Source organism: Actinoplanes campanulatus, from assembly GCF_014647795.1.
Taxonomy (GTDB): Bacteria; Actinomycetota; Actinomycetes; order Mycobacteriales; family Micromonosporaceae; genus Actinoplanes; species Actinoplanes campanulatus.
In genome coordinates this window covers 169,750-226,560 of sequence record NZ_BMPW01000008.1, presented here as the reverse complement: position 1 = coordinate 226,560, position 56,811 = coordinate 169,750, and the positions used below count along the sequence as shown (strand labels likewise).

Annotated in this window: 50 protein-coding genes, 3 tRNA genes and 1 pseudogene (3 of these 54 running past the window's edge); 29 read left to right on the top strand and 25 right to left on the bottom strand. The window is 71.9% G+C overall.

Annotation, left to right across the window (positions count from 1 at the left end):
- On the bottom strand, position 1 holds a 1-nt sliver of the coding sequence (locus IEZ13_RS17500) for a dipeptidase (RefSeq protein WP_229794754.1). 1,331 nt of this gene lie to the left of the window's left edge; just 1 of its 1,332 coding nucleotides falls inside the window; only part of the start codon is in view: it crosses the left edge, with 1 base visible at position 1; its stop codon lies beyond the left edge, outside the window.
- On the bottom strand, positions 1–417 hold the 5' portion of the coding sequence (locus IEZ13_RS17495; RefSeq protein ID WP_183218739.1) for a hypothetical protein. The gene continues 3 nt to the left of window position 1, outside the view; the window shows 417 of its 420 coding nt (coding positions 1–417); the start codon lies at positions 415–417; its stop codon lies beyond the left edge, outside the window. Before IEZ13_RS17495 ends, IEZ13_RS17500 begins: the two co-directional genes overlap by 4 nt.
- A gap of 97 nt (positions 418–514) precedes the next feature.
- The gene (gene gadC / locus IEZ13_RS17490) at positions 515–1,954 is read right to left on the bottom strand and encodes a glutamate/gamma-aminobutyrate antiporter GadC (protein ID WP_229794753.1); all 1,440 of its coding nucleotides are present in this window, start codon (positions 1,952–1,954) and stop codon (positions 515–517) included.
- A 96-nt stretch (positions 1,955–2,050) separates the two neighbouring features.
- Positions 2,051–3,313 (bottom strand): threonine/serine exporter family protein, encoded by a 1,263-nt coding sequence (locus tag IEZ13_RS17485; RefSeq protein WP_183218738.1) that lies wholly within the window; start codon positions 3,311–3,313, stop codon positions 2,051–2,053.
- A gap of 134 nt (positions 3,314–3,447) precedes the next feature.
- Here IEZ13_RS17485 and IEZ13_RS17480 point away from each other — a divergent pair, with 134 nt between their 5' ends.
- From IEZ13_RS17480 to IEZ13_RS17470, 3 genes are read left to right on the top strand one after another with little or no spacing between them, the layout of a single operon-like run.
- Entirely contained in the window at positions 3,448–4,971 is a 1,524-nt protein-coding gene (locus tag IEZ13_RS17480) for an MFS transporter (protein ID WP_183218737.1), read from the top strand.
- On the top strand, positions 4,968–6,086 hold the full coding sequence (locus IEZ13_RS17475) for an aminopeptidase P family protein (RefSeq protein WP_183218736.1): 1,119 nt from the start codon (positions 4,968–4,970) through the stop codon (positions 6,084–6,086). The genes IEZ13_RS17480 and IEZ13_RS17475 overlap by 4 nt, the downstream gene beginning before the upstream one ends.
- Positions 6,087–6,112: 26 nt before the next feature.
- Positions 6,113–7,066, top strand: coding sequence for a hypothetical protein (locus tag IEZ13_RS17470; protein WP_183218735.1), 954 nt, complete (start codon positions 6,113–6,115; stop codon positions 7,064–7,066).
- Between the two features lie 68 nt (positions 7,067–7,134).
- Here the strand turns inward: IEZ13_RS17470 and IEZ13_RS17465 are convergent, their stop codons facing one another.
- Complete coding sequence (locus IEZ13_RS17465) at positions 7,135–8,727, bottom strand: xylulokinase (protein WP_183218734.1); 1,593 nt, start codon at positions 8,725–8,727, stop codon at positions 7,135–7,137.
- A complete protein-coding gene (locus tag IEZ13_RS17460) occupies positions 8,728–10,947 on the bottom strand; it encodes an aminotransferase class III-fold pyridoxal phosphate-dependent enzyme (protein WP_183218733.1) in 2,220 nt (739 codons plus the stop codon).
- A 125-nt stretch (positions 10,948–11,072) separates the two neighbouring features.
- Between IEZ13_RS17460 and IEZ13_RS17455 the strand changes: the two genes are divergently transcribed.
- The 4 genes from IEZ13_RS17455 to IEZ13_RS17440 all read left to right on the top strand — a co-directional run bounded on the left by IEZ13_RS17455 (position 11,073) and on the right by IEZ13_RS17440 (position 15,967).
- Positions 11,073–12,221 carry a PucR family transcriptional regulator gene (locus IEZ13_RS17455; protein WP_183218732.1) on the top strand — a complete coding sequence of 383 codons (1,149 nt, stop codon included), beginning with the start codon at positions 11,073–11,075 and terminating at the stop codon, positions 12,219–12,221.
- An 85-nt stretch (positions 12,222–12,306) separates the two neighbouring features.
- Positions 12,307–12,945, top strand: a complete 639-nt coding sequence (locus IEZ13_RS17450; protein ID WP_183218731.1) for a TetR family transcriptional regulator — start codon at positions 12,307–12,309, stop codon at positions 12,943–12,945.
- A complete protein-coding gene (locus IEZ13_RS17445; RefSeq protein ID WP_183218730.1) occupies positions 12,942–14,369 on the top strand; it encodes a patatin-like phospholipase family protein in 1,428 nt (475 codons plus the stop codon). Before IEZ13_RS17450 ends, IEZ13_RS17445 begins: the two co-directional genes overlap by 4 nt.
- On the top strand, positions 14,366–15,967 hold the full coding sequence (locus IEZ13_RS17440) for an acyl-CoA dehydrogenase family protein (protein WP_183218729.1): 1,602 nt from the start codon (positions 14,366–14,368) through the stop codon (positions 15,965–15,967). Before IEZ13_RS17445 ends, IEZ13_RS17440 begins: the two co-directional genes overlap by 4 nt.
- Positions 15,968–15,973: 6 nt before the next feature.
- Here the strand turns inward: IEZ13_RS17440 and IEZ13_RS17435 are convergent, their stop codons facing one another.
- Genes IEZ13_RS17435 through IEZ13_RS17400 form a run of 8 tightly spaced genes read right to left on the bottom strand, consistent with a single transcriptional unit; the run spans position 15,974 to position 24,925 of the window.
- On the bottom strand, positions 15,974–16,618 hold the full coding sequence (locus tag IEZ13_RS17435) for a DUF6390 family protein (protein ID WP_183218728.1): 645 nt from the start codon (positions 16,616–16,618) through the stop codon (positions 15,974–15,976).
- A gap of 7 nt (positions 16,619–16,625) precedes the next feature.
- Complete coding sequence (hypE, locus tag IEZ13_RS17430) at positions 16,626–17,675, bottom strand: hydrogenase expression/formation protein HypE (RefSeq protein ID WP_183218727.1); 1,050 nt, start codon at positions 17,673–17,675, stop codon at positions 16,626–16,628.
- Positions 17,672–18,763, bottom strand: a complete 1,092-nt coding sequence (gene hypD / locus IEZ13_RS17425) for a hydrogenase formation protein HypD (protein ID WP_183218726.1) — start codon at positions 18,761–18,763, stop codon at positions 17,672–17,674. The genes hypE and hypD overlap by 4 nt, the downstream gene beginning before the upstream one ends.
- Positions 18,750–19,001 (bottom strand): HypC/HybG/HupF family hydrogenase formation chaperone, encoded by a 252-nt coding sequence (locus tag IEZ13_RS17420; protein ID WP_183218725.1) that lies wholly within the window; start codon positions 18,999–19,001, stop codon positions 18,750–18,752. Before IEZ13_RS17420 ends, hypD begins: the two co-directional genes overlap by 14 nt.
- Positions 19,001–21,475: a carbamoyltransferase HypF gene (gene hypF / locus IEZ13_RS17415; RefSeq protein WP_183218724.1), complete on the bottom strand. Its 2,475-nt coding sequence runs from the start codon at positions 21,473–21,475 to the stop codon at positions 19,001–19,003. Before hypF ends, IEZ13_RS17420 begins: the two co-directional genes overlap by 1 nt.
- Before the next feature lie 5 nt (positions 21,476–21,480).
- Positions 21,481–21,933 carry a hydrogenase maturation protease gene (locus tag IEZ13_RS17410; protein WP_203833695.1) on the bottom strand — a complete coding sequence of 151 codons (453 nt, stop codon included), beginning with the start codon at positions 21,931–21,933 and terminating at the stop codon, positions 21,481–21,483.
- Positions 21,930–23,159, bottom strand: coding sequence for a hypothetical protein (locus IEZ13_RS17405; protein WP_183218723.1), 1,230 nt, complete (start codon positions 23,157–23,159; stop codon positions 21,930–21,932). Before IEZ13_RS17405 ends, IEZ13_RS17410 begins: the two co-directional genes overlap by 4 nt.
- Positions 23,156–24,925: a nickel-dependent hydrogenase large subunit gene (locus IEZ13_RS17400; RefSeq protein WP_183218722.1), complete on the bottom strand. Its 1,770-nt coding sequence runs from the start codon at positions 24,923–24,925 to the stop codon at positions 23,156–23,158. The genes IEZ13_RS17405 and IEZ13_RS17400 overlap by 4 nt, the downstream gene beginning before the upstream one ends.
- A 121-nt stretch (positions 24,926–25,046) precedes the next feature.
- On the opposite strand from IEZ13_RS17400, the gene IEZ13_RS17395 reads away from it, so the two are divergent.
- Positions 25,047–25,376: a hydrogenase maturation nickel metallochaperone HypA gene (locus tag IEZ13_RS17395; protein ID WP_183218721.1), complete on the top strand. Its 330-nt coding sequence runs from the start codon at positions 25,047–25,049 to the stop codon at positions 25,374–25,376.
- A gap of 2 nt (positions 25,377–25,378) precedes the next feature.
- Positions 25,379–26,041 (top strand): hydrogenase nickel incorporation protein HypB, encoded by a 663-nt coding sequence (hypB, locus tag IEZ13_RS17390; protein WP_183218720.1) that lies wholly within the window; start codon positions 25,379–25,381, stop codon positions 26,039–26,041.
- Here hypB and IEZ13_RS17385 read toward each other — a convergent pair.
- The 3 genes from IEZ13_RS17385 to IEZ13_RS17375 form a co-directional block, all read right to left on the bottom strand.
- Positions 25,983–26,207: a hypothetical protein gene (locus IEZ13_RS17385; protein WP_183218719.1), complete on the bottom strand. Its 225-nt coding sequence runs from the start codon at positions 26,205–26,207 to the stop codon at positions 25,983–25,985. The genes hypB and IEZ13_RS17385 overlap by 59 nt on opposite strands.
- A 10-nt stretch (positions 26,208–26,217) precedes the next feature.
- On the bottom strand, positions 26,218–26,826 hold the full coding sequence (locus tag IEZ13_RS17380; protein ID WP_183218718.1) for a hypothetical protein: 609 nt from the start codon (positions 26,824–26,826) through the stop codon (positions 26,218–26,220).
- A 202-nt stretch (positions 26,827–27,028) separates the two neighbouring features.
- Positions 27,029–27,952, bottom strand: coding sequence for an NADH-quinone oxidoreductase subunit B family protein (locus tag IEZ13_RS17375; RefSeq protein WP_183218717.1), 924 nt, complete (start codon positions 27,950–27,952; stop codon positions 27,029–27,031).
- A 76-nt stretch (positions 27,953–28,028) separates the two neighbouring features.
- Here IEZ13_RS17375 and IEZ13_RS17370 point away from each other — a divergent pair, with 76 nt between their 5' ends.
- Positions 28,029–28,544 (top strand): helix-turn-helix domain-containing protein, encoded by a 516-nt coding sequence (locus IEZ13_RS17370; RefSeq protein ID WP_183218716.1) that lies wholly within the window; start codon positions 28,029–28,031, stop codon positions 28,542–28,544.
- Here IEZ13_RS17370 and IEZ13_RS17365 read toward each other — a convergent pair.
- A complete protein-coding gene (locus IEZ13_RS17365) occupies positions 28,505–29,011 on the bottom strand; it encodes a DUF4386 domain-containing protein (RefSeq protein WP_183218909.1) in 507 nt (168 codons plus the stop codon). The two genes, IEZ13_RS17370 and IEZ13_RS17365, sit on opposite strands and share 40 nt — an antisense overlap.
- 18 nt (positions 29,012–29,029) lie before the next feature.
- Here IEZ13_RS17365 and IEZ13_RS17360 point away from each other — a divergent pair, with 18 nt between their 5' ends.
- The 5 genes from IEZ13_RS17360 to IEZ13_RS17340 all read left to right on the top strand — a co-directional run bounded on the left by IEZ13_RS17360 (position 29,030) and on the right by IEZ13_RS17340 (position 34,471).
- The gene (locus tag IEZ13_RS17360) at positions 29,030–29,659 is read left to right on the top strand and encodes a TetR/AcrR family transcriptional regulator C-terminal domain-containing protein (protein WP_183218715.1); all 630 of its coding nucleotides are present in this window, start codon (positions 29,030–29,032) and stop codon (positions 29,657–29,659) included.
- A gap of 46 nt (positions 29,660–29,705) precedes the next feature.
- Positions 29,706–29,778: transfer RNA gene (locus IEZ13_RS17355), tRNA-OTHER, on the top strand.
- Positions 29,779–29,810: 32 nt separating this feature from the next.
- On the top strand, positions 29,811–30,905 hold the full coding sequence (locus IEZ13_RS17350) for a leucine-rich repeat domain-containing protein (RefSeq protein WP_183218714.1): 1,095 nt from the start codon (positions 29,811–29,813) through the stop codon (positions 30,903–30,905).
- Positions 30,906–31,016: 111 nt separating this feature from the next.
- Positions 31,017–32,765, top strand: a complete 1,749-nt coding sequence (locus tag IEZ13_RS17345) for an ankyrin repeat domain-containing protein (RefSeq protein WP_183218713.1) — start codon at positions 31,017–31,019, stop codon at positions 32,763–32,765.
- Positions 32,762–34,471, top strand: a complete 1,710-nt coding sequence (locus tag IEZ13_RS17340) for an ankyrin repeat domain-containing protein (RefSeq protein WP_183218712.1) — start codon at positions 32,762–32,764, stop codon at positions 34,469–34,471. The genes IEZ13_RS17345 and IEZ13_RS17340 overlap by 4 nt, the downstream gene beginning before the upstream one ends.
- 49 nt (positions 34,472–34,520) lie before the next feature.
- Here the strand turns inward: IEZ13_RS17340 and IEZ13_RS17335 are convergent, their stop codons facing one another.
- A complete protein-coding gene (locus tag IEZ13_RS17335; RefSeq protein WP_183218711.1) occupies positions 34,521–35,159 on the bottom strand; it encodes a GAP family protein in 639 nt (212 codons plus the stop codon).
- Positions 35,160–35,277: 118 nt separating this feature from the next.
- On the opposite strand from IEZ13_RS17335, the gene IEZ13_RS17330 reads away from it, so the two are divergent.
- The 10 genes and pseudogenes from IEZ13_RS17330 to IEZ13_RS47905 form a co-directional block, all read left to right on the top strand.
- Positions 35,278–35,353, top strand: a tRNA-Gln gene (locus IEZ13_RS17330).
- An 81-nt stretch (positions 35,354–35,434) separates the two neighbouring features.
- Positions 35,435–36,814, top strand: a complete 1,380-nt coding sequence (locus tag IEZ13_RS17325; protein ID WP_183218710.1) for an ankyrin repeat domain-containing protein — start codon at positions 35,435–35,437, stop codon at positions 36,812–36,814.
- A gap of 62 nt (positions 36,815–36,876) precedes the next feature.
- Positions 36,877–36,951 (top strand) — tRNA-OTHER (locus tag IEZ13_RS17320).
- 140 nt (positions 36,952–37,091) lie between these two features.
- Complete coding sequence (locus tag IEZ13_RS17315) at positions 37,092–38,528, top strand: ankyrin repeat domain-containing protein (RefSeq protein ID WP_183218709.1); 1,437 nt, start codon at positions 37,092–37,094, stop codon at positions 38,526–38,528.
- Positions 38,528–39,706, top strand: a complete 1,179-nt coding sequence (locus IEZ13_RS17310) for an AAA family ATPase (RefSeq protein WP_183218708.1) — start codon at positions 38,528–38,530, stop codon at positions 39,704–39,706. Before IEZ13_RS17315 ends, IEZ13_RS17310 begins: the two co-directional genes overlap by 1 nt.
- Complete coding sequence (locus IEZ13_RS17305; protein ID WP_229794751.1) at positions 39,696–41,006, top strand: vWA domain-containing protein; 1,311 nt, start codon at positions 39,696–39,698, stop codon at positions 41,004–41,006. The genes IEZ13_RS17310 and IEZ13_RS17305 overlap by 11 nt, the downstream gene beginning before the upstream one ends.
- 48 nt (positions 41,007–41,054) lie before the next feature.
- Positions 41,055–41,759 carry a hypothetical protein gene (locus tag IEZ13_RS17300; RefSeq protein WP_183218707.1) on the top strand — a complete coding sequence of 235 codons (705 nt, stop codon included), beginning with the start codon at positions 41,055–41,057 and terminating at the stop codon, positions 41,757–41,759.
- Positions 41,760–41,864: 105 nt separating this feature from the next.
- On the top strand, positions 41,865–45,668 hold the full coding sequence (locus IEZ13_RS17295) for a hypothetical protein (protein ID WP_183218706.1): 3,804 nt from the start codon (positions 41,865–41,867) through the stop codon (positions 45,666–45,668).
- A 22-nt stretch (positions 45,669–45,690) separates the two neighbouring features.
- Positions 45,691–46,692, top strand: a complete 1,002-nt coding sequence (locus tag IEZ13_RS17290) for a nitronate monooxygenase (RefSeq protein ID WP_183218705.1) — start codon at positions 45,691–45,693, stop codon at positions 46,690–46,692.
- Positions 46,693–46,858: 166 nt separating this feature from the next.
- Positions 46,859–46,987 (top strand): annotated as a pseudogene (locus tag IEZ13_RS47905) (oxygenase MpaB family protein); the annotation flags it as partial.
- A gap of 255 nt (positions 46,988–47,242) precedes the next feature.
- Here the strand turns inward: IEZ13_RS47905 and IEZ13_RS17285 are convergent.
- Positions 47,243–48,106: a tetratricopeptide repeat protein gene (locus tag IEZ13_RS17285; protein ID WP_183218704.1), complete on the bottom strand. Its 864-nt coding sequence runs from the start codon at positions 48,104–48,106 to the stop codon at positions 47,243–47,245.
- 428 nt (positions 48,107–48,534) lie between these two features.
- On the opposite strand from IEZ13_RS17285, the gene IEZ13_RS17280 reads away from it, so the two are divergent.
- A complete protein-coding gene (locus IEZ13_RS17280; RefSeq protein WP_183218703.1) occupies positions 48,535–48,894 on the top strand; it encodes a hypothetical protein in 360 nt (119 codons plus the stop codon).
- Positions 48,895–49,145: 251 nt separating this feature from the next.
- Here IEZ13_RS17280 and IEZ13_RS17275 read toward each other — a convergent pair whose 3' ends face one another.
- From IEZ13_RS17275 to IEZ13_RS17265, 3 genes are all read right to left on the bottom strand, one after another.
- The gene (locus IEZ13_RS17275) at positions 49,146–50,021 is read right to left on the bottom strand and encodes a helix-turn-helix domain-containing protein (protein WP_183218702.1); all 876 of its coding nucleotides are present in this window, start codon (positions 50,019–50,021) and stop codon (positions 49,146–49,148) included.
- Positions 50,022–50,030: 9 nt separating this feature from the next.
- Positions 50,031–50,462 (bottom strand): SRPBCC family protein, encoded by a 432-nt coding sequence (locus IEZ13_RS17270; protein ID WP_183218891.1) that lies wholly within the window; start codon positions 50,460–50,462, stop codon positions 50,031–50,033.
- Positions 50,463–50,722: 260 nt separating this feature from the next.
- Positions 50,723–51,058 carry a hypothetical protein gene (locus IEZ13_RS17265; protein WP_183218701.1) on the bottom strand — a complete coding sequence of 112 codons (336 nt, stop codon included), beginning with the start codon at positions 51,056–51,058 and terminating at the stop codon, positions 50,723–50,725.
- A 335-nt stretch (positions 51,059–51,393) separates the two neighbouring features.
- Here IEZ13_RS17265 and IEZ13_RS17260 point away from each other — a divergent pair, with 335 nt between their 5' ends.
- Complete coding sequence (locus IEZ13_RS17260; RefSeq protein ID WP_183218700.1) at positions 51,394–51,834, top strand: hypothetical protein; 441 nt, start codon at positions 51,394–51,396, stop codon at positions 51,832–51,834.
- Positions 51,835–52,244: 410 nt separating this feature from the next.
- Positions 52,245–52,727 carry an SMI1/KNR4 family protein gene (locus IEZ13_RS17255; protein ID WP_183218699.1) on the top strand — a complete coding sequence of 161 codons (483 nt, stop codon included), beginning with the start codon at positions 52,245–52,247 and terminating at the stop codon, positions 52,725–52,727.
- Positions 52,728–52,771: 44 nt separating this feature from the next.
- Here the strand turns inward: IEZ13_RS17255 and IEZ13_RS17250 are convergent, their stop codons facing one another.
- Together IEZ13_RS17250 and IEZ13_RS17245 are read right to left on the bottom strand one after the other, a co-directional pair.
- Positions 52,772–53,317: a hypothetical protein gene (locus tag IEZ13_RS17250; RefSeq protein ID WP_183218698.1), complete on the bottom strand. Its 546-nt coding sequence runs from the start codon at positions 53,315–53,317 to the stop codon at positions 52,772–52,774.
- 148 nt (positions 53,318–53,465) lie between these two features.
- The gene (locus IEZ13_RS17245; protein ID WP_183218697.1) at positions 53,466–55,220 is read right to left on the bottom strand and encodes a M20/M25/M40 family metallo-hydrolase; all 1,755 of its coding nucleotides are present in this window, start codon (positions 55,218–55,220) and stop codon (positions 53,466–53,468) included.
- 622 nt (positions 55,221–55,842) lie between these two features.
- On the opposite strand from IEZ13_RS17245, the gene IEZ13_RS17240 reads away from it, so the two are divergent.
- Positions 55,843–56,811 carry the 5' portion of a glycosyltransferase family 2 protein gene (locus tag IEZ13_RS17240; RefSeq protein ID WP_183218696.1) on the top strand. Its footprint extends 642 nt past the window's final position, so the window shows 969 of its 1,611 coding nt (coding positions 1–969); it begins with the start codon at positions 55,843–55,845; its stop codon lies beyond the right edge, outside the window.

The following is a 56,811-nucleotide window of genomic DNA, read 5'->3' as shown; positions in this document are numbered from 1 at the left end:
CGTGTCCACCTCCGCGAGCTTGAGGTCGTCGACGATCTCCTGGAACTCCTCCAGGTGGCCGGGGCAGTAGACCTTCATGATGATGAGCTGGCCCTGGACGACGTTGTTGCCGGCGATCACCGGCCGCTGTCCCGGGCCGGCCGCGCCGTTGGTGAGCTGGCCGTAGAGGATTCCGCGGCGCAGCGCGTCGCCCGGGTCGAGGCAGACCGCGCCGCCGTCGTCGCCGAGCACCTGGACGATCTGGTCGGTGGCCGGCGCCCGCAGCCCGGCCGCGGTGAGCTCGGCGACGAGCTGGTCCGCCTTCTCCTGGGCCGCCGCGCCCTGCTTGGCGCCGGCGTGGCTGAGCACGCCGATCCCGGCCATCACCACGAGCACCCCGATGGAGATCCAGGCGACCACCCTGGTGTCCCGCATCATGCCCGGAACTCCCGCCGCCGGTAGCGGTTGATCAGCCCGAACCCGGCCAGGACGACGAGCACCACGACGGAGACGGTCAGCGCCTTGTGTTGCTTGATCATGCGGAGACTTCCTTCCAGGAGGGTTTGCGCAGCCGGTAGAAGAGGAACGGGACGAGCAGGCCGAGGCCGAGCGCGCCGCCGGCGACGACGGCCAGGTAGACGCCGACGCTGCCGGAGCCGAACTGCGACGGCGGGACGAAACCGATGAGCAGGGCGGCCAGCGAGGCGGCGAAGCCGACGCCGCAGAGGCCGGTGAGCATCGGGGCGCGGTAGCCGCGGGGGTGCTCCGGGTGGCTGCGGCGCAGCCGGACGGCGGCTACGAACATCAGCAGGTACATGATCAGGTAGACCTGCGTGGTGATCACCGAGAAGATCCAGTACGCGCTGGAGACGTCCGGGATGAACGCGTAGGCCAGCGCGATGACCGTGGTGATCAGACCCTGGGTGACCAGGATGTTCTGCTGCACGCCGTGCTTGTTCAGCCGCTGCAGGAACGGCGGCAGGTAGCCCTCCTGCTTGGAGATCAGCAGCAGGCCCTTGGACGGGCCGGCCAGCCAGGTGAGCATGCCGCCGAGCGAGGCGGCGACCAGCATGACGCCGAGGATCGGGGTGAGCCACTGCGAGTCGAAGGCGGCGAACACGTGGTCGAACGCCTGCATCACGCCGGCGGTCAGCGACAGCTGCTCGGCTGGCACGATCCAGCTGATCGCCAGCGCGGGCAGGATGAAGATCAGCAGGACCAGGCCCATGGACAGGAACATCGCCTTCGGGAACTCCCGGCCCGGCTGCTTCAGCGAGCCGACGTGCACCGCGTTCATCTCCATGCCGGAGTACGACAGGAAGTTGTTCACGATCAGCACCAGGCTGGACAGCCCGGCCCAGGCCGGGATCAGGTTGTCGGCGGTCATCGGCGCGGCCGACTCGTTGCCCTGGCCGAGGAACGCGATGCCGAGGATCACCAGCAGCGCCCCGGGGATCAGGGTGCCGATGATCAGGCCGCCGCTGGCCAGGCCGGCCACGCCGCCGGTGCCGCGGGACGAGACCCACACGCCGGTCCAGTAGCAGACCATGATGACGATCGCGGTCCAGACGCCGCTGGAGGCCAGGTCCGGATTGATGACGTACGCCAGCGTGCTCGCCACGAACCCGAGCAGGCTCGGGTAGTAGAAGATCGTCATGGCGAACTGGCACCACACCGCCAGGAACCCGGCCGGCTTGTTGATGCCCTCGCTGACCCACTTGTAGACGCCGCCCTCCCAGCCGGAGGCCAGCTCCGCCGAGACCAGCGCGGTCGGCAGCAGAAAGACGATCGCCGGCACGATGTAGAGGAAGATGCTGGCCAGCCCGTAGACGGCCATCGTGGGCGACGGACGCAGGCTGGCCACGGAGCTCGTGGTCATCAGCGCCAGAGCGACCCAGGAGATGTATTGGATGGTGCGGGCCGTCCCCGGCTTCGCACCCTTGTCGCCCACCGGCTCCGTGGCGGGCACGTCCATCGCACTCAACGCTGCCTCCGATCGAGGGGTTTCCGCGGATCATCGGCCGGAACGGCCGGTCCTCACCTCACCCCTGGGGAACGGTTCGCGGCGCCGTCACGCCAGCTCCTGCCTCAGATTCCGGATGGCCAGCGCCCGGGCGAGCCCGCGATAGATCGGATGACCACAGAGCACCCCGAGGGCGATGGCCAGCATCGAGCCGAGCGCGCGGATCAGGTCCGAGACGCCGTGCACCGAGTCCTGGCTCAGGTACTCGGTGAGGCCGATCAGGCTCAGCGCGCCCGGCACCAGCAGCCAGAAGCCGGGCAGGAACGAGACCAGCGCCGGGGGCCCGGACGGGGCCCGTTCCACCAGGTACGCCACGACGGTCAGCAGCAGCGCGCCGAGGAAGCCGCTCAGGTAGCCGCCGAACACCAGGCCGCCGAAGTACTGGGCGATCCACCCGGAGTAGAGCACCAGGCAGAGCCAGCCCAGCGAACCGGGTGGGCCGGAGTGCACCAGGTAGTTGCCGACGGCGACGACCAGCGCGCCGAGCCAGGGCGCCCATGCGCCGATCGAGTTCTGCGGCGCGCTCACCAGCTCCTCGGCGCGGGGCAGGCCGACCGCTTGGGCGGCGCCGATGATCCCGAAGGCGAGCAGCAGCAGTTGCAGGATGCCGGTCACCAGGCGGCTGGCGCCGGTCACCATCTCGCCCGCCGACACCTCGACTACCGCCATGGTCAGGATGGCGCCGGGCAGGTAGGTGGCCAGCGGCGCCACCATGGACCGCAGATCGGCGTCCGCCCAGCCGCCTCCGGCGATCAGGAAGCTCAGCGCCGCCACCACGAAAGCGGCCGTCACCGGCATGATCATGCGCAGGCTGGTCCAGCGGGCCGCGATCTGCTTGAAAACACTCACCAGCACGCCGAAGGTCGCGGACAACACCAGGTCGATCCAGGTCGGCTGGAGGATCAGGCAGATTCCGGCGGTCAGCACGGCGTACCCGAGAATCTGCACGGCCGGGCCGAACCGGGGCCGCATCCGCGCGATCTCCCGGATCCGGAGGCTGCCCTCGGCCGGTGAGATCAGGCCCTGCTCGGCCTCGCGCAGCACCTCGTAGACAGCCGCGGTCTGGTCCAGGCGCAGCCCGCGGCTCAGCGCCCGGGTCGGCTCCAGCGTCGCCGGGTAGCCCGGCTCCAGCGACATGACGACATATGTGGGAAGCACGACGAACCGGGCCTGGACCGCGCCGTAGGCCACCGCCACCCGCAGCAGACGCTCCTCGATCTCGTTGACCGCCTCGCCGGCCGCGGTGAGCGCGCTGCCCAGCAACAGCAGGAACCGCTGCAACTCGCGGTCGAAGATCGTCGAGTCGCTCATGCGCAGAAGGTAGACGTGGAGGCGCACCGGTCGTAGCGCTGCGGGATCAAATTCATCCGGCGCGAGCGATGCCGGGCGGTGCACCCGGACGGGAGATTGGCGGCATCACGTGGCGCCCATCCGAAGGGACCTAGATGTCCACGACAGGTCACGACGCCCCGGCAGCCGGCGCCGGACGGGCGGCGGGGCGCGGAGTCCTGTTCGCCGCGTGCGTGTCCGCGCTGGTGGTGAACGCGAACACCTCCGCCGTCACGATCCTGCTGCCGGCGATCAGCGAGGACGTCGGCGCCCCGATCGACGTGCTCCAGTGGGCCGTCACCGGCTACATGCTGGTCGGTGCCGCCGTCATCGTCACCTCCGGCGCGCTCGGCGACGTCTTCGGCCGCCGCCGGATCTTCCTCGGCGGCCTGGTCCTCTTCGTGCTCTCCTGCGCCCTGATCGCCCTGTCCAGCGGAGCGGCCGGGGTGATCGGCGGCCGGATGATCCAGGGCGCCGCCGGCTCCACCATCCTCGCCTGCGGAATGAGCCTGCTGTCGGTCGGATCGTCCGGCACCGGGCAGCTGAAGGCCATCACCCTGTGGGGTGCGGCGTCGGCCGTCGGCGCGGCCGTCGGCCCCCTCGTCGGCGGGGTCCTGGTCGGCACGACCGGCTGGCAGGGACTGTTCTGGATCGACGCGGCGATCGCCGCGGCCTGCATCCCGGTCACCCTGGCTGCGGTCGCCGAATCACGCGACCCGGACCGGCCGCGCTCGATCGACGTGCTCGGCACCGTCCTGGTCGCGGTCGCTCTGGTGCCGCTGGTGCTGGCGCTCAGCGAGGGCGGCGGCTGGGGCTGGGCGTCCGCTCCCACGATCGGCTGCCTGGTGCTGTCGGTCCTCGGCGGAGCGGGCTTCGTCGCCGCCGAGCGCCGGGCCACCGCCCCGCTCGTCGACCTGCGGCTGCTCCGCAATCGGGTGCTGATCGGGTCGACCCTCGCCATCCTGCTCGTGGCCGGCATCATCAACGCGCTGATGTACCTGCTCAGCCTCTACTTCCAGGACCCGGCCGGATTCGGGATGACGGCCCTGGAGGCGGGTCTGGCCACCCTGCCGGCGGCGGCCGCCATGATCGCGGTGACGCCGTTGATCACCCCGCTGGCCGTGAAGATCGGACCGCGGCAGGCGGTCGCCCTCGGCTTCGCCCTGGCGGTGGCCGGCGCCGGCGTCATGATCCTGGTGACCGCGGACTGGAGCTACGCGACCTTCGTGATCCCGCTGATGGTCCTGTCGGTCGGCCTCGGCTTCGCCAACGGGCCGGCCTCGTCGGCCTCCACCTCGGCGGTCTCGGCCGACGAGGTCGGCCAGGCCTCCGGCATCTCCAACATGGCCCGGTACGTCGGCGGCTCGCTCGCGGTGGCGGCGGCCTCCACGGTCTTCACCGCGGTGAGCGACTCGCACGCCACCGCCGGGGAACCGGCCGGCGACGCCCTGGCCGCCGGCCTCGCCGGTGCGGCCCTGCTGCTGACGCTGCTGTCGGCGGCCGGTGTCGCGCTCGCCGTCCTGATGGGACGGCACCGGGGTGACCCGGCGGGCGCCGTGCAACTGGCCGCCGCTGCGGCCGCGACCAGCCACACGATCCCGACCCGCCCGGTCGCGGCCTCCGGAGGTGCCCCGGCATGACGCCACGACCGTTCACCACGAAGGACTTCACCGCCCGGATGGAACGGGCGGTCGCCCAGGCCACCGACGCCGGGCTCACCGGCCTGCTGGTCACGCCGGGCCCGGATCTCGTGTACCTCACCGGCTACCGGCCCACCGCCATCACCGAGCGGATCACCATGCTGGTGCTCGACCGTGACCACGAGCCGTGCCTGATCGTCCCCACCCTGGAACGCGCCGACGCCGAGGCGGCCCCGGGCGTGGGCGCGGTGACGATCAGCGACTGGCGTGACGGCGCCGACCCGTACGCGGCCGCCGCCCGGCTGCTCGCCGCCGACGGCCGCTACGCCATCTCCGACTCGGCCTGGGCCCTGCACCTGCTGGCCCTGCAACGCGAGCTGCCGGCATCGTGGTTCACGTCGATGACCGGAACCCTGCCGATGCTGCGGGCCGTCAAGGACGCCGACGAGATCGAACGGCTGGCCGGCGCCGGGGCGGCCGCCGACGCCGCGTACGAGGAGATCGTCGCGGCCCGGTTCGCCGGCCGGACCGAGCACGCGGTCGGCACCGAACTGGCCGGGCTGCTCCGCGAACACGGCCACAGCCAGGTCGACTTCACCGTCGTCGGGTCCGGCCCGAACGGCGCCGACCCGCACCACGAGATGGGCGACCGGGTGATCGTCGAGGGCGACATGGTGGTCCTGGACTTCGGCGGGCTCAAGGACGGGTACGGCTCGGACACCACCCGTACCGTGCACGTCGGCGAGCCGACCGATGTGGAACGCGAGATCCACGACGTGGTGCGGCACGCCCAGCAGACCGCCTTCGAGGCCGTCCGTCCCGGTGCGACCTGCGAGGACATCGACCGGGTGGCCCGCACGGTGATCGAGGACGCCGGGTACGGGCCGCAGTTCATCCACCGCACCGGCCACGGCATCGGCCTGACCACCCACGAGCCGCCGTACCTGATCGAGGGTGAGACGCGGCCGCTCGTACCCGGAATGTGCTTCTCCATCGAGCCGGGGATCTACCTGCCCGGCCGGTTCGGCGTACGGATCGAGGACATCGTCACGGTCACCGGGAACGGTGGCCGCCGCTTCAACAACACCAGCCGCGAGATGCGGATCGTCGCCTGACCGGAAGTCCGAACTGGGGAGTGGACATGATGCAACGGGCATACCGGCCGGCCGCCGTGACGGCCGTGCTTCTCTGTCTGCTGGCGACGGCGGCGTGCGGCGGCGAGGGGGAGAACCGGACGTTGCCGTCCACCCTGCCGTCGATCGAGCGCACCGCCGACGAGGAGCCCGCAGATACGCCGGAACCGACCAGGACCCGTACCGAGAAGCCGGAACCGACCAGGACCACCGAGAAACCGGAACCGACCGGCGAACCGGAACCGACCCGGACCGGCCAGCAGCCGCAGGAACCTGAGAAGACACCGGAGAAGCCGTCCACCACCAAGGTGGAGGTGACGGTGACCGTGGTGCCGCCCAAGACCACCACGCCGACCCCGGAGGCCACCACACCGGCGCCGGCGGCCACCTCGTCGTCGGCCGAGGTGGTGCCGATCGCCGCGGAGGACGACTCCGGTGGCGTCTGGGGCTGGATCCTGCTGTTCCTGCTGTTCGCCGGACTGGCCGCGGTCCTGCTGATCAGCCGCTCCCGGCGGACGGCGACCTGGGACGCCGAGGCGGGCACCCTGTCCGCCGAGACCCGCATGGTCACCGAGGCGCGGCTGACGCCCGTGCTGGCCTCCGCCGATCCGGTCCAGCGGGCGAACACCTGGCCGCGGGTCCGCGGCGACCTGGCCGCGCTGATCAATGGCTGGGGCCGGCTGTCCACCCAGCCCTCGGACGCCGCCCGCCAGGCCCGGGCCACCGGGATCGCGGTGCTGTTGCGCGATCTCACGGCGGCCGTCGACGCGGAGAACGAGGCGCTCGCCTCGGGCCGTGACTGGCGCGTCCTGCGGCCGCAGATCGAGGAGATCCTGGACGGCCTGGACGCGGCGATCACCCCGCCCGGCCCGCAGGCGCCGTCGGCCGGTGGCCCACCGCCCAGTGGCCCGCCCTATGGTGGCCCGCCGCCCAGTGGCCCGCCGCCCACCTCCTACCCGTGACCCGTCGGTGACCCGTGGCGTTGTTGACCGGAGTGACGGCCCGTGGCGGCGGGCCGTCACTCCGGAGGTCAGCCGGCCGGGCGGTTGAGCCGCCGGTACACCGGCGCGAGGCGTTTGTGCAGCTCCTGGTAGATGTCGTAGATCTCGCCGTAGCGGGCGTGATCCGGCCCGGGAGTGAAGACGTGATCGTTGCGGCTCAGCGCCGGAATGTCGTCGAACCCGATCATCCCGGCGCCGACCGCGCCGATCCAGCCGGCGCCCCGGGCGTTCACGGTCACCGGGTTGGCGTCCCGGCGGATCTCGTGGCCGAGCACGTCGGCGAAGATCTGGCACCACGAGCCGGAGCGGGCCGCGCCGCCGGTGATGACCATCGACTCCACCGGCGCGCCGAGGAACCGGTCGACGGCCTTGGCCAGCCACCGGGTGTTCAGCGCGACGCCCTCGAAGACGGCCCGCAGCAGGTCGGAGCGGGTGGTGTCGAGGGAGATGTTGAGGAACGCGGCGCGCAGGTTCGGGTCGTCGACCGGCGCGCGTTCGCCGTACAGCCAGGGGGTGTAGAGGACGCCGTTCGCGCCGGCTGGGACCGTCGGGATGATCTTGTCGAAGGCGTCGAAGATGGTGCCCTCGTCACGGCTCACGTGGCCGGCGCTGACGATCGGGTCGTCGTACTCCACGATCTTGTCGCGCAGCCAGGTGAGGTTGGCGCCGGCGGTCGCCTGGAGCGCGGTCATCAGGTAGCGGTCCGGGATGGCGCACGGGATCGACGCGATGCCGGTGAGCACGTCGGTCTTCTTTCGCGGGACGTGCGCGGCGATCCAGGACGACGTGCCCAGGTAGAGGTGGGGTTCGTTGTCCCGGATGGTGCCCGCCCCGATGGCGGCGGCCGTGTTGTCGATGGCGCCCGCCACGACCCGCACCGATCGGGGGAGGCCGAGGTGATCGGCAGCCAGGGGGGATAGCGTGCCGATCACCTCGGTGCATGCCACGATCGGCGGGAACTTGTCCGCGTCGATCCCGCTGGCGGCGACCAGCGCGGGGGCGTACCGGATGGCGGGGGCCTTCCGGTTGTCGGTGACCCAAGAGGTGAGGATCGAGTCGACGGTCGCCACCGTGCGGCCGGTGAGCTTCAGGTTGATCCAGTCGAGGACGTTGAGGAAGGTCTTCGTCCTCGCATACACATCCGGCATGTCGTCGCGGATCAGCAGCATGTGGGCGGCCGGGTCCTTGCCGGTCACCGACGGCATGCCGCCGGTGAGCCGCAGCCAGCGGGCGATCCGGCGCACCGAGATGCCGTCGACCGCCGGAAACCCGCCGAACTGCCGCCGCAGGTGGGTGGCCCCGCGCATGTCGAGCCAGCTGATGCACCGGGTGAGCGGCTCCCCGGCCGCGTCCACCGCGATGGTGCCCTCGCCCTGCGTCGACGAGCAGATGGTGGTCACCGCGCGCAGATGATCCGGGAGATCGCGGCCCAGGTCGGCGACCACCTCGGCGAGGGCGTCCCACCAGGCGACCGGGTCCTGCTCGGCGCCGCCGCCGGGCAGGACGACCAGCGGGACCGGCCGCTCGGCCCAGCCGGTCACCGTCCCGTCGGCCGCGACGAGTGCGGCCTTCATCCCCGAGGTCCCGAGGTCGATCGCCAGGATCTGCGGCGGAATGGCCACCTACACTCCCTCGACCAGCGCGAAGACCTGGTCGAACCGGGCGAGCGCATCGTCGATGACCTCGTCGGTGTCGGCCATCGACGTGTACATCCGCGAGCCGGCCAGCGTGATGATGCCGTGGGCGGCGTAGGCCGCGCCCATCTGCTCCATCACCTGCTTGCGGCCCTTGTTCTCCTTGAACAGCTTGACCGGGTTGCGCATGTCCAGCATCAGCACGCCGCTGGACTGCAGGTGCACGATCGAACCCTGGTTGTAGGCCACGTACGGCAGACCGTACTTGTCGATCAGGCGCTGCAGGCCCCGGGTCAGCCGGTCACCGGCCCTGCCGGCGATCACCGGCGCGTTGGTGCGGGCCATCTCCTGAATGGCGAAGTAGCCGGCCGCGCAGGACAGCGGGTTCGCCGAGAGGGTGCCGCCGACCTGGATGTGGGCGCCGTGCTTGCCGTCCAGCCCGGAGCCGAAGACCGCCATGACGTCGGCCCGGCCACCGACCCCGCCGGCCATCGGGTAGCCGCCGGAGACGGCCTTGCCCAGGACGGTCAGGTCGGGCGTCACGCCGAAGTAGCCGGCGGCGCCGCCCAGGCCGGTCCGGAAGCCGGTGACCACCTCGTCGAAGATCAGCAGCGCGCCGAACTCGTCGCACAGCTTGCGGACGGCGGCGTTGTAGCCCTTCGGGACCGGGCGGGTGCCGGACTCCGGGCCGAGCGGCTCCACCACGACCGCGGCGGTGCCGCCGCGCAGCCTGTTCTCGATCAGCTTGCGCTTGAGCAGGCCCAGGTCGTGCGGGAACGCCTCCCGGGTGCGGCCGGTGGCGCCCCACGGGATGCCCTTGGCGTTCATCCGGAACGAGCCGGGGACGCGCAGGCCGTAGACCATCGTGTCGGACCAGCCGTGGTAGGCGCCGCCGACCTTGATGACCATCTTCTTCTTGGTGTACGCCCGGGCCGCGCGCACCGCCGCCATGACCGCCTCGGTGCCGGAGCCCAGCGACCGGTACATCTCGATGTGCGGCATGTACTGGTGGATGATGTCGGCGAGCTTCAGCTCGTACTCGTGGAAGAGGCCGGTGACCGGGCCGGACTCGCGGATCACCTCGGCCACCCGCTCGTTGACCGGGGCGTAGTTGCTGCCCAGGATGGTCGGGCCGCCGGCCTGGAGGAAGTCGATGTAGACGTTGCCGTCGCGGTCGGTCAGGTAGGCGCCCTCGGCCTTGTCGACCGCCAGCGGGAACGGGTAGTTGAACGCCAGGTTGTGCTGGACGCCGCCGGGGATCCGCTTCTTGGCCCGCTCGGTGATCTCCTTGCTGGCGGTGCACTTGGTCTCGAAGTAGTTCAGCGTGTCGAGCAGGGCGTCGTGGCGCAGCCCGCGCATCGGCTGGGCCACGAGAGCCTTCAGTCGGCGCAGGGTGTCGTCGACGTCGAGATACTCACTGATCGAGTAGCCGAGGTCCGCGGACGTCTCGAACTGCTCGGGGGCCTCGGTCTCGGCGGACGGCAGCTCCTCGTCCTCCGGCACCCGGACCGGCTCGACCGCCTCGGTGATCTGCGCCGCGATCCGCTTCTCGTCCTTCTTCAGCTTGCTGAAGGCGATCTCCCGGATCGTGTCCGGAATCGTGTAGACCTTGCCGGCCTCCGAGGTGAGCGCCATCAGGTAGGCGATCGACACCTTCTCCAGCAGCGCCATGTTGAACACCGCGCGGTCCGGGTCGGTGCCCAGCGCCACCACGCCGTGGTTGGCGATGATGAACGCGTTGTCGCCGCCGGCCACCTTCTTCTGCACGTTCTTCGCCAGGAAGCCGGTGCCGGAGGGCGCGTAGTCGATGATCGCCACCTGCTTGCCGAGGAAGCGGACCTGCTCGTCGGTGAGCGCCGGGATCGGCTTGCGCAGGAAGGCGAGGGCCGACGCATACGGCTGGTGGGTGTGGACGATCGCATTCACGTCCGGCCGCTCGCGGTAGACGTTGGCGTGCATGCCGCACTCGATCGACGGGACCAGGCCGCCGGCGCCACCGGGGTCGGGCACGTGCTTGCCGTCGAAGTCGACGATGCAGATGTCCTCCACCCGCATCTTGTCGTAGTCGTAGTTGCTCGGCGTCACGGCATAGAGCCGGTGACCCGGGATCCGGACCGAGACGTTGCCCTCGGTCGCCTTGAGATAGCCGCGGTCGAGCATCGTCCGGCACATGTCGACCACGTGCTGGCGGGACAGACGGTGTTTCACAGGCGGGTCCGATCCGTGCGGGGGAGTTACGGGACCATCGTCGTCCCGAGTCCCGGACGAAGCATCATCGGCGAACCAGCAAGAATCCATCGTTGCTTTAGCACCGGGTGACAAAATCGGTGGCGATGAACACCCCCTGGCAGAACCTGCCCACCGATCTCGCCGTCGCCATGCGCCCGCGCCTGCCCGCCGCCGTCCGGGCCATCGCCACCGCGGTCCGGGAGAGCCCCGGCGCCGGGGCCGGGGAGAAGTTCGAACGCGACGTGCGCACCGCCGTGAAGGTGGCCCTGGACCGGTTCCTCGACCTGGCCGGCACCCGGGAGCCGGCGCTGCCACCCCGGATCCGCGAGGTCTTCGTGGCCCTGGGCGCGGCCGAGGCCCGGGAGAACCGCGGCCCGGAGACACTGCTCGCCTCCCTGCGGATCGCCTCCCGCCTGCTGCTGCGCACCGCCACCGAGGCGCTCGGCGAGTTGCGGCCGGTCAGCGTCGCCGAGGTGATCGACCTGTCCGACGCCACCAGCGCGTTCATCGACGAGCTGGCCACCGCCTGCACCGACGGTCTGGCCCGCCAGCTGCGCGAACAGGCCGGCGAGGGCGACCGGCGCCGCCGCCAGGTGGCCGACCTGCTGCTCACCGGCGGCAGCTCGCCCGAGGTGGTGCGGGAGGCCGCCGCCGGGATCGGCTGGCCCGGCGTGGACACCGTGGTTCCGGTGCTGCTGCCGCCCGACCAGGCCCGCGACGCGCGGTTCCGGTTCGGCGCGGACGGGGTGGTCGCCGAGCGCGGCCGGGACGCGGTGCTGCTGCTGCGCGCCGGTCCCCGGTCGGAGCGGGCGGCGCTCACCGGGGCGCTGCACGGCCGGGAGGCGGTGGTCGGCCCGGCCCTGCACTGGACCGAGGCGCCGCAGGCGGTCCGGCTCGCCGAGCGGACGGCCGAACTGGTCACACCCGGCGCCGAGCCGGTCTTCGCCGACGACCACTTCGCCGTCCTGGCGCTGCGCGGGGAGACGGCCGCGCTGCCGGTGCTGACCGCCCGGCGGCTCGCGCCGCTGGCCGGGCTGCGGGCCGGCCAGCGGGAGGCGTTCCTGGTCACCCTGGAGAGCTGGCTGCGCCACTGGGGTTCGCGTTCGGCGGTCGCGGCCGAGCTGTTCGTGCACCCGCAGACCGTCAGCTACCGCCTCAACCGCCTCCGTGAGCTGCTCGGAGACGACCTGGACGACCCGCGCGCCCGCTTCGAGCTGCTGCTGGTCCTGACCTACCGGTCCCGCCCGGCGTGACCGGGGCCGCTTGCGGCCTTCTTTTGAACCGTGGTTCACTTCTTGCCTTGCATTGAATCCGGATTCATAGCTTGGGGGCCTCCGGATGCCATACCGGCAAACCGCATTGACCAGGAAGAACGCTGAGGACAAGCGGGACGGGTTCCTGCGCGCCGCGCGGGCGCTCGTCGCGGCGGACGGCTTCAAGGCGGCCACCGTCGCCGCGATCGCCGCCCGCTGTCAGGCCAGCGTCGGATCGGTGTATTCGTACTTCGACGGCCGCGACCGGCTGCTCGCCGAGGTGTTCCGCAGCGCCGCCACGCACGAGATCGACCTGGTCCGTCTCGCCGTCTCGGACGCCGGGCAGCGGGCCTCGGAGCGGATCGACGAGCTGATCCGGATCTTCTCGACCCGCGCCCTGCACGGCCGGCGGATGGCCTGGGCCCTGCTGTTCGAGCCGGTCAGCCCGGTGGTCGAGGCGGAGCGGCTGGTCTACCGGCGGTCCTACACCGACATCGGCGAGCAGATCATCTCCGACGGGCTGGCCGGTGGCGAGTTCGTCCCGCAGGACCCGCGGCTCGCCTCCTCGGCGGTGATGGGCGCGATCTCCGAGGCCCTGGTCGGCTGGATCCGCCCGGACAGCCCGGAGCCGTCCGACGAGACCCAGACCGCGGTCGTCGACGGGATCCGCTCGTTCTGCTTCCGCGCGCTCGGCGTACCGATGATGTCTGGAGGAATGCGATGAGCCCGATCACCGCCCTGAGGACCGCCCAGCGGGTGCTGGCCGATCAGTCCGTCACCCGGATGCTCGGCACCCGGCTGATCTCCTTCAGTGAAGAGGGCGCCGTCGTCGAACTCGACATCCGCCCGGAGATCACCAACCATCACGGCGCCGTGCACGGCGGGATCGTGGCGTACGCCGCGGACTGCGCGCTGGCCTTCGCCGGCGGCGCGGCCCTCGGCCCGGACGTGGTCACCTCCGGCCTCACCATCGACTACATCGCCCCGGCGCGCGGCCGCACGCTGCGCGCCAACGGCATGGTGATGCGCGCCGAGGGCCGCCGCGCCGCCTGCCGCTGTGAGCTGGTCGCGATCGCCGACGACGGCACCGAAACCCTGGTCGCGGTCGCGCAGGGGACGATCGTGGCCCCGGAGAAGAAGCCGGAGCGGACCGAGGGGACGGTCGCGCAGGAGGAGCGGGCGGCAAAGGCCACCGACCGGGCGAGCGTACGGCTGGGCCGCATCGGCACCCCCACCATCCAGGAGGTCCTCAAGGAGCGGCGCCGCACCGGCGACACCGACGACGGCGCCACGGTGGCCCTGGTCATCGAGGGTGGCGGCATGCGCGGCATCGTCTCCGCCGCGATGGCCGCCGTCATCGAGCAGGAGGGCATCCTCGATCACATCGACATGATCGTCGGCACCTCGGCCGGCGCGGTGAACGCCGCCGCCCTGGCCGTCGGCGCCGCCAACGCGATGGCCGAGTCGTACGCCGAGGTCTTCGCGTCGCCCGAGTTCATCGACGTCCGCCGGATCGCCCGCGGCCGCCCGGTGATCGACGGCCTGCGCATCGTCTCGCACGTCGACGACCTGCTGGACATCGGCTCGGCGTCCGGCACCGACTGGGCGGGCCGCCTCGCCATGGTCGCCACCGACGTGGACACCGGCCGCGCCGAGGCGCTGTCCGACTTCGCCGACCGGGACGACCTGGTCAACAGCCTGCACGCGTCCGGGCTGCTGCCGCTGCTCGCCGGTGACCCGGTCCAGTGGCGGGGCCGGCGCTGGCTGGACGGCGGCATCGTCGAGGCGGTGCCGGTGGTCAGCGCCGCCGCCCGGGGCGCCACCCATGCGATCGTCCTGGCCACCCGGCCGCCCGGCACCCAGCCCGGTTACGGCGCCGCCGACGTGGTGGTCGAGCGCTACCTGCGACGGCTCAACCCGGAGCTGGCCGCCGCCTACCGGGGCCGCCCGCACCGCTACCGGGAGACGTTGCAGCAGGTCCGGGACGGGTGGTCGCACGGGCTCAGCACGATCGCGCTGACCCCGCGGCTCAGCGACCCGCTGCCCGGCCGGCTGGAACGCGACCAGGTGGCGCTGCGCGCGGCCCGGACCGCGGCCGCCGACGCCGCCCGCGAACACCTCGCCTTCCTGCTGGAGGAGAAGCCGTGACCCACGACGTCGTGAACCAGGCCCCGCCGCGGGTGGACCTGAACGAGTACCTGACCCATCCGGCGCTCACCGAGGCGGTCGGCCGCTACGGCGCCGGCTGGGCCACCGGCCACCTGACCGGGGTCGGCGCGCTGGTGGGGCGGGGTGACTTCCAGCGGGACGCGGAGCTGGCCAACACCCATCCGCCGGTGTTCTCCAGCCACGACCGGTGGGGGCACCGGGTGGACGCGGTCGAGTTCCACCCGGGCTACCACCGGATCATCGGCGCCGCGATCGAGAACGGCGCGCACACCAGCTGCTGGGCCGAGCCGCGGCCCGGCGCGCACGTCGCCCGGGCCGCCACGTTCATGCTGTTCGCGCAGATCGAGCCGGGGCACGCCTGCCCGGTGAGCATGACCCACGCGGTGGTGCCGTCGCTGCGGTTCACGCCCGAACTGGCCGGCGAGTGGCTGCCCCGGGTCTTCTCCCGCGACTACGACCCCCAGCTGCGCGCCGGCAAGACCTCGGCGATCTTCGGCATGGCGATGACCGAGAAGCAGGGCGGCTCGGACGTACGGGCGAACAGCACCCGGGCCGTCGATGCCGGCGACGGGACGTGGCGGCTGACCGGGCACAAGTGGTTCTGCTCGGCCCCGCAGTCGGACGCCTTCCTGGTGCTCGCCCAGGCGCCCGGCGGACTGTCCTGCTTCCTGGTGCCGCGGATGCTGCCCGGCGGTGACCGCAACGTCTTCCGGATCCAGCGGCTCAAGGACAAGCTCGGCAACAGGTCGAACGCGTCGTCGGAGATCGAGCTGGACGGCACCGTCGGCTGGCTGCTCGGGGAGGAGGGCCGCGGCGTGCGGACCATCATCGAGATGGTCGCCCAGACCCGGCTGGACTGTGTGCTGGGCAGCGCGGCCGGTATGCGGCAGTCGGTCGCCGAGGCGGCCTGGCACGTCCGGAACCGCAGCGCGTTCGGGGCGGTGCTCATCGACCAGCCGGCGATGACCGCGGTGATCGCCGACCTCCAGCTGGAGGCGGAGGCGGCGACGTGGACGGCGATGCGGCTGGCGTCCGCGTACGACAGTGATGACGACGAGTCGGTGGCGTTCCGGCGGCTGGCCACGGCGGTCGGCAAGTACTGGGTGTGCAAGCGGGGGCCGAACCACGCCTACGAGGCGCTCGAGTGTCTCGGCGGCAACGGCTACACCGAGGCGTTCCCGCTGGCCCGGCGCTACCGGGAGCAGCCGGTGATGGCCGTCTGGGAGGGCTCCGGCAACGTGATCGCCCTGGACGTGCTGCGTGCCATGGCCCGGGAGCCGGAGTCGGTCGGGGCGGTGGATCGTGAGCTGGCGAGCGCTCTGGGCGTACACCCGGAATTTGATCGTCATGTGGCAGCGACCCGGAAGCTGGTCGCGAAGGCCGCGGGAGATCCGGCATCGGCGCGCCGAGTGGTGGAGGCCCTGGCACTGGGATTGCAGGGTGCGGTGCTGATCCGCGAGGCCCCGGCCGAGATCGCGGACGCCTTCGTGGCGGCGCGGCTGGGCCCGGACCGCTCGCTGGAATACGGCGCGCTCGATCCGGGCCTGCCGGTCGCCAAGATCGCGGCGCGCGCGTAGGAGCGCTCAGAGCCAGCCCCGGAGCTGGTCACGCAGGCGGGCGTCGTCCGCCTGCGTGACCACGTCGCAGACCCAGTCCCAGTGCAGGGTGACCCGGTCGCCGACGGTCAGCTCCGGCAGCAGCGACCGCTCCCACCGCACCTGTTCGCTGCGGAAGTCCCCGACGGCCAGCGTCCCGTCCCGCCACGCCAGGGCGGGTGAGTGGACGACCGCGCGGGAGCCCCGCACGGAGAAGACCGTGCCGGTGCGGATCCGGCAGCGGTCCAGCACCGACACCGCGTGCGAGCTGCCGGTGCGGCGCAGCAGCGACAGCCACGGGTACACCTCGAAGACGTGGAAGCTGTGGTGGGCCATGGCCCGCGACCCGCGGTACTGTCCGGCGAACCGGGAGCGGAGTACCGCGGCCAGCGCGTCGCCGTCGACCCGGTCCAGCAGCGTCCCGCCCAGCCAGTAGGCCGCCACCACCCGTTCGTCGAGCGGGTCGGCGATGCCCGCCGAGGAGGCGATGAAGCAGAGGTACGCCCACGCGCCCTCGAAATCACGGGCCCGCCGTCCCAGCTCGGCCGGCGCCACCCCGTCCGGCCCGCAGTAGCCGAGCTCGTTCGGTGGGAACGCGTAGCGGGCGAACAGGGCAGCCCCGGCATCGCTCATGATGAGGTCAGCAGATCCGGGGGAGTTGTTCGCCGATCGGCATCGAGATCACCCGGGTGCCGCCCAGCGCGGTCCGCGCCACCACCATCCCGGGATGGTCGGCCACGCACGTCCCGATCCGGCGGGCGCCCGTCCCGTACGGGTGGGCCCGCATCGCCGCCAGCACGTCGTCGGCCTGATCCGCATCGACGAACGCCACCAGCCGCCCCTCGTTGGCGACCTGCAACGGGTCGAGGCCGAGCAGATGGCAGGCGTCGGCCACCCCGTCGGGCACCGGCAGGTCCCGTTCGGTCAGCTCCACCCCGACCCGCGCGGTGGCCGCGATCTCGTTGAGCGCCGCGGCCAGCCCACCCCGGGTCGGATCGCGCAGCACGTGCAGGTCGGCGCCGGTGGCCAGCATGGCGGCGACCAGCCCGTGCAGCGGCGCCGTGTCGCTGGCCACCGTGGTCCCGAACTCCAGGCCCTCCCGGCAGCTGAGCACCGCCACCCCGTGCCGGCCGAGATCCCCGCTGACGAGCACGGCGTCGCCGACCGTGGCGCGGCGCGGCTCGATCTCCACCCCGTCCGCCACGACACCCACCCCGCTGGTGGTCAGGTACACCCCGTCGCCGTTGCCGTGGCCGACCACCTTGGTGTCGCCGGTGACCAGCCGTACCCCGGCCGCGGTGGCCGCCGCGCCCATGGCCGCCGTGATCCGGCCGAGGTCGGCGAGCGGCGTGCCCTCCTCGAGGATGAACGCCGCCGACAGGTAGAGCGGGGTGGCTCCGGCCATCGCCAGGTCGTTGACGGTGCCGTTGACGGCCAGGTCGCCGATCGAGCCGCCGGGGAAGAACATCGGCTGGACCACGTACGCGTCGGTGGTGAACGCCAGTCGCGCCCCGCCCGCCTCGACGACCGCGCAGTCCCGGTCGGCGGTGCCGCCGGCGTCGCCGTACCCCGGGACGATCAGATGCCGGACGAGTTCCGCGGACATCGCGCCCCCGCCGCCGTGCCCGGCGACCACGTGGGGGGTGTCGCGCAGCGGCGCCGGGCAGGACCAGCCCTCGAAGTCGATCATCCGGCGACCCTCCGGTACGTGTAGTACGCCGCGCAGGCCCCCTCGGACGACACCATGGTCGCGCCGAGCGGCTGCCGCGGCGTGCACACCCGGCCGAACGCCGCGCACTCGTGCGGTTTGATCAGCCCCTGGAGCACCTCCCCGGACCGGCACAGCGCCGATTCGGCGGCATGCACCCCGGTCACGTCGAACCGGTGCTCGGCGTCGAAGTCCCGGTACCGGTCGGTGAGCCGCCAGCCGCTGCCCGGGATCGTGCCGATGCCCCGCCACGCCCGGTCGGTCACCTCGAAGACATCGGCGAGCATCTGGCGGGCCACCGGGTTCCCGGTCTCGGGGACCGCCCGCGGGTATGCGTTGCGGGTCTCGTGGCGGCCCTGTTCGAGCTGGACGATCGCCTGCCGGATGCCCTCCAGCACGTCGAGCGGCTCGAACCCGGTGACCACGATCGGCACGCCGTACTTCTGCGACAGCGACGGATACTCGGACGTGCCCATCACGCTGCACACGTGTCCGGCCGCCAGGAACCCCTGCACCCGGCACCGCGGCGACTCCATGATCGCCGAGATGGCGGGCGGCACCAGCACGTGCGACACCAGCAGCGAGAAGTTGCGGATCCCGAGCCGGCGCGCCTGGTGCACGGTGAGCGCGTTGGCCGGGGCGGTCGTCTCGAACCCGATGCCGAAGAACACCACCTCACGGTCCGGGTTGTCGCGGGCGATGCCGAGCGCGTCCAGCGGCGAGTAGACGACCCGGACGTCGGCGCCCGCGCTCCGTACCTCGAACAGGTCCCGCCCGCTGCCCGGCACCCGCAGCATGTCGCCGAACGAGCAGAAGATCACCCCCGGCCGGGCGGCGATGGCCAGCGCCTTGTCGATCACCGACAGCGGGGTGACGCAGACCGGGCAGCCCGGCCCGTGGATCATCTCGACGCCGTCCGGCAGCAGCTGGTCGATGCCGTGCCGGATGATCGAGTGGGTCTGCCCGCCGCACACCTCCATGAGCGCCCACGGCCGGGTGGTCGCGGCGTGGATCTGCCGCAGCAGGCTGCGGGCCAGGTCCGGGTCGCTGAACTCGTCAAGGTACTTCACCGAACTCCTCTTCCAGCAGGCCCAGCCGGGTGAACTCGTCGAGGGTGCGGCGCGCCGACTCCTCGTCGAGCCGTTGGATGGCGAAACCGACGTGCACGATCAGGTATTCGCCGGGCGCCGCGTCCGGCACGTACTGCAGGCACACGTCCTTGCGCACGCCGCCGAAGTCGACCTCGGCCATCGGCGTGCCGTCGACCACGCTCACGCGGACCACCCGCCCGGGCACCGCGAGGCACATCAGCGGGCGCCCGCGACGGCCAGCTGGCCCAGGGCGATGCCACCGTCGTTCGGCGGCAGCAGCCGGGGCCACAGCACGGTGAAGCCGCGGTCGCGCAGCTCACGGACCGCGCCGGTGAGCAGAATCGTGTTCTGGAAGACGCCGCCGCCGAGCGCCGCCACGCCGAGGCCGGTCCGCTCCCGGCAGCGCTGCGCCTGGGTGACGATCAGGTCGATCACGGCGGCGTGGAACCGGGCGCCGATCAGGGCGGCCGGCACCCCGGCCAGCACGTCGGACGCGACCGCGCGGATCAGCGGGCCGGGATCGGCGGCGCCCGCCTCGTCGATCTTCCAGGGGTACGCCGTACCGCACGAATCCCGGCTGAGCCCCTCCAGGACCAGGGCCGCCTCGCCCTCGTACGTCACGTTCTGCCGCACCCCGGCGATCGCCGCCACCGCGTCGAACAGCCGCCCCACACTGGACGTCGGCACACACGCCAGCCCGGTACGCAGCTGATGGGCGAGGATCTCCCGTTCCGCCTCCGGGCAGGCGGCCACCGGGGGCAGCGCCGGATCCCACGGCACCCCGGCCGACCGCAGGTGCGACAGGGCCATCCGGTAGGTACGGCGTACGCTCGCGTCCCCACCGGCCAGCGGAACGTAACCGAGGTGCCCGGCCCGCTCGAAGCCGGCATAGCCCGCGATGAGGATCTCGCCACCCCAGATCGCGCGATCGGTGCCGTAGCCGGTCCCGTCGAACGCGATCCCGATGACCCGCTCGTCCGCGCCGAGACCGTGTTCGGCCATCACCGCGGCGATGTGCGCGTGATGGTGCTGCACGGTCCGCACCGGGCGGCCGCCCGCGTTGGCCCGCGCCCAGCATCCCGACCGGTAGCCCGGATGCTGATCGGTGACCAGTGACTCCGGCTCGATCCCGGTGATCTCACCGAGATGCGCCGCGAGGGTGTGCAGAGCCTCGACAGTGGACAGATCGTCCATGTCGCCGATGTGCTGGCTCACCCACGCCGACCGTCCGGAGGCGACCGCGCACGTGTTCTTCGCGTCGGCTCCGGCCGCCAGCGACGGCCCGACCGGGAACGGCAGCGTCACCGGCATCGGCGCGTAACCGCGGGCCCGCCGCAGGATCACGTCGCCGCGCACCACCGAGTCGTCGCACGGCACCCGGATCTCCCGGTCGTGCCGCAGCCACGCGTCGGCCAGCCCGGCGAGCCGCCGCAGCGCCTCCGCGTCGTCGGTCACGATCGGCTCGCCGGCCACGTTTCCCGAGGTCATCACGAGCACGTCCGGGCCCGGCGGGTCGCCCGGCAACCCGAACAGCAGCACGTGCAGCGGCGTGTGGGGCAGCATCACACCGACGTCCGGGCTGTCCGGCGACACCTGGCCGGCGAGCCCGTCGCCGGGCCTGCGCGGGACCAGCACGATCGGGCGGCGGGCTCCGGCGAGCAGGTCACGGTCGCGGTCGGTGAAAACCCCGATCTTGTACGCCGTGAGCGCGCCCGCCACCATCACGGCGAACGGTTTCCCGCCCCGCCGTTTGCGCCTGCGCAGTTCGGCGACCGTGTCCGCGTTGCGGGCGTCGCACACCAGGTGGTAGCCGCCGAGCCCCTTGACCGCCACGATCCGCCCGGCGGCCAGCAGCGCGCGGGCCCCGGACAGGGCGCCGGCGCCGGTCATCGGCCCGGGGATCAGTTCCAGGCGGGGGCCGCAGTCGTGGCAGGCGATCGGCTGGGCGTGGAACCGCCGGTCGGCCGGATCCTCGTACTCGGCCCGGCACCGCTCGCACATCGGGAAGCGGGCCATCGTGGTGGCCGCCCGGTCATAGGGCAGCCCCGTGATGATCGTGTAGCGGGGCCCGCAGTTGACGCAACTGATGAACGGGTGCCGGTGGCGCCGCCCGTCCGGATCACGCAGCTCGCCGAGGCAGTCGTCGCAGATCGCCACGTCCGGCGCGGCCAGGGTGCGGGCCGGGCCGCACGTGGACGCCTCGATCCGGAACCCGGAGGTGCCGCGGACCTCCTGCTCCAGCTCCTCGACCGCGGTGATCACGGCGAGCGGTGGGCCCTCGCGCAGCCGCACGCCGTACTCGTGGACCGCGTCCGGGCAGCCCTCCACCTCGACGGCCACCCCGTCGGCGGTGTTCGTCACCGATCCGGCCAGGCCCAGCCGGGTGGCCGTGGTGTATGCGAACGGCCGGAACCCGACGCCCTGCACCAGCCCGGACACCGCGAACCGGCGGCGGACCGTCCGGGCCTGCCCGGCCAGCTCCAGGCCGCGCAGCGCCTGCCCGGCCCGCTCCGCGTCGATGATCTCCACGGCGAACCCGAGATGGATCAGCACCCAGTCGCCGGGCTCCGGCGGCGTCTCCAGCATGCCGATGTTGACCGGCCGGCGCGCCCCGATCACGTCCACGCTGGCCAGCTGCCCCTCTACTCCCGGCAGGATCTCCACCACCCGCCCGGGGATCCCGAGACACACCCCGGTCACCCCCGTGCCGGTGTGCTGATCAGGGCGCGGACCGTGGCGACGGCCTCGGGGACGGCGGCGGCGACCGGGGCGGAGAGGCCGATGCGCTCGTCGACGGTGACGACCCGGCAACCCACCACGTAGGTGCGGGGCAGGGCGACGCCGAGCCGGGCCACCGCGGCCAGCACGGCGAGCGGGTCCATGGCGTGGCCGTCGAAGCCGCCCGTGCCGACGTCGGCCGGGTCCACTTCGAGGACCTCGACGGCGCCCGGAACGCCCGGGGGCAGGGCGTCGACGAGGATCAGCGTGTCGTGGCCGTCGACGTCGTGTGCCAGGTGCAGGCCACGGATGCCGTAGTCGGCGGCGCGCACCCCGTCCGGCAGCGGACCGGCGGCCAGCCGCCGCGCCACCTCCGGCCCGAACCCGTCGTCGCCCAGGAACACGTTGCCGATGCCGGCGATCAGGATCACGACACCGGCTCCAGCTCGTCCGGGGCGAAGTACAGGTAGCGGCCGTAGCCGTCGTGCAGGTCGGCGGCCGGGTCGTCGAGCAGGACGACGGCCACGTGGGTGCCGCCGTCGACGTCCGTGATCACCTCGTTGACCAGGGCGATCCGCCCGGCCAGGAACAGGTCCTGTGCGTCGGCGCGGCGGGCCGGGCGCAGCCGGACCAGGGTGCCGTGCGTGATCGTCCGGGCGTCGATGCGGGTGCCGTGCGTATTCGCTTCGGCGTCGATGCGGGTGCCGTGCAGGCTGAGCAGCGCGTCGTCGTCGAGTGCGTCGCAGCGGTCGACGATCGCGGCGGCGCGCGGGTCGGTGGCGCGGGCCTCGGCCTTCTCGTGGTCGGTCATGGTTCGCACCCTCATCGTCAGCAGCTCGTCGATCTCACATCCGTCGAACAGGTCGCCGGGACTGCGCTCGGCCAGGCGCGGATGGTCGTACAGGATGATCGGGGCGCCGAGCAGCAGCCGGGTCTCCCCGGGCGGTCCGGCCAGCACCGGCCAGCAGCGGTCCTGCCGGCAGCGGCGCGCCGCCGGGATCGGCTCGCGCACCGACACGAACTCCGCATCGTGTGCCTCCACCATCAGGTGCGCGGCGATCAGCGAGTGCCGGGTCGCGCTTTCCCTTTCCGGTACGCGCTCCGCGTGCTCGTTCGTGACGGAGACGGTGAGCCGCAGCAGCCCGTCGTCGGCCTGTGCCGAGGTGCGGACGCGGGCGGTCAGCGGCCACCGGCGGCGGACCACCCGCCCCACCGGCCGCCCGTCGCCGTCGTGGACCGGTTCGACGTCCTCGCCGCCGGGCACACTCACCGGGAACTCGGCGTCGCCGTGCACCGGCAGGTCCGGCAGGGTGATCTCCCGTTCCACGGCCTCGTCCCAGCTCAGCAGGGTGGTGCCGCCGACCCGGAGGCGTTCGGCCGGTTCGTGGTCGTCGCCGCGGCGCCGCTGCACCTCACGGGACTGGAGCTGGAGGAACCGCAGGCGGACCGTGATCCAGCCGGCCCCGTCCGGGGTGAGCAGGCACTGCATCGACATCTCCGGCGGTTCGGCGAACGCGGCCGGCACGGCGTGTGGCGGCCCGAGCACCCCGAACTGCCAGCGGGAGCGGTTCTTGGCGGCCCCCGCCCGGTACGGGTAGAGCAGGTAGCCCTCGTAGAGGACGGTGTCGGCGACGGCGCGGACGCTGTCGAGGCTCATGACATACCCGCCCCGGCGGACTGGGTGGGGGAGTGCAGCACCTCGATCTTCTTTCCGCCGCCCAGGTACATGTGCACGCCGCAGGGCAGGCAGGGGTCGAAGCTGCGGACCGTACGCATGATGTCGATGCCTTTGAAGTCGTCGCGGCCGTTCTCCTCGAAGATCGGCTGGCCCTGGACGGCGTCCTCGTAGGGGCCGGGGGTGCCGAAGCTGTCGCGGGGGCTGCCGTTCCACGGGGTGGGCGGGTAGGGGTGGTAGTTGGCGATCCGCCCGTCCCGGATGACCATGTGGTGCGACAGGGCGCCGCGCACCGCCTCGGAGAAGCCGCAGCCGATCCCCTCGTCGGGCACCTCGTAGGGCTCCCAGGTGCGGGTCCGGCCGGCCCGGATCTCGGCGAGCGCCCGCTCCGCGAAGTGCAGGGCGCAGGCGGCCGCGTACGCCTGGAAGTAGGTTCTGGCCCGGTTGCGTTCCAGGGTGTTGCTCCAGCGGGGGATCCGCCACTCGAACTCGACCGGCCCTTTCAGCGCGGTCTTGGGCAGGCTGATCCGGACGCCGTCGCCGGTGGCGCGCACGTAGCCGAAGTCGACGGTCCCGGCCAGCGCGGTGCTCCAGAGCCGGGCCAGCGGGCCGCCGCCGGTGTCGAGGGCCAGATAGTCCCTGCCGTTGAACCAGCGCGGCGACATCACCCAGCTGTACTTTCCGTCCAGGTCGCGTTTCTGCGGGCGCGGGATGGTGTGCTGGTTCCACGGGTGGCGGCGGTCCACCGGATTTCCCAGGGGGTCGGCCGTCACGAACATCTCCTGGTCCTCCCAGTCGTCGTAGTACGACGAGCCGAGCAGGATCCGGATCCCCAGGTTGATCTTCACGAGGTCGGTGGTGACCAGTTTTCCGTCGACCACGATGCCGGGCGTGACGAACATCCTCCGTCCCCACGCGGCCATGTCGGCGTACCGGAAATCGCAGTGTTCTGGATCTTGAAACGATCCCCAGCAGGCCAGCAGCACCCGGCGCTCGCCGACGTGCTCGTAGCCGGGCAGCGCCGTGTAGAAGAAGTCGAACAGGTCGTCGTGCATCGGCACGGACCTCTTCATGAACTCGACGTAGCGCATCAGCCGGGTCAGGTAGTCGGTGATCAGCTGGCTGCTCGCCTGCGTGCCGACCCCGCCGGGGAACAACGTGGACGGATGCGGGTGGCGGCCCTCCATCAGGCAGAACATCTCCCGGGTCAGGCGGCTGACCTGGAGCGCCTCCCGGTAGAACTCGCCGGTGAACGGGTTCAGCGAGCGCATGATGTCGCCGACCGTGCGGAAGCCGTGCTCGCCGGCGTGCGGCGCCGCGGTCCGGTTGGCCAGTTCCAGCACGCCCGGGTTGGTCTCGGCGACCATCCGCTCGCAGTAGTCCACCCCGACCAGATTCTCCTGGAAGATGTTGTGGTCGAACATGAACTCGGCCGCCTCGCCCAGGTTGACGATCCACTCGGCCAGCGCCGGCGGCTTCACTCCATAGGCCATGTTCTGCGCGTAGCAGGAGCAGGTGGCGTGGTTGTCGCCGCAGATCCCGCAGATCCGGCTGGTGATGAAGTGCGCGTCGCGGGGGTCCTTGCCCTTCATGAAGACCGAGTAGCCGCGGAAGATCGAGCTGGTCGAGCGGCACTCGGCCACCACCCGCTGATTGAAGTCGATCTTCGTGTAGATGCCGAGGCTGCCGACGATCCGAGTGATCGGATCCCAGGCCATGTCGACCAGTTCGCCCGGGTCAGAACTCATGTCGCCTCTCGGGTTTCACTTTGGTGTGACGCCGCTAACAGCGTTCTCCGGGCCGTGTAAGACTGTCAATCCGCGCCACCTGACCGGGGTACAGCGTCATCAACGCGGGAGACGAAGCGCCATGCACGAGCTGGCGATTGCCGAGAACATCGTCGACACGGTCTGCACACGCGCCGCCGGACGGCCGGTGCGGCGGGTCACCGTCCGGATCGGAGCGCTCACCGCGGTCCTGCCGGACGCCATGCGGCTCTGCTGGGACCTGGCCGCCACCGGCACCGCCGCGCACGGCGCCGCCCTCGACCTCGACCTGCGCCCGGCCGTGGTGTTCTGCCGCGCCTGCCGCACCGATCAGCGGCTGCCCGACATGATCCCGCTGTGCCCGTGCGGCAGCGCCGACGTCACCGTCACCACCGGCCGGGAGCTGCACATCGTGTCGATGGAGGTGGCCTGAGAATGTGCTTCGACGATCGCCCGGTCGTCACGGTCACCCTCGAGGAGCGGGTGCTGGCCCGCAACGACGACCTGGCGCGGGCCAACCGGGAGCTGCTGACCGCCCGCGGGATCCGGGCGATCAACCTGATGAGCTCACCGGGCTCGGGCAAGACCACCCTGCTGGAGCGGACCGTACGGGAGCTCCGGCGCCCGGTCGCGGTGATCGAGGGCGACCAGCGCACCCCGCTCGACGCCGACCGGATCCGCGCGGCCGGCGCCCCGGTGGTGCAGGTCAACACCGGGGCCGGCTGTCACCTGGACGCCGCGATGACCCGGCGGGCGCTGGACGACCTCGACCCGCCGCCCGGCTCGCTGCTGTTCGTGGAGAACGTCGGCAACCTGATCTGCCCGTCGCTGTTCGACCTCGGTGAGCACGCGCGCGTGGTGATCGTGTCGGTCACCGAGGGGGCGGACAAGCCGCTCAAGTACCCCTACATGTTCGCGGTGGCCGACCTGGTCGTCATCAACAAGACCGACCTGCTGCCGTACGTCGACTTCGACGTGGACGCCTGCCGCCGGCACATCGCCGCGGTGAACCCGGGCGCGACGACCCTGACGGTCTCCGCTACCCGAGGCGAGCACCTGCCGGACTGGTATGCGTGGCTGACCGACGGCGCCGGGTGAGCAACCGCATCGCGGGCTTCTCCACGAAGGTGAACAGCATCCAGGCGACCAGCAGCGACCCGGCGACCGAGGCGGCGATCACGCCCAGGGCGGGCAGCGGATCCCAGCCCACACCGTGGCGCTCCAGCAGGCGCAGCACGTTCTGGACCAGCGCCACGTGCACCATGTAGAACAGATCACATTTCCGCGTACGGATGCAACGCTTCTCGACGGTGCCAGACCGGCAGCAGGCCGGCGCCGAACGGCGTGTGCTGGACCCGCAGGACCCGGTCGGCGTGCAGCCGGCCGCTGAGATCGGCCGCGATCGCGTGCCGGCCCGCGGTGTGGGTGATGAGGATCGGCAGCACACCGTCGAAGAGTGAGCCGGCCACTATCGCGGCGTTGCCGCGCAGCCAGTCCTCGCCGTGGTGGGCCGGCAGGACCATCATCCGGCGCCGGGGGAGCAGCCGGGCCAGGCCGGTGATCAGGGTGTCGGCGTCGGCCCAGCCGACCACCAGCAACAGTCGCCCTTCCGCGAGACCGGCCAGCCCGTCCAGCACCCCGGCCGCGTCGCCGTCGGACAGCACCACGACGGTGACCGGCCCGCCCTCCTCCTGCGCGTCCCACCAGGCACTCTCCGGCTCGCGGTAGAACGGCGCCCGGTAGACCGGCTCCCGGAACCGGCCGGGAACGACACACGGCGACGGCCGTCTCGGTGAACGCCGGTCGAGCACGTGGACACCGGCCCACCGGCCGGAATTGTGTGCCGCCAGGGCCCGGTGCGCGGAGATTCGTCGCCAGAACACTGTGTCGCTCCTAGGGGGATCCGTGAGACGCCGGACTACGGCGTGGTCCTGACGCTGCCCGAGCCCGGCGCCACGCGGCCAGACCCAAGGCTGTCCACCCACCTCTGACCGGCCTACCGGGTCGTGTTCTCCCTGCTCACAGCCTTGACCGGACAGTTCTGTCCGGGGGTTGTCACGGCGCTTGCGTCTTTCGGGTGACCGGTCATTCGCCCGCGACCCGCAGCGTGTAGCCCCGCAGCGTCTGCTCCAGCGGGACGAACACCGGCGCCGGCGGGTCCTCGGCGAACGGCCGGAACTTGTCCGGGAACCCGGGCATCGTGCAGCCGATGCAGATGCCGCCCACGTTGGGGCAGCCGCCCACCCCGTTGATCCAGCCCCGCTTCGCCACGTTGCACCGCACCACCTGGCCCCAGCAGCCGACCTTCACGAGGCACGACGGTGAGCCCTGCCCGGCCGCGAAGTCGCTCTGGTCGTAGAAGGAGGCCCGGTCGCAGCCCGAGTGCACGGTCGACTCGAACAGCCGGCGCGGCCGCAGCTCCTCGTCCAGCTCCAGCGGCGGACCGTCGCCGGCCACGTGCATCACCAGGTGCATGAGCGTCTCGGTCAGGTTGTCCGGCAGGGTGGGGCAGCCGGGCACGCACACCAACGGCACCCCGTCCCTGGAGCGCCAGTCCCACCCCAGGTGGTCCGGGACGCCCATCGCCCCGGTCGGGTTCCCGGCCATGCCGTGGATCCCGCCGTACGACGAGCAGGTGCCCGCCGCCAGGATCGCCGACGCCCGCGGGGCCAGCCGGTCCAGCCAGTCGGCCGCGGTGATCGGCTGCCCGGTCCGCGGATCGTTGCCGAACCCGGACCAGTAGCCGGCCGTCTTGTTCCCCTCGTCCGCGATCGACCCCTCGACCACCAGGACGAACGGCTCCAGATCCCCGCGGGCCGCCCGGTGGAACCACTCCATGAACGGCGGCCCGTTCTGGAAGTCCAGGTACGGCCAGTGCAACTCGATCGGCGGCACTCCGGGCAGCGCGCCCAGCACCAGATCCTCGATGCTCGGCTGGGTGGCCGCGGTGATCGCCACCGACTCGCCGTCGCAACTGAGCCCGCCGTTCATCCAGAGGACGTGCAGCATCGGTTCAGCGTAGGTGCGGAACCACCGGATCCGTTGTCACTCGTTCGGGTATCGCGGGTTTCCGTACCATCGGTACGTGCCGTCCCCGGATGTCGAGATCCTCCCGCTCACCGTGGTCGCGCAGGCGTTCCCGGCCCGCCCGTCGGCGCTGCCCGACGTCCGGGCCTTCCTGCGGCGGCAGCTCACCGGCACGCCGGTGTCCGACGAGGACGTGCGCAACCTTTGCGAACGCGTCGCCGACGTGCTGCTCGAGGCCGCCGGGGTGAGCCCCTCCATCCAGGTGTCGCTGCGGATCTTCCCGTCCGGCGCGGAGATCGACGTGCTCAGCTCGTCGGCCGCGCCGTCCGCCCCCACCGTGACGAAGGCGCCGCGGCCGCCCGCCCACGGGGCCCGGGTGACCGTGCCGGCGACGGCGTCGTTCGCCGCCTGGTTCGCGGCGCGGCTGCGGGCCGAGGGGCTGACGCTCGAGGCGGCGGCCCGGCGCCTCGAGGTGTCCACCAAGACGGTCAGCCGCTGGGTGTCCGGCGCCACCGAGCCGCGGTTGCGCGACTTTCACCGGATCAGGTCGGCCTTCGGGGAACCGCCGCTCTGACGCTCCTTGACCCCGACGATCAGCAGGTAGCCGACCATCCAGAACTCGCCGATCGAGGCCGGGACGGCCAGCAGGTCGGCGATCGCGGTCGCGTCCGGGGCCACCGCCTTGACCAGCGCGATGAGCACGTAGCCGGCGCCGCCCGCGATCAGCACCCAGCCGAGCGCCCGCGGCATCCAGCCGGTGGTCAGCACGGCCGTGCCCATCGGGATGAGCCAGAGCCCGAAGAAGATCGCGCCGACCGACCACAGGTTCGTGCTGATCAGGAACAGGGTCGTCGTGGTGGCCGGATCGGTCGCGGCCGCGGTGCCCAGCATCGCCGCGCTGATCAGGATCACCACCGCGTTGGCCAGGCCGAACGCCGAGACGCCGGCAGCGCTCACCGGGTCGGCGGTGCGGAACAGCCGGTAGAACCAGGCGGCGGTGAGCGCCTGGCTGAGCACGACGAGCAGTTCGAAGAGGACCACGGCGTTGGTCAGCGTGGGATGGTCGGCGACGGCCGCCCCCTCGTCGAGCCGAGGGCCGCCGTCACGATCGCCGACACCGACGGGCTCGCCGCGGTGACGATGCGCCGGATCGGGGCCGACCTCGGCGTCGAGGCCATGTCGCTCTACCACCATCTGCGCGGCAAGGACGCCCTTCTGGACGGCGTCGCCGAAACCCTGGTCGCCGAGGTGCTCGACGCGGTCGGCCGGGCCGGCGGCGGGGACTGGCGGGCCCGGCTGCGCGGCCGCTTCCTCGCCGCGCGGGAGGTGATGCTGCGCCACCCGTGGGGGCCGGGGCTGCTCAACTCGCGACAGTCGGTGCCGTTCGGCGTCTACACCTACTACGACGCCATCCTCGGCACGCTTGTCGAGGGCGGATTCACGTACCGGCTGGCGCACCGGGCGCTGCACGCCTTCGGCAGCATGCCGCTCGGCTTCGTCCAGGAGGTGTTCAACGCCCAGGCCGGCGCCGGCGACGACCTGAGCGCGGTCGCCGACGTGCTGCCGCACCTGACCGCCATGGTCGCCAGCGAGACGCACGAGGCCGAACTCGGCTGGTGCGACAGCCGGGTCGAGTTCGAGTTCACTCTGGACCTGCTGCTCGACGGACTGGAGCGCCTGCGCGCCTGAGCCCCGCTCGGAAATGTCGGTGGGGTCGCGTATGCTGCGGCGCGGCGAAGTTGTAGCGCAGAGGTCGTCGCGCCTTGGCATCGAGCAGGAGGACGCCGGTTCGAATCCGGCCGGCTTCGCCGCCTGACCACCACCGCGGGGAGGCGTCGGCATGATCATTCGATGCCCGGCCATCAACGATCCGGATCGCGGCCTGGCCGATCCGGGCGACTTCGACGGCATCCTCGGCCGCCTCGCCGCCCCCGAGCCGATCACCGCGCCCGAGGAGTTCGCCCGCGGCCTGCTCCGCCCCGACGGCCGCGTCGACCTGTGCAAACAGGGCCTCGGCCCGGAGCAGGCGGCCCGCGTCACCACCGTCGCGGCCGCCTCCCCCCACCGCACCCACCTGCTGCTCGGCACCAACGGGCTCGGCGCCGACGGCGCCCGCGCGGTCGCCGGAGCGCTCGCCCCCGGCCACCGGATCAGCACCCTCTACCTCGGCTGCAACCGGATCGACGCGAACGGCGCCGGCGCCCTCGCCGACCAGCTCGCCGCCGACGGCACGGTCCGCGCCCTCTGGCTCAAACGCAACCCGATCGGCGACCAGGGAGTGGCGCGGCTCGCGGCCGCACTCTCCGAGAACACCACCTTGCGTACGCTCGACCTGGTCAACACCGGCCTGACCGCCGCCGGTCTGGAGCCACTCGCCGACGCCCTCGCCGCCCGGCCGCCCGGCATGCAGCGCCTCTTCCTCGGCGGGAACGGCCTCGGCCCCGACGCGGTCGGCGTCCTCACCAGACTCGTCCGCGAGGGCGGCGTCCGCGAGCTGTTCCTCGCCGTCAACCACCTCGGCGACGCCGGCGCCGCCGCCCTGGCGGAAAACCTGTCGGGGTCCGCGATGACCCTCGGCCTGGGTGGCAACGGCATCACCCGCATCGCCCCGATCGCCGCGCACCTGCGCGCGTGGACCGCCCTCGACCTGGCCCGGCCACCGTCCGAGCGCGCCCTCGGCGGCCGCGCCAACGAGGTCGGCGACACCGGCGCGGCCCTGCTCGCCGAGGCCCTGCCCGGCAGCTCCCTGAAACGGCTCGACGTGCGGTTCACCGGCGTCACCGGCCGCGGCGCCCGGCTCCTGCTCGCCGCCGGCGCCCACCTCGACCACCTGGGCCTCAACGGCGGCGTCCCCCGGCGCATGCGACGGCAGGCCCCGAAGACCACCACCCCACCACACGAGGACATCAACGCGATCGTGAGCGTCTACCGGTGACCGAGCAGCCACGCCGAAGCGCGTCCCGCCTCACCCACCGCATACCGGTGACCCGATGAGCGGGCCGTCCGGCTCGTTTCCGGGCCGGCCGCCCACGGGGGAGGCGGCGCGATGAGCGGCACCCTGACCGAGTGGGCGCGGATCCGCCGCTACGCCCTGCCGGAGTGGATGATCGCCGAGTCCACCGAGGCGCGGGAGCGCGGCGACTGGCGGGCCGCCTGCGAGGCCGCCCGGATCGACGCCGACCTCGACGACGAGGGCGCCGAGCTGGCCCGCCATCTCGCGCCCGACCTGCTGCGCTGGCACCTGCCGCGGGCCCTCGGTGGCTACACGACACTCGCGCCCCAGCGAGAGTACGTGCTGGTTCCGGACGGTCCGGTCGATCAGGACACGCTCACCCTGGTGGTCGACGCGCCGGTGTCGCTGATCGGATCGCAGCGGCTCACCCTGAAGGCGGTGCGCGGCGCCCACCTCGGGCAGGAGAGCTACCTTCCGCTGCCCACCTACCTGTGGGACGCCCGCCACGCCGGTGAGCTGCGGTTCGCGCTGGGCGGCTCGGCGGAGCGGATGCCCGGGTTCACGCCGGTCGGCGAGCCGCTGCCCGATGCCGAACTCGGCACGTGGGGCGACGCGCCGGCGCTGGCCGAGCGGGTGCGGCTGGCACCCACCCTGGCCGCGGCGTTCACCACGGCCGGGCTTCTGGTCACCGACGAGGACGGGGTCGGCTGGGCGCGCCAGGGCGACCTTGCGGGCGTCGATCCGCTGCGGGTGGCGTTCGACGCCCGGCAGCTCACCGCGAAGTACGGGCAGGCCACCTGGGCGCTGTGGGCCGACTACCGGTGGTACCTGCGGGTGAAGGCCGGCGACGATCGGATCCGCGTCGCCTGGAAGAAGTCCGACCGCGGCTGGTCCGACCCGATGCGGCACGCCCCGCGCCTGCACCGCGACCTCACCCGGTATTCGCCCGACCTCGACCTGGTGCGGGCGGGCCGCCTCACGCCCGCCGACCTGCATCCGCTCGTCCGGGCCGCGCTGTTCCCCGCCCACTCCTCCACGACCGCCTCCGGCACGCCGCCTCGGTCCCCGGCCCCGCCGGCCCTCTCGCCGTCCGCCTCGTCCGTCCTCTCGCCCGGCGACCCGGTGGCGGCTTCGCCGGGTGTCCCGCCGTCCGCTTCGCCTGCTGATTCGCCCGTCGCCTCGCCGCCGGTTTCGCCCGTCGCCTCGCCGCCGGTTTCGTCCGTCGCCTCGGTGGGGGCGGAGATCATCCGGGTGCGCTGCCGGGGTGAGTGGCATCGGGTCGACCTGGTCGGTGGGCGGTTCGAACTGCCCGCGCACAGTGCGGAGGAGCGGCAGCGGGAACGCGCCATGCGCGCCTTCGGTGGCGCGGTGACCGGCTGTTTCGCGGCCGAGCAGGCCTGGCGCGGCACCGGCGGCCGCCTCCCGAAACGGATTCGCGCCCACCGCAAGGACCTGTGGCTGCGCATGATCCACGGCGGGACCCGGGTCGTCCTGGAACTGCTCGACGCCGGCATGGACCCGCACCTGCGGGACAGCCGTGGCCGCACCCTGATGCACCGGGTCCGCTCCTTCGACCACACCCGCCTGCTGCCCCGGCTGGTCGCCGAAGGGCTCGACGTCAACGCCAAGGACCTGGAGGGCAGCACACCGCTCTACCTCGCGGTGGTGCACCGGTGGCCGGCCGACCTGATCCGGGCGCTGGTGGACGCGGGCGCCGACCCGCACCTGCCCAACCAGGACGACATGTCGGTGATCGACTACTTCGACGAGGCGCTGGACTACTTCGAGGATCTCCCACCCGAGTTCGTGGCCGCCGTCGAGTACGTCCGCAAGAAAGCGTGACCGAACTTCCCCAGTGGCGGCGGATCCGGGCGTACGGCGTACCGGAAAGAATGATCGAAGAATGCGCCGCGGCACGGGCGAAAGGCGACTGGCAGGCCGCGTGCGTGGCCGGTGAGATCGACCTCGTCCCCGGTCCGGAGCGCCTTCCGGAGGAGCTGCTCGCCGGGTTCGCGCCCGATCTGGTGCGCTGGCACCTGCCGCGGGCGCTCGGCGGGCACACCACGCTGGCCACCGGCATCGAGTATGCGCTGGCCCCGGACGGTCCGGTCGGCCCGGACACCGTCGTGCTCCGGCTGACCGCGCCCGCGTCGGTGCTCGGGTCCCAGCGGTTGCGGCTCGGCGCCGTCCGGATGAGTGACCTCGGCGAGCCCGGGGTCGTGCGGCTCGCCCCCTGGCAGTGGGACGCCCGGAGGGCCGGTGAGCTGCGGGCCGCGGTCGGCGGTGACCAGCGGCGGGTTCCGCGGTTCGGGCCGGACGGGGACCGGCTTCCGCGGGCCGAGCTGGGGCTTCGCACCGACCGGCCGGGGCAGGCCGAACGGGTCCTGCTGGACCGCGGCACCCCCGAGGCGTGGGACGCGGCCGGAATCGTCGTGGACGGCGACTTCACGGACCCCTACTTCGGCCAGGCGGTCGGCAGGCTCCGGCGCACGGCCGCGGCCATCGATCCATTGCGGCTGCACCTCGAGGTACGGCGGCTCGCCGAACAGTTCGGGCAGCCGTCGTGGGCGTTGTGGTACGACCGGTCGCGGGCGCTGCGGATCGACGTCGACGGGGACGCCGTCCAGGCCACCGCGGTCGAGGCGAACTGGTGGGAGCAATCGGCGCCGATCCGCCTGCTGCCACGCCTGCACCCCGCGCTGCTGCGCTCGCCGGTCGACCTCGACCTGGTCTGGAATGGATTGCTCACACCGTTTCACCTGCATCCACTCGTACGATCAGCGTTGTTTCCGACGACCGGGGCCGCTCCCGTCCCCTCGCCCGCCTCGCCGGGGGCCGGTTCGCTCGCCTCACCCCTTTCATCGCCGCGGGGCAGGGCGGCGTCCCACTCCTCTTTCTCGCGTTTCTCGCGGGTGGAAGCGGCCCGGGTGCGGTGCGGCGGGCGGTGGCATGTGGTGGAGAGCCGGGACGGGCGTCTCGTTCTGCTCGCCCATGACGACGCTGAGCGGCGGCGGGAGCGGGCCATGCGGGCCTTCGGCGGGACGGTGACCGGGTGTTTCGCCGTCGAACAGGCGTGGACCGGGAACGCCGGGCGGCTGCCGCGACGGCTGCACGCCGTACGCGATGACCTTTGGCTTCGGATGGTGCACGGCGGTAGCCGGGTGGTCTTCGAACTGCTCGACGCCGGGATGGACCCCGACCTGCGCGACGGGCGGGGCCGTGGCCTGATGCATCTGCTCCGGTCCTTCGACCATGAGCGGCTGCTGCCGCGGCTGCTGGCGGCGGGGGCCGACGTCGACGCCCTCGACCGGGAGGGCAGCACGCCGCTCGCCACCGGTGTCGCTCTGGGCTGGCCGCTCGGCCTGATCAAGGCGCTGGTCGCGGCCGGGGCGAATCCCGGTTGCCGGGCATACAACTACCGGGACCTCACCCTTCTCGAAGCCGTCGAGTTCCAGGATCAGATGCGGTCCGAACCCCGGCCCGCGGAGGCGCTCGCCGTGATCGACTTCCTCAAGGGGCACGTAGGATCGCCCGCGACGGAGTCGTAGCGCAGAGGTCGTCCACTCGCCCGGCGATGGACGCCCCGGCGAAGGCGGGCTATTTGAGCAGGTCGGACACGACGATTGTCACGAAGATCAGGATGACCGCCTCGCTCACCAGCCACGAGTGCTCGTTGGCCCAGTCCCGGGCCTTTGGCAGCACCGTCACCGCGCGCTGACCGAGCACGAGCAGGATGATCAGCGGCAACGCCAGCAACAGTAGCGTCAGAGCCAGGAACGGCAGCAGGTGCCACCAGGGTTTGTCGTGGCCGGCGAGGCTTCCGGTGACCGCCACCATGGTGGCCTCGTCGCTGGGCATGGCGATGACCAGCAGAAAGCCCAAGCCGAAGGCGAAGCGAGGGCTGGCCGCCTGCAACGTGTTCATCCACTTCGGAGGCCGGCTCCGCTTGCGGCGGACGAAGACGATCACCATCAGCGCCAGCAGCGCGGCCAGCACCACCCAGTCGATCAGGTGACGAGTACCGTCAGGCTTGCCCTGGCCGCCTCCCGTACCTCGTACGACGTGAAAGGCGAAATGCCAGACGGTCAGCCCGATGAGCCCGGCGAGCCCGGCCCCACACAGGTAGGCGAGCGAGCTGCGCCTCGCCTCCTGGCTGGAGGCGAGGAAGATGGCGGTGATGATCTGCGGGCCGGCGATCATCACCACCGAGAGCAACAGCACGCTCAGCCAATTCACCGCTTCCCTCCTTCGGGGCTCATCCTCCCCAAGCGGAGCCCGTCCCGGACGTCGTTTGCCCGATCAGGTCCCGTGCGCGGCCAAAGTGTCGGTGGGTCGCCGTATGCTCCGGCGCGGCGGAGTCGTAGCGCAGAGGTCGTCGCGCCTTGACTGCACGCAGGAGGACGCCGGTTCGAATCCGGTCGGCTCCGCCACCTCAGCAACGACACGGGGGTGGACCGATTTCTGCACTGGGAGACTGGCGGATCGTCCGCCGCTACGCGGTCCCCGACTGGATGATCGCCGCGTGCACGGAGGCCCGGGAGCGCGGCGACTGGCGGGCCGCCTGCGCCGCGGCCCGGATCGACGTCGCGTTCACCGACGCCGGGCCGGTCGCCGGGCTGCTGGCCGGGTTCGCGCCCGACCTGCTGCGCTGGCATCTGCCGCGGTCGTCCAGCGGAAACGGCGCCCTGGCCACCGGGATGCGGTTCCTGCTGGCCCCGGACCGGCCGATCACACCGGACACCTGGGTCCTCGTGGTGCGCTCGCCCCGGTGGGTGACCGGGACCCAGCGGCTCACCCTCGAAGCGGCGCGTGCCGGGGATCTGGGGGAGGGGCTGGTCTTCCCGTTTCCGCCCTACCTGTGGGACGCCCGCCGATCCGCCGAGCTGCCTGCGGCGGGTGGAGCTGCGAGGCTGCGCGGGGCCGGGGCGATCGATCTGTGGGCCTCGGCCGGGTGGCTGATCGACCACGCGGACGCCCGTTCCTGGCCACGGGACGGCCGGGCCATTCTGGACGAGGCGGATCCGTGGGTGGCCGCGCGCACCCTACGATGGATCGCGGACCGGTTCCGGGGCTGGTCGTTTCCGGTGTGGGCCGACGGTCACCGGCCACCCTCGCGGTGCGTCCGGCTCGAGGTGGCGGGGGAGCGGACCGGGATCACCCGGTCGCTGTTGGACCCACCCCAGCCGGGGATGACGCCGGCGCGACCATGCCTGCATCCGGTGCTGCTGCGGCAGCCGGTGGAGATCGAGCTGGTCGCGCGAGGGCTGATCCCGGTTCGGGACGTGCATCCGCTGGTTCGGGCGGCGCTGTTCCCGGATGTTCCGGTCGATTCCGGGCCGCCTCGGCGGCACGCCCACGAGGTGCGGGTCAGGGTTCGCTGCGGCGGGGAGTGGCACTGGGTCGGCCTTCGCGGCAACCATCTCGACCTGCTCGACCACACCGGCGCCGACCGGCTGCGGGAGCAGGCGCTCCGCGCCTTCGGCGGGTCGCTCGCCGGATGTTTCCGGGCCGAATCCGCATGGTACGGAGGTGAGGGCGCCGTGCCACGCGGCCTTATCGAACACCGGCGCGACCTGTGGCGGCGGATGGAGCACGGCGGCAGCCGAGTGGTGCTGGCCATGCTCGACGCCGGGCTCGACCCGCACATCCGCGACGGTCAGGGGCGGACCCTGCTGCACCGGATCCACCTGTTCGACCACGAGGAGTTGCTGCCCCGACTGCTCGCCGAGGGCCTCGACGTCAACGCCGTCAGCCGGCGGGGCTGGACGCCGATGTGTGAGGCGCTGGTCCACTCCGCTCCGGCTGAGCTGCTCCAGGCGCTGAACGCGGCTGGCGCGTACCCTCAGCTCTCTTTGACCGATCCGGCCGAGTGGGCCGCCTCGCCCGCCTGACGCCGGGGCGGATCGCGGCCCCGGCGGAAATGTCGTAGGGCTCGCGTATGCTCCGGCGCGGCGAGGTCGTAGCGCAGAGGTCGTCGCGCCCGGCATCAACCGGGAGGACGCCGGTTCGACTCCGGTCGGCCTCGCCACCTGGGGATTCGCGGCACGGGGGAGGAGCCGGCGTGATCGGGACGAGTCATGGGGTGGGGGCGTCCCGGTGAGCCCGCACCGTGACCGGCTCGAGCTGTCCGATGGGGAGCGCATCCGAAGGTATGCGGTTCCCGGTTGGATGATCGCCGAGTGCACCGCGGCCCGGGAGCGTGGCGACTGGCGTGCGGCGTGCGAGGCGGCCCTGATCGACGTCACCTTCGACGACGCCGGGCCGGTCGCCGGTCTGCTCGCCGGGTTCGCGCCCGACCTGCTGCGGTGGCATCTTCCGCGGGCCATGGGCGGCGCCGTTCATCTGGCCGGCTGGCGGAGCTACCTGCTGGCCGGGGACGGGCCGGTCCGGCCGGACACCATGGTCCTGTTGGTCCGGACGCCCGAGACCGAGAACGGGGCGAACCGTCTGACTCTCGACGCGGTGCGGGCCGGCGACATCGAGGGGCGTTCGATCTGCCCGCTCCCGCCGTACCTCTGGGATGCCCGCCGGGCAGCCGAGCTGCCGCACACCGGGGCCGCCGGTCCCGCCGACAGCGACGCGGCCCTGGCCGCGGCCTGGACCACGGCCGGCTGGGAGCTCGACGAGGACGGCTTCCGCGCCTGGCGCCGATGGCATCTCTCGCTGCTGCGCAGCCTGGATCCGGTGCTGACCGCCCGGGAGCTGCGCCGGGTCTCGGCGCAGTTCGGCCACCGGTCGTGGGCGTTGCAGGGCCGCTGGGACATCAGCGAGCTGCGCCTGCTGGCGTCCGGTGACCGGATCCGGGTCACCGTCCCGGCGAAGCGGCCGGAGGAGACGAGCGGGCCGGAGTTGCGGCTGCTGCCCGACCTGATGCGCCCGCCGATCGACCGGGCGCTGATCGAGGCCGGCCGCCTGGACCCGGCCGACCTGCATCCGCTGGTTCGCGACGTGCTGGCGCCCGGGGTGACGGGAGATCCCGACCCGTCGCTCGTGCCCGCCGGGCTTCTCGACGAGCGGGTGTTCCGGGTCCGCTGCCGCGGTGTCTGGCACTGGGTGTCGGTCCGCTCCGGCCGGCTCGCGCTGCCCGAGCACAGCGACGACGAGCGGCAGCGTGAGCTGTCCCTCCAGGCGTTCGGCGGGGAGATCGGCGGCTGCTTCAAAGCCGACCTGGGCTGGCACGGCCATGCACGGTGGCTGCCGAGAGCCCTGCGGGAGCACCGCCGGGACCTGTGGCTGCGGCTGGAGTCGGGCGGCCCGCGTGTGGTCACCGCACTGCTCGACGCCGGGCTCGACCCGCGGCTGTGCGACGGCGGCGGCCGGACCCTGGTGCACCTGCTGGGCGCGTTCGGGGATCCCGCGGTGCTGCCCCGGCTGCTGGCCGCCGGTCTCGACGTGGACGCCCGCGACCGGGAGGGCGTCACGCCGCTGTTCGAGGCGCTGACCCGGCGGTGGCCGGTCGAGCTGATCACCGCTCTGGTCGATGCCGGCGCCGACCCGCGGCTGCCGGTGCAGGGCGTTTCGCCGTTGAAGTACCTCAAGACGCTCAGGAAACGGGACATGACTCCCGGCCTCACCGCCGCGCTGGCCTACCTCAGGAGGAAATGATGACGACCGGGCTCGACGCCGCCGACGAGCTGCTGCGCCAGATCAGGGTCACGCGGACCGAGCCGGTCACCGACCACCGGGCCGCCGCGCTGGCTCTCTGTGTCGCCGCGAACCTTCCGGTGCTGCTCTGGGGCGAGCCGGGCATCGGCAAGTCGGCGACCCTGGCCCAGCTCGCCGAGGGCCTGGACGCGCCGATGGAGACGGTCATCGCCAGCGTGCACGAGCCGTCCGACTTCGCCGGCCTGCCCATCGTCGGCGACGACCCGGCCGTTCAGGGTGTGCCGATGGCGCCGCCCGACTGGGCGGTCCGGCTCGCCCGCCACGGGCGCGGCCTGCTCTTCTTCGACGAGCTGTCGTCGGCGCCGCCGGCCGTGCAGGCCGCCCTGCTCCGGGTGGTGCTGGAGCGCCGGGTCGGCAGCCTGGTCCTCCCCGACGAGGTGCGGATCGTGGCCGCCGCGAACCCGCCGTCCAGCGCCGCCGACGGCTGGCATCTCAGCCCGCCGCTGGCCAACCGGTTCGTCCACCTGCACTGGGCGCACGATCCGCGGGTCGTCGCCCGGGGTCTGTCCGGTGTGTGGCCGCGGATCGAGGTGCCGGCCGTGTCGCTGGACCGGGCGCCCAGCGCGCTGGCCCGGGCCCGTGGTGTGATCGCCGGCTTCCTGACCGCCCGCCCCGGCCTCACCCACCACCTGCCCACCGACGCCGAGGCGCGCGGCGGCGCCTGGCCTTCCCCGCGGACCTGGGACATGGCCCTGCGCCTGCTGGTCTTCCACTTCTGCGCCGGCACCGGGCGGGAGGCGCTGGCCACCGCGATCATCGGCGCGGTCGGTGACGGTCCCGGCCTGGAGCTGACCACCTACCTCGACGAGCTGGACCTGCCCGACCCCGAGCGGGTTCTCGCCAACCCGGCCGCGTTCGCCCTGCCCGACCGGGGTGACCGCCAGTTGGCGTTCCTGACCGCGGTGGTGGCCGCCATCGAGGCCTCGGTGACCCGGGACCGCTGGGAGGCGGGCTGGACCGTGCTCGCGAAGGCCGTCGACGCCGGGGTCCCGGACGTGGCCGCCCGGGCCGCCTTCGACCTGGCCCGCATGCGTGATCCGAAGTGGCCGGTCCCGTCGTCGATCGACGCCTTCCTGGACGTTCTCACCGCTTCCGGGATGCTGACCGGTGGCGCCTGACCCGACCCCTGCTGCTCCGGCGCTCGACGACCCGGAAGCGGTGGCACCTGTTCAGGACCCCGTCGCCTCGGGGCATACCGACCCGGAAGCGGTGGCGCCGGCGCGGGAGCGGGCGGCGGAGGCGGCCCGGCGGCTGGACCGGACGAAGCTGCTGGCCGCGCGGCTCAAAGCGGCCGGCGGCCAGCCCTATCTGGCGTCCGCCCTCTACAGCCTGACCGTGGTGCCGAGCCTCGGCGTCCCCACGATGGGTGTGGACAGGCACTGGCGTTGCTATGTGAATCCCGGGTTCGTCGAGGCCACGCCGGTCCACGAGCTCGCCGCCGTCTGGGTGCACGAGGTCGCCCACCTGCTGCGGGACCATCACGCGCGGGCCGCGCTGCTCGTTCCCGGGTACCGGCACGATCACCAGCGGGTCAACATCGCCCAGGACTGCGAGATCAACGACGATCTGTCGTCGCTGCCGTCGGGCGCCATGCGGCCGGAGATGTTCGGCCTTCCCGATGGGCAGCTGTTCGAGCAGTACGTGCCCGGCATCCCGGCGGGTCACCGGCACCACGAGTGCGGCTCCGGAGCGCACGGCCGCCCGCAGCCGTGGGAGTCGTCGGACGCCGCCCGGGTCAGCCCGGTCGAGGCGGCCGCGATCCGCCGGCAGACCGCGCAGGAGCTGCGGGCCCAGGCCAAGGCCCGGGGCCGCATCCCGGCGGGGTGGCGTCGCTGGGCGGACGAGATCCTGCAACCCACGGTCGACTGGCGGCGGGCTCTCACCGGCGCCGTCCGGGAGGCCGCGTCCTGGGCCTCCGGGGCGGTCGACTACACCTATCAGCGCCCGTCCCGGCGTGGGGCGGCCGTTCCCCGCGTGGTGCTGCCCAGTCTGCGCCGCCCGATGCCGCGGGTGGCGGTGGTCGTCGACACCTCCGGTTCGATGGGCGACGACGAACTCCGTGCGGTGCTCGGTGAGGTCGCCGGCGTGCTCCGTGCGGTCGGCATCGGCCGCAACCGGGTCGCCGTGCTGGCCTGTGACGCCGACGTGCACGCGGTGCGCCGGGCCGCCACGGTCGGTGACGTCGTCCTTGCGGGCGGCGGCGGCACCGACATGCGGGTCGGCATCGACCAGGCGCTGAAGGGACCGGAACGACCACACATCGTCATCGTCCTGACCGACGGCTACACCCCGTGGCCGGAGGCCCAGCCCGGCCAGGTCCGGGTCATCGCCGGCGTGATCGGCGAGGGCGGCGACGACCCACCGTCCTGGATCGAGACCATCCGCATCCCGCTGGAGACCGGCGCCGTCGGACGCTGACGGCCCGGACGGTGACGGGCGCTCGGGGGTAGCGCCTACGATCGCGGGATGCGCAGGCGCCGATGGATCATCGCGGGGGCCGTCATCGGGACGCTCGGCCTGTCGGCCGTGGGGGTGGCGGTGGCCGCGCCCGCGGTGGCGGCGGTCGCCTGCCCGCAGTGCTACGGCCTGTCCTCCCTGGGCGACGGCGTCTATGCCGAGGCCGCCGACGGCACCTCCGAGGACGCCTACCGGCGGATGATCGCGGCGGCGAATCAGCGGGTCGCGAGCTTCTACGGTGGCCGCACGTCGAGCCCGCGCGTCCTGATCTGCGCGACCACCGACTGCTACCACCGCATCGGTGGCGGCGCCGAGAAGGGGCGAGCCCTGCGTACCTGGGCTCTGATGCTCTCCCCGGCCGGCGCGGACGAGACCATCGCGGCGCACGAGCTGGCGCACACCGAGCTGCGGCAGCGACTGGGCGACGCCATCGGCCAGGTGCCGTACTGGTTCAACGAGGGCCTGGCGGTGCTGGTCTCCGGCGATGCCCGCTACCTGAGGGCGGAGGGCGAGGCCGACCGCTGCCGGATGCCCTACGACGAGGCGGTCCGGGTGGCCGAGCAGAGCCGCGATCAGGCGACCGAGCGCACCTACATGCAGGCCGCCTGCGTGGTCAGCCGCTGGGCCGGCGCGCGGGGTGGACCGGCCGCCGTGTCCACGCTGATCGACGACCTGCGCGCCGGGAAGTCCTTCCCGGACGTGGTTCGGATCTGACCTCCGAAGCCGTCGCGGGGCCGCACCTGCCCGGAGTTCGGCGAGCACCGCTGTACCGCTTGCGATGGATACCGGTGCCCGCCGCCCCGCCGCTACCGTGGCCCGGTGCCACCGACGGAGCCACGACGGCGCCTCGCGCAGGTCGCCGGCGGTGTCGCCGTCGCGGCCTGCCTCGCCGTCCTCCTGGCCCGGCACGAGGGCGCACTGTCCACCGCGGATCAGCTGGCGAGTGTCGGCAGCCTGATCGTCGCCCTGGTCCTCGGCGTGCTGGGGCTGCGGCGCGGCGCACCCACCACCCCGGACCCGGCGGACGATGCCGCGGACCGGCTGGCCGAACGGGTGCGCAGGCAGTGGCGGCACGAGATCGGCGTACGCCGTCTGGAGCAACCGCGAGCGCTGCGCCTCAGCTGGACCCCCGCGACGCCGGCCGTGGCCGGCGTGCCGGCGCCGCTTGCCGGAAGCCTGGACCGCGACGCCCCGGCCGCGCACCGCCTGGTGGAGCTGGTCCGCGCGACCCGCCCCGGCCAGCTGGTGGTGCTGGGCGCGCCCGGCTCCGGCAAGTCGAGCCTGATGACGCTGTTCACGGTCGCCGCCGTCGACCTGGCCGAACCGGGCGACCCGATTCCGGTGCTGCTGGCCCTGCCCGCCTGGGACACCCGTGAGCCGCTGGACGACTGGATCGCCCGCCGGGTCGCCGGGGACTATCCGGGCACACGGGCGGACCTGGTCGCGGAGGGTCGGGTCCTGCCGATCCTGGACGGCCTCGACGAGCTTCCGGATCCGGCTCTCGCCTTCGACGAGCTGAACCGGATCGCGGCGAGCCTGCCCGGCCTGGTCCTGACCTGCCGCGACGCCGAGTACGAGCGGGCGGTCGCGGCCCGGGGGCCGCTCGGCAGCGCGGCGGTGGTCCGGATCGAGCCGGTCCCGCCGGACGACGCGATCGCCTTCCTCACCGACAGCGACCTGCGCGGCAGCACCCGCTGGCTGCCGGTCGCGAGGCGGCTGCGCGACGACCCCGGCGGCGACCTGGCCACCACTCTCACCAATCCGCTGATGATCTCCCTGGCCCGGGCGGTGTACCGGGCGCCGGCCACCGACCCGGCGGAGCTGCTGCGGATGCCCGGTGACATCGTGGACACCCATCTGCTCGGTGAGTTCCTGCGTGCCGCGTACCCGGCGGAGCGGGATCGCCGCCGGCTCGCCCTGCTCGCCGCCGGACCGCAGTTGCGCTGGTGGACGCTGGCCTCCCTGGTACGCTCGGCGGTCCTCACCGGGGTCATCGCGGCACTGCTGGCCGGGCTGGGCGCGGCCGCGGGCGCCGGGATCGCGGCCCTGAGCGGCTACCGGTTCGGGCCGGCCATCGGGTACGCCACGGTCACCGGCCTGGCCCTGGGCGTCCTGGCCGGGCTGCGCACCGCCCGTACCGCCCGTGGTGGCGAGCCGTCCGGCGGACTCGGGGTTCTGGCCGCGGCGCTGCGCGACGGCCTGGCCGCAGGCACGGTCTTCGCCATCGGCGGGACGGCCGCGCTGGCCGCCATCGGCGGGAGCGGGGCCGGGCTGCTCGGTCCGCTGGCCCTGCTCGGCGTGGTCGGCGGCACCATGTTCGGGATCATCAGCAACGGTCTGGCGGCGGGCCGCCGGATCGTCCCGTACCGCTTCGGCCGCCGGGCCGCCACGCTGCCGCGCCGGATCGCGCACGGCTGCGTGACCGCGTCCGCGTTCAGCCTCCCGGCGGCCGCGGTGATCGCCGTCCTGAACGCCGTCGAACGCTGGGACCCGGCGCAGGGGGTGCTCCCGCTTGTGCCGTCGGCACTGGCCGGGACCCTGGTGACCGGTGTGGGCGGCGCCCTCGCGATCGGCGTGCCGATCGGGGTGGGCCGCTGGCTGAGCGTCCCCGACGTGACCGATCCGGATCAGGCGGTTGCCGCCACGTTCCGTTCCTCGCTGCGCAGCGAACGGGAAACGCTGCTGATCACGACGCTCGGCGCGGGCCTCGCGGTGGGCGCCGTGACCGCCGCCGCGGTCGGCCTCTTCGGCGACGGCCTGCCCGGTCTCGGTGACGGCAGTGTGGCCGCGACCGCTGCGGTGGCTGCCGCGGTGGCGGCCGCGCCGGTGATGGTGCTGGCCGTCTTCGGCTCCGGCGCCCCGTGGATCGCCTACACGGTGGCCCGTGCCTGGCTGGCCGCGCGCGGCCGCCTGCCCTGGCGGCTGACCCGCTTCCTCGAGGACGCGCACCGCCGCCAGGTGCTGCGCCAGGACGGCCCGGCCTACCGATTCCGGCACGAGAGGCTGCGGTCCCATCTGGCCGGCGATCCGCCGCCGGCGTCTGCCACGCCGAAACCCTCAGGGGTACGCCGGAGCAGCACGACCGCGACCGCTCTCGCCGGCGTCGTGCTGCTGCTGGTGACCGGCACGACGGTCGTCCCCGCGGCGGCGCGGACGGTCGCGGCGAAGGTCGCGGACGCCGCGTGCCGGTTGTCTCTCCGGGTGGCCGTGGCCGAGTCCGCCGTCGACACGGTTACCGACGCCGCGAATCGGTTCAACCGGCTGGAGAACGCGGTGTGCGACCGGATCCAGGTGCTCGACGCGGGCCCGGATCCGCTGGCCCCGCCTCCGGACGGCGCGGACGTGTGGATCCCCGAGTCGTATGCCGCCATCCGGGCCGCTCCGCCCGGGGTCACGATCAGGTACCCGCTCCTGGGCGAGGGCGGGCTGGTCCTGGCGTTCCCCGAGCGGGCGAAGCCCCATCTGGACGGGGCCGGCTGGCCGGAGATCGCCGGCTATCTGAGCGATCCGGGCCGCTGGCGACGTGACACCGGTGGACGGCTCGGACCGCTGCGGGTGATCCTGCCGGACCCGGGACGCTCGGCGGCCGGGCTCTCCGCGCTGACCGGCCTGGCCGCCGGGGTCGCCGGGAAGCAGGAGCTGTCCGTACGCGACTCCGGGGATGCCGCGAACTGGACCCGGGTCGCGGACGTGCTCGCGAACGTGGCCGATGTCGAGCAGCACGGGCCCGCGACGCTGTGCGAGCGGGAGTGGGACGACGGCGTCACCGTGGTCATCACCGAACCCCGGCTGGTCCGGGACGTCAACACGGGGTGGTGCGGCTGGCTCCCGGCCCGGCGCTGGCACACGACCGCGCTCGTGTCCAACGGCATCGAGGCCGACCTGCCGTTCATCACGCTCGCCTCGGTGGGGGCCGACCGGGAGGATCTCGCGAGCGCGTTCTACGACTTCCTGCGACCCGTGCTCGCCAATCCGAATCCGGACCGGCTCCTGCCGGACATCCGGGACATGGTCCTGGTGGCGGTGGCCGCCCAGTGGCCCCTGGTGCGACCGCCGGTGACCGCCGTCCTGGTGGTGGACGCGTCGGGATCGATGAGGGGCCGGATGGACCGCGTCCGGCGGACCGCACGTCCCGGGATGGCGGCGCTCGGTACGGGTGACCGTCTCGGTCTGTGGTCCTTCTCCGGCGGGCGGCGCCCACCCGATCCCGGCTACCGGCAGCTCGTCGCCACCGAACCGGCGCGCGACGTGTATCCGCTGGTCGGCGCCACGATCGACCGGATCGCGCCGGGCGGTGACTCGCCGGCAGGGACGGCGGTCGCCGGGGTGCACCGCTGGATCCGGGAGACGATGCCCCGGAACCGGCACGTAAACCTCGTCGTGGTGTCCGACGGCGTCGGGGACCGTCCGTACACCGCGGCGGCGGTCACCGACGAACTGGTGAACCGGGACGGTCCACCGGTGGAGACCATCCTGATCGAGCTGCAGGACGAGCCGGGCTCCGGCGATCCGTACACCGTGACGCCACCGCGTCCCGGCTACCGGGGTGCGATGACCACGTTCGCGGTGAGTGCCGACGATGCCGCGGCGGACGCCTTCCGGCAGGCGTTCACCTGGTATTGAGCAGGCGTAATAGGGTCGGCGGATGCGTGCTCCGATCCCGTCCCTGCTGGTCGCCCCGATGGCCGGCGGCCCGTCCACTCCCGCTCTGGTGATCGCCGCCGGGCGAGCCGGCGCCCTCGGTCTGCTGGCCGCCGGGTACAAGACCCCGGAGGCGGTGGAGGACGAGCTGCGCGCGGTGCGGTCCGCGGGGATCGGGTACGGGCTGAACATCTTCGTCCCGTCGCGCCCGCCGTCCGACGTCGCCGCCCTGGAGCGCTACCGTCGCCTGCTCCAGGCCGAGGCCGACCGGTACGGGGTGGACCTGCCCCCGCTGCGCCTGCGCGACGACGACCACTTCGACGCCAAGGTGGACCTCGCCACCGCGTACGCGCCACCACTGGTCAGCTTCACGTTCGGCGTACCGGATCGGAATGTGGTGGCCGCGTTGCAGGCCGCCGGAAGCCTCGTCGCGGTGACCGTGACGTCCGCGGCGGAAGCCGCGCCGGCCCTGGCCGTGGCCCCCGACCTGCTGATCGCCCAGGCCGGTACGGCGGGCGGCCACGCCTCCACGACCACACCGGCCACCTACCGGGGCGCCACGACGGCCCCGGAGATCCTGGCCGCGATCCGGTCGGTGACGGATGTGCCGGTGATCGTGGCCGGTGGCACCGGATCCGCGCCGGATGTGCGCCGGCTGTTGTCGGCGGGCGCGGCCGCGGTCCAGGCGGGCACCGTGTTCCTGCTGGCCGAGGAGGCCGGCACCCGGCCGGCGCAGCGTGCCGCCATGCTCTCCGCGGGCGCCCACGAGACCGTGGTGACCCGGGCGTTCACCGGCCAGCCGGCGCGGGCGCTGCGCAACCGGTTCACCGACGAGTACTCGGCGGTCGCTCCGGTGGGCTATCCGGCCGTACACCATCTGACCGCGCCGATCCGGGCGGCGGCCGCCGAGCAGGGCGACGCCGGGGCGCTCAACCTGTGGGCCGGCACCTGCTTCCCGGCGGCCCGCCCGGCGCCGGCCGCGGACATCATCCAGTCGCTAAGTTAACCGACCTGGCTGTTGCTGTAGACGAATAATCGCACCATAAGCTCGGCACTCTTCACAGCAAGTCAATCATGGTATACACCTCCAGGTCTGCACCGCACCGTCACCACGCTCCAGGTCAGCGACCAGGCCCGGGAGATCGCGGCCGCGCTCATGAGACCGAAGAAACATCCCGGCCGTGCTGCGCCCCGCGAAGCCGCTCAACCGCCTGGTCACCATCGGGCTGCTGCCGGAGCCGATCCGGGCCGGATTCGGCTACCCCTGGTCGTCCCGGCGGCAGCGGACCCTCGACGCGTTCCTCGCCACCACCAAGGTCGTCTACCCACCCCACCTGGCTACCCCTGAACATCTGGCTGCCCGCCTTCTCCGGCAACGACGTCAAGGCCGGCCAGGTCTTCATCCGCGCCGGCACGGTCCGCGGCAGCGACCTGTCCGCCGACGTCCGCTCCACCTCGCTCGACTGAAATTCACCAGCGAACGGGTTGTCCACGCACGAACCCGCCGACCGGGCGCCGCCTCCTGTTGTCGGTGTTCTCGCGCTCCACGCGGCGGCTCAGGGCGGAGATCCTGTCGAAGGCCGTCCCTCGGTAACCCGGTTGCCGTTGCCTGCTCCTGTCAGCAGCGACATCAGTGCGCCCAGGTCGCCGTCGTCGCGGAGCCGGGTCGCCTCGGCGGTCAGCTCTTCGTCGCGGTCGTGCTTCGCCAGGAGGTATCCCAACCCCTTGTAGGCGTCCAGGTCCCGGTTGGCGATCGCGTCGCGGATGACGGCCAGGGCCTCGTCGATGCGGCCTGATCGTTCCAGTGCGCGCGCCAGCCGGGGACGAAGGTGGCCGAGTCCGCCGGCGAGGGCCCGCGCGTAGACCTCGATGGCCTCGTCCGTGCGACCCAGCTTTTCCAGCAGCTCCCCGAGCGGCCACGGAGCGACGCCCTCAGCGTCGATGGCGATCCGGTAGGCGGCTACAGCCTCCTCATGACGGCCTCGGTCGGACAGGAATCTGCCGAGCTCGCTGCCCGCCGCGGTGTGGCCGGCAGCGATCGCCGCGCGGTACACGGCCTCCGCATCGTCCGCACGATCAGCGTCCTTCAGCAGGTCCGCCAGCCGTGACCAAGCCCATGGTTCGTCCGCCGCAACGGCCGATGTGCAGGCGGCGATCGCGTCGTCGGTGCGCCCCGCCGCGTCGTACAGCCCAGCCAGAGCGCAATGCGGTGCCGGGTGGCCGGCCGTCACAGCCGTCCGCCACGCACCATGAGCTTCATCGACTCGTCCCCACCGGGCCAGGAACTCTGCAAGCGATTCCTGGTCTTCCCAATCACCGTCGTCGGCAGACTCCCGCCGCAACGCGACAGCCTCGTCCACCCGTCCGCTGTCGGCCAGCCAATCGGCGCGGTCGTAGGGATCTCGAGGACCATCGCTCATGGCGGTCACCATAGGATCCACACACCCGTGACGGAACCTCATTTCCAGGGCGGCAACGGCAGTCCACGAGCTGCTGCTCCGGCTGCTCCGGCGAGCGAACAAGTGTTCACCTGGGCAATTCGCCGAGCCCGATGTCTCCCGTCAGCCGTGACGGGCAACGGCAATGTGCCTGTATGCCGCGAGTCGCTCGCTATCCGACGCGACGAGGCACAGAGCCCGACTGCGAGAGGGCCCAGCGATGTGCGCCGGGCAGGCTACCGATCGGCCAGGTTGGGCCGGTGAGCGATACGTCCGGGAAGAGTACGCGACGCCTGACGGCGTCGAGGGGGCGCGATCGCGACCAAGGTCGAGATTGGGCTGACCTGGCGCAGCTGCCGATACGGGAGGATGATCTTGATGCATAAGGACCGGTGCGTTGGGAGGCAACATTGGGAACGCGGAAGACTTCCGTCACCGAGGTACCGCACGACGAACGCGGGAATCTTCTGTTCTACGTCGAGGGGGCGCATGGCTGCTCCTACCTGGACGACGACGCGTACTGGGTGACGTACAGCATGCGACCCAATGTCGCCTTCGCCGCGACGCTGACCCTTGACTCGATGCGGTCTGGGCGATCCGCGAAGTATCTGGTCTGGCGCGACGCCGAGGGCCATCACTACCCAATGTTCATTTCGGACCTCACGACCATGTTGCCCCTGGTGACCGTGCGTCGCGGCGTCGTGTCCGGGACCTGGATCGTCCGAAAGAAGGGCCAGAACTTCGGCATCGCGCTAGCGTCCGACACCTGAGTCACGTACCGGCTGATCGACTCGACTCCGGCCGCTCGCCGTCGGCAATGCCGGTGATCATGTCAAGGCCGTGCTCAGGGCCAATGGACCGCGCCGTTCCCGTTCGGTGAGCAGGCTGAGCCGTGTGCGGTGGCGACTGGGCCGCGCCGGCCGTCACCGCTGAGGAAGTGGCTGAGCACCTGTCGGACGCCGAAGAGAAGATCCGCAAGTCGCGAAGTGGGCGTGGCCCGGGGCGCCTCGGGCGTTACCACTCAGCTTTGGGAGCGGAGTCGGTACTGCGACGGGCGAACGCCGAACTCGCGGAGGAAAGCCGTGGACAGGTGGGAAGGGCTGGAGAAGCCGCACTGCGCGGCGACTGCGGTGACCGTACCGCCGGCATCAAGGAGCCGGGTGGCTTCGCGCACGCGCAATCGGGTGAGATGACGACCTGGCGTTTCCCCCGTGGCCCGCTTGAAGACGCGCAGGAAGTGGTACGGACTGAGATTGGCCGCCGCGGCCAGGTCAGCGAGGGTCAGCGGGTCGCCGAGGCGGTCCCGCATCAGGGCAACCGCATTGCGTACGCGCGCATCCTCACGGCCCGACGGTGCGTCCAGCCGCCGCCTGCCGTAGTGAGTAACGAGGTGCGCGGCGAGGAACTCGGCGGCGATATCGCCGTACATCGGGTCGGCCCGCTGCCCGGCGGCGGCCGCGAGCGAGTTCAGCAGGGGCGCGAGTAACGCGTCACCGGGGCGCTCCTGCCGGCCCGGCTTGGTCTGGGCGCTGACTCGGTCGACGATGTCGGCGGGCACGTGCACGTGCACACTGCTCATCGCGGCGGACGTGGTGTAGCGAACCTCGGTGGGAACCCCTGGGGTGGCCCGGCCCAACAGGCCCGGGACGATCGCATACTTCCGCCAGCCGTCGGCGGAGCGCACCTGCATCGTTCCAGCGCCGCGCGTGATCGCCCAGAAATGGTGATCGGACGACGCGGGCAGATTGATCACATCGGTGGCGGGCCGGTGGTCGAAGCGTTGCACCAACAGCGATCGCCAGCCTGCCTCATCCCAGCTCGACAGCCGCCGGGCGACGTGCCGCTCCGTGTCGAAGCCAGCGTAGCCGCCCTGGTCGAAACGCTCCCGATGATGCACTCGGCAAGCCTACGCAGCCCGGGCGAGCCCCTCCACCATCCGGCGCATCGTCCGGTTCATCAGCGGCCGCATGAACAGGTGCACCCCGAAGGCCACTTCGTACGTCCCGCGCCAGCGGATCGACGTGCCGCCGGCCGCGGCCGGACTGAGCCGAATCTCCGCCCGATAATCGCGTAGGTACGGGTTATCGGCGTCCACGTACGCGAAAAGCCGGCACGGTTCCAACTCCACGATCCGCTCGCTGGTGACGACCCGGCCGGTGCGAAACGCCCGCACGGCACCTACTCCGTCCTGTCCGTCGTCGGAGACGTTCGAGGACCTCTCGGGCATGAGTTCATCCACGGTGCCCCACTTCGGCCAACTGCTCGCATCGACGAGCAACGCCCAAATCCGCTCGGGATCAGCCGGCGACTGCGCCTCGGCATCGTAAGAACCCTTCATGAACAGCACGTTAGTGGCGTTCCATTGGCACAAGCGACCACGTCATTGCTCTTCGCATGCACCGTATTGCGCTGTTGCCGGGACGGTGTGTCGGCAGTTGGTGGTCGAGGATCCGGGCGGCTGGGTTCGGGTGAAACAGCCGAAGTCGCACAACGGGGTGCGCCCGCTGGTGCTGGCCCCGGTGCCATTTGCCACGTGGCCAGGACTACCGTTGTGAGCCGGCCCTGTGGTTCCGCCGCGTCACCGGCATCGCCAACCGTTCATTCGGGCCCGTAGCCCGGCCGCCATGGCTCCGCGCGGATCGCAGCCATCTGCCCATCTGCGGCACGCCGGAACAAGACGAAGGCCTCCTGACGTGACACGCCGGTTCGATGGAATGGTCTGCCATCCGATTCGGTGTTCTCCAGGACAACCAGCCCACGATCGCCGGCGAAGACCCCGATTCCCCATCCTGTGGCGTCTTCCGATAGCCAGACGTCACCGTGTTCGGCGTCTTCTCCCTCGTCCAATTCCGCCAGTAGTTTGTAGAGCGTTTCATCAGGTATCTCGTCGTGAGCCGACGATGCGCCATGTCGCCATAGAAGGGAAAAGCTCATACCACGCTCCAGGAGATCATCGGGCACATCGCTCGGTCGTTCAGACACTCTCACATGCCGTGATCCGCGTCGGCAGTGCTGTGGAGAACGAGCGCGCGCAGTGACCCGCCTCCAGTTCGTCGCCGACCACACCGCCATTACCGCGACCAGAGCCGGGTACATCCGCGAGAGCCGAACCAGCGTACGGACTTCACGCGTACGTCATGGCCGTTTTCCGCAGGTCAGCACAGTGGCAACTTCGGCTGGGATGCACCGGCGGCTCGCGGCCGGTGATCAGCGCGGCCACCTGACCCCGGGGCCGTCCGCCTCCCCGGTGGCGGGTAGGTTCGGGACCGATGAGCTCCCTTGACGAAGTGGCGAAGCGCGACGGATGGCGCTGCTGGGTGTGTGACGAGCCGGTCGAGGCCGGCATGTCGGTGAACGATCCGCGGGGCCCCAGCGTCGACGCCCGGACCGCTGACCGGAAGGCCAAACTGGCCGAGCGGCTCGCCCACCGGGCCTGCAACTCCCGCAAAGGCGCGGTCAAGATCGTCATCGCCTGGCCGGACCGGCTCAACGTGATCGAGCCCGCCCCGCTGCTCACCGTCGCCGAGCGCCTGGAACGCAAGGGCGGCCGGGAACTGGTGGCCCGCTGCCCGAGCCGCAAGGACGCCCAGGAGGCGGCGGACTGGCTGGCCGACCGCTTCACCCGCCTCGTGCCCGGCCTCCCGGTGACCACGACCGTCGAACCGGGCGGCGGCCAGTTCCTCGTCGCCCTTTCCACCGGCCGCCGCTGAACCCGTCCCCGCGCGCTCGTCGCGGGGCAGAGGCTCAGGCGACCCGCGGAGTCGGGGGCCGTCGGGAGTGCCAGCATGGAGACGTCGCCGGTCTGCTCCGGCGATGGCGATGGCGATGGGATCTCGGCAGTCGCGGGAGCGACCTGTGCCAGCAGCGCGGTGAGGCGGCCCACTTCGTCGGCGGCCAACTGGAACGAGCCGCGGCACACGGCGTCCGCCCACAACGAGACCACGACCACCTGACGGTTCTCGTGGTAGCTGACGCGCATCGTCCGGCCGTCGCCGCGTACGTCGGTGAAAACGTCACCGACTGTCGGCATCGGATACACCTCACCCATGTCCGCAGTCTCTCCCACGGACACCCGATCTGGAAAGATCGCGGAACCGCCCGGGATGCGTACGATCCGCGCATGGAACTGACGGAGTTCGAGGCGCTCGCGGAACCCTTCTGCCGGGAGGCGGCCGAACAGCAGGCCCGGTACGGGTTCAACCCCATCGAGGGCCTGACCGTCACCGCGGCCGAGATCGCGGCCGTCGAACGCGGGATGGCGGTGACCCTGCCGGACAGGTACAAGGCCTTCCTGACCCGGTTCGGCGCGGGCCTTTTCGGTTTCGTCGAGCTGTTCCCGATCGTGCCCGTGCCGGGACGGTACGACGACCTCCGGACCGTGAACGACCAGGAGTTCCCCGACCGCGATTTCGTCGTCGTCGCCCCGGTCGGCACCGGTGACCACTGGGGTTTCCCGGTGGTCGCCGGGCGCTGCCAGGAGCAGGTCTGGTTCCACTACCACGACGTCGACGACGACGAACTCGTCGCCGCGGACTTCCTGGAGTTCCTGGCCGAGCAAGGTTTGAAAAGTTGCAGCGACCGGGCCCTGGAACGCCGCGACTGACCAGGCAGCGGTCAGGACCGGCTGAGGTACGGGACCCGGCGGGCTCAGCCTCCGGAGGAGGAGGTGCCGCCGCCGGAGGTCGTGGAGCCCCCGCTGGAGCGGCCGACGACGTTGGTCTTCACCGTGCCGTTGGAGACCGCGCCCGTGCTGGGCAGCTTGAACGCCCGCCGGCTCGCCCGGTCACCGGCCGGGAAGTAGTCGCCGCCGTCGAGGTAGGTGCCGACCGGGTAGCCGCGCGAGTACGTGGGGGAGTACCAGATGAGGTAGAGGCCGCTGTCCTCCTCGGCGCAGGACTCCTCCTCGACGACCATGCCCTCCTCGTCGGCGCAGTAGAACACCTCCTGGTCCATCGGCTCCTCGATGGGCGCGGTCGTGACCGGCTCGACCGGAGTCGTCGTGGGCGCCGTGGTCACCGGCGGCTCGAAGTCCTCCGCCTCGGCAGGGGCGTCCCAGGTGTAGCCGGAGGTGTCCGCCGACTCCCACTCGTCTTCCGGCGAGGAGCTGTCGCAGGCCGCGACGCCGCCGGCCGCCAGCGACAGGAACGTGGCCGTCAGCACGACCTGACGGGAGCTGATGCGCCGGCTTCTCACCGGGCGGGCTCGTTGATCAAATTCATGGCTGCAGGCTAGCTGGCCAGAGCCAATTCACGCTGTCCCGCCGGGGCCGACTGTCCAGCCCTCCACACCGAGCCGGACGATGCCGCGGGGCGGCCTGCCGCACGGCATCGTCCGGTTGCTGTCAGCTGACGGTGAGCGCGGTGTCGTCGATGACGAACGACGTCTTCAGCGAGGAGTCTTCGACCCCGGTGAAGGTGAGGGTGACGGTCTGCCCGGCGAAAGCGGCCAGGTTGTACGAGCGCAGGGTGTACGCGCTGGCGTTGAGGTTGGAGAACACCTGCAACGTGGTGCTGCCGGCCTTCACGGTCAGTTTGTCGTACTGGGTGGTGGTGGTCGTCTCCGTTGTGATGATCTTCAGGTAGAACGACAGCGTGTAGGAGCTGCAGCCGGTGGGAAGGGTCACCGACTGGGACAGGGTTTCGGTGTTCGTCGAACCGTTGCCGTTGAGCCACGCGTCACGGGTGCCGGTTCGCGGTGTGCCGTCGCCGGTGTTCGCGCCGATGACTCCGGTCGAGGCGGTCCACGGTGCCGTCGCGGTTTCGAAGCCGGGATTGCCGAGCTTCTGGCCGGCGCCGGTGCACCCGCCGGTCCCGTTGACCGTCAGCGTGTACGAAGCGCTGTGGGTCGCCGAGCCCGTTCCCGTCACCGTGATGGTGTAGGTACCGGCCGCGGCGGCCGTGGTGGTCGCGACGGTCATGGTCGATGATCCGCCGGAGGTGACCGACGCCGGGCTGAAGCTCACCGAGACACCGGCCGGAGCACCGGAACTCGTCAGCGCGACGGTCTGCGCGCTGCCGGCGGTGGTGGCGGTGTTCACGGCGGCCGTGGCCGGGGAGCCGGGGTTCACCGAGCCCGTGTTCGGGCTGAGCGACACCGAGAAGTCGTTGGCCGTCGAGGTGCCCGTGGTGAGGGTCCACGCGGCGTACAGCTCGGCGTTGGCCCAGCGACCCAGCGAGGTGGTGTTGATGTTCGACGGGTAGGTGTCGCAGGCCTTGTGGTAGCAGGGGTCGTAGGCCTGCCCGGCGGTGCCGCCCCACTTGGTCACCTGGGCGCTGGTCTTCGTGTAGCTTGCCCCGGTGGAGTTGATCGACGAGGGGATGCCGGCGTTGCGGAACGATCCGTCGTCGCTGCAGCACTCGGTCGACGTCTCGGTGGGCACGTTGATCGAGGTGAAGTACTCGCGCAGCTTCACGGCGACGGCGTCGGTGCCGGTCACGAAGTAGCCGCCGTTGGTGGAGGCGATCATGTCGAAGGTGCCGTACGCCTTGATCGCGCTCTTCTGGGCCGTGGTCAGCGAGTTGACGTAGAACTTGGAGCCGATCAGTCCCTGCTCCTCACCGGCCCACCAGCCGAACCGGACGTGGTTGGTCATGGTCGGGTTGTTCGCGGCCAGTTGGAGCGCGGCTTCGAGGAGCGTGGCCGTGCCGGAGCCGTCGTCGTTGATGCCCGGGCCGGCCGACACGCCGTCGGAGTGGGCTCCGAACATGTAGGTGTTGCTGGTGTTGCCACCCGGCCAGTCGGCGATGATGTTCTTCCCGGAGCCGCTGCAGGTGGTACACGTCTGCACGGTGACGGTGAAACCGGCCGCCTGCAGCTTCTGCTGCAGATATGTCGTCGTCGCGGTGTGCCCCGCCGTGCCGGTGGCCCGGTTGCCGCCGTTGCTGGTGGCGAAGTTCTGCAGTTGTTGCAGGTGGGCGTTGACATTGGCGACATTGACGGTCGGCGGAGCTGCCAGCAGGGAGGCGCTGGTCGCCGGCGCGGATGAGCCGGACGACCGCACGCCGGTCGAAGCCGGCGCCGGCAGGGCGCTGAGCGCCACCGTCGCCGCGACGAAAACAGCTAGGGCAGATCCTGCCGTCACCGTTCTGAGTCTCATGAGGGGGCTCCTAGGGTCGAGGCCGATTCACGGCCGGCCGTAGGAGAACAGGAACATGCCACCAGCCACAAGATATCGAAACACTTATATCTTTTGGTCAGGTACGTCTGCCGGAGCGGGTCGACGGTGGTGTCGTCGGCGTCGAGGGTCGCCGGGTTGCCACTGCCGGCGGCGTCGCACCCGGCACGTCCGCCGCGAGCACGTACGTCAAAACTCAAGCCGAGGGACTGGCAATGAGACCCGAAACGGGAACGGCGGGATCGATCATCTGCCGGTCGAGGCCGGATCGCGTCACCACGGTTTCGATTGCATTACCAGGACTCGCCATCTCGCCGGCGAACCATGTGACCTCACCCACTGGCCGGTTCTCATGGTGGAATTTAAGAGACTGAAAGGTCATCAAGATTTAACGCGTCCACATGCTTAGCAGCAGTTCAGGGCCGATGCCGAACAATAGGTGAAGATCATTAGGCGGTGCGCGAGGAAACGATCTCATCAATTTGTAACTCGTGCCGAATATGAATGTTCGTGGCGATGTGTCGCGCGTCGGCAGATGTTCCTGTTTCCTGGTCTACGGCACCGAATCCACGGCGCTACATATCGAAGGCTTTCGGGAGCATCCATGACGGCACCGCCAGTTCCGCCGGCCCGGGCAGCCCGCCTGGCATGGCGGCCGTTGCAGCGTTCGACTCGGGTAGCCATCATCGCGGCGCTCGCCGCGACCCTGTTCTATCAGCTGTTCCTGCTCAACCCGGCGTACCGCGGGCCAGGCTGGCTCTGGTTCGCCATGCTTACCGCCGAGGGCCTGACCGCCCTGCACCTGATCGGTACATGGTGGACCATCCTGGCTCACGACGACCGGCCCGAACCGGTGGACGCCACGGTCTGGCGCAATCGGCTACGGGCCGGCTCGGACGCGCCGTCCATCGACGTCTTCATCACCGCGTACGGTGAGGAGCCGGCGCTGGTCCTGCGCACCATGATCGCGGCCCGCGACATGGACCTGCCACACCGGACGTTCCTGCTCGACGACGGCGACAGCGATGAGCTGCGCGAGATCGCGGACCAGGTGGGCATCGACTATCTGCGCCGCCCGGGCGGCGCGCATGCGAAGGCCGGCAACGTCAATGCCGGGCTGGCCCGTACCAACGGTGAGTTCGTGGTCATCTTCGACGCCGACCATGTGCCCGAGCCGAGCTTTCTGCTCAGCATCCTGCCGCACTTCCACGACCCGGACGTGGCATTCGTCCAGTCTCCGCAGTTCTACACGAACAACGTGAATCTGGTCGCCACCGGCTCCGGCGAGGCTCAGCGCATTTTCTACGAACTCGTCTGCCCGGGTAAGAACCACTTCAACGCCGCCTTCTGCGTCGGTACGAACGTGATGTTCCGGCGGGCCGCGCTGGACAACATCGGCGGCATCTGGACGGGCAGCAACTCCGAGGACATCTGGACGTCGATCGAGCTGCACAAGCGTGGCTGGAAGTCCATCTACGTCCCGCAGGTGCTGGCTCGCGGGCTGGCTCCACAGGATGTCCCGTCGTACCTGAAACAGCAGCTTCGCTGGGCGAGCGGCGGTTTCGAGGTGCTG

What these genes read in the sequence shown, in the direction of transcription:
- gadC (WP_229794753.1), bottom strand. Translation starts at nt 1,954, where the DNA reads ATGGACGTGCCCGCCACGGAGCCGGTGGGCGACAAGGGTGCGAAGCCG.
- IEZ13_RS17485 (WP_183218738.1), bottom strand. Translation starts at nt 3,313, where the DNA reads ATGAGCGACTCGACGATCTTCGACCGCGAGTTGCAGCGGTTCCTGCTG.
- IEZ13_RS17480 (WP_183218737.1), top strand. Translation starts at nt 3,448, where the DNA reads ATGTCCACGACAGGTCACGACGCCCCGGCAGCCGGCGCCGGACGGGCG.
- IEZ13_RS17475 (WP_183218736.1), top strand. Translation starts at nt 4,968, where the DNA reads ATGACGCCACGACCGTTCACCACGAAGGACTTCACCGCCCGGATGGAA.
- IEZ13_RS17470 (WP_183218735.1), top strand. Translation starts at nt 6,113, where the DNA reads ATGATGCAACGGGCATACCGGCCGGCCGCCGTGACGGCCGTGCTTCTC.
- IEZ13_RS17455 (WP_183218732.1), top strand. Translation starts at nt 11,073, where the DNA reads ATGAACACCCCCTGGCAGAACCTGCCCACCGATCTCGCCGTCGCCATG.
- IEZ13_RS17450 (WP_183218731.1), top strand. Translation starts at nt 12,307, where the DNA reads ATGCCATACCGGCAAACCGCATTGACCAGGAAGAACGCTGAGGACAAG.
- IEZ13_RS17445 (WP_183218730.1), top strand. Translation starts at nt 12,942, where the DNA reads ATGAGCCCGATCACCGCCCTGAGGACCGCCCAGCGGGTGCTGGCCGAT.
- IEZ13_RS17435 (WP_183218728.1), bottom strand. Translation starts at nt 16,618, where the DNA reads ATGAGCGATGCCGGGGCTGCCCTGTTCGCCCGCTACGCGTTCCCACCG.
- hypE (WP_183218727.1), bottom strand. Translation starts at nt 17,675, where the DNA reads ATGATCGACTTCGAGGGCTGGTCCTGCCCGGCGCCGCTGCGCGACACC.
- IEZ13_RS17420 (WP_183218725.1), bottom strand. Translation starts at nt 19,001, where the DNA reads ATGTGCCTCGCGGTGCCCGGGCGGGTGGTCCGCGTGAGCGTGGTCGAC.
- IEZ13_RS17405 (WP_183218723.1), bottom strand. Translation starts at nt 23,159, where the DNA reads ATGAGCCTCGACAGCGTCCGCGCCGTCGCCGACACCGTCCTCTACGAG.
- IEZ13_RS17400 (WP_183218722.1), bottom strand. Translation starts at nt 24,925, where the DNA reads ATGAGTTCTGACCCGGGCGAACTGGTCGACATGGCCTGGGATCCGATC.
- IEZ13_RS17395 (WP_183218721.1), top strand. Translation starts at nt 25,047, where the DNA reads ATGCACGAGCTGGCGATTGCCGAGAACATCGTCGACACGGTCTGCACA.
- hypB (WP_183218720.1), top strand. Translation starts at nt 25,379, where the DNA reads ATGTGCTTCGACGATCGCCCGGTCGTCACGGTCACCCTCGAGGAGCGG.
- IEZ13_RS17385 (WP_183218719.1), bottom strand. Translation starts at nt 26,207, where the DNA reads ATGGTGCACGTGGCGCTGGTCCAGAACGTGCTGCGCCTGCTGGAGCGC.
- IEZ13_RS17375 (WP_183218717.1), bottom strand. Translation starts at nt 27,952, where the DNA reads ATGCTGCACGTCCTCTGGATGAACGGCGGGCTCAGTTGCGACGGCGAG.
- IEZ13_RS17360 (WP_183218715.1), top strand. Translation starts at nt 29,030, where the DNA reads ATGGTCGGCGACGGCCGCCCCCTCGTCGAGCCGAGGGCCGCCGTCACG.
- IEZ13_RS17350 (WP_183218714.1), top strand. Translation starts at nt 29,811, where the DNA reads ATGATCATTCGATGCCCGGCCATCAACGATCCGGATCGCGGCCTGGCC.
- IEZ13_RS17345 (WP_183218713.1), top strand. Translation starts at nt 31,017, where the DNA reads ATGAGCGGCACCCTGACCGAGTGGGCGCGGATCCGCCGCTACGCCCTG.
- IEZ13_RS17325 (WP_183218710.1), top strand. Translation starts at nt 35,435, where the DNA reads ATGATCGCCGCGTGCACGGAGGCCCGGGAGCGCGGCGACTGGCGGGCC.
- IEZ13_RS17315 (WP_183218709.1), top strand. Translation starts at nt 37,092, where the DNA reads ATGATCGCCGAGTGCACCGCGGCCCGGGAGCGTGGCGACTGGCGTGCG.
- IEZ13_RS17310 (WP_183218708.1), top strand. Translation starts at nt 38,528, where the DNA reads ATGACGACCGGGCTCGACGCCGCCGACGAGCTGCTGCGCCAGATCAGG.
- IEZ13_RS17300 (WP_183218707.1), top strand. Translation starts at nt 41,055, where the DNA reads ATGCGCAGGCGCCGATGGATCATCGCGGGGGCCGTCATCGGGACGCTC.
- IEZ13_RS17290 (WP_183218705.1), top strand. Translation starts at nt 45,691, where the DNA reads ATGCGTGCTCCGATCCCGTCCCTGCTGGTCGCCCCGATGGCCGGCGGC.
- IEZ13_RS17285 (WP_183218704.1), bottom strand. Translation starts at nt 48,106, where the DNA reads ATGAGCGATGGTCCTCGAGATCCCTACGACCGCGCCGATTGGCTGGCC.
- IEZ13_RS17270 (WP_183218891.1), bottom strand. Translation starts at nt 50,462, where the DNA reads ATGAAGGGTTCTTACGATGCCGAGGCGCAGTCGCCGGCTGATCCCGAG.
- IEZ13_RS17265 (WP_183218701.1), bottom strand. Translation starts at nt 51,058, where the DNA reads ATGAGCTTTTCCCTTCTATGGCGACATGGCGCATCGTCGGCTCACGAC.
- IEZ13_RS17260 (WP_183218700.1), top strand. Translation starts at nt 51,394, where the DNA reads ATGAGCTCCCTTGACGAAGTGGCGAAGCGCGACGGATGGCGCTGCTGG.
- IEZ13_RS17255 (WP_183218699.1), top strand. Translation starts at nt 52,245, where the DNA reads ATGGAACTGACGGAGTTCGAGGCGCTCGCGGAACCCTTCTGCCGGGAG.
- IEZ13_RS17245 (WP_183218697.1), bottom strand. Translation starts at nt 55,220, where the DNA reads ATGAGACTCAGAACGGTGACGGCAGGATCTGCCCTAGCTGTTTTCGTC.